This is a genomic window from Ruegeria sp. E5 (assembly GCF_056534105.1).
Genome location: NZ_JBQFPA010000001.1, coordinates 617,879 through 674,575, shown reverse-complemented (window position 1 = coordinate 674,575; position 56,697 = coordinate 617,879). Strand labels below are relative to the sequence as shown.

Genomic DNA, 56,697 nt, shown 5'->3' with positions numbered 1-56,697 from the left:
CATATCGCCCGCGATGACAAACGGATGGAGGCGATGCGGGCAGCGTTGGCATTCTTTGCGCCGGACATGCCCGTATTTGTATTCCCCGGATGGGACTGCTTGCCCTATGATCGGGTGTCGCCCAACGCCGACATTTCTGCTGCCCGCGTGGCAACACTGGCTGCTTTGGTGCATCAGATGCCGCAGCGGTTCGTGCTGCTTACCACGCTCAATGCCGCGACCCAACGGGTACCCGCGCGTGCAGTGTTGCGAGAGGCCGCATTCACCGCTCGCGTAGATCAGCGCATAGACGAAGATGCCCTACGCAACTTTCTGGTGCGGATGGGCTTTACCCAAAGCCCCACGGTGATGGAGCCCGGAGACTACGCTATCCGAGGCGGTATCATCGACATCTTCCCACCCGGTGAGAGCGGGCCCGTGCGGCTGGACTTGTTCGGGGATGTTCTGGATGGTGCACGCCGGTTTGATCCTGTCTCGCAGCGAACGACTGAAAAACTTGATGTGGTCGAGCTTGCTCCGGTGTCCGAGGTCATACTGGACGAAGCCGCCATCACCCGATTCCGTCAGAACTATCGCATCGAATTCGGCGCGGCGGGTACGGATGATCCCTTATACGAAGCTGTCAGCGCAGGTCGCAAGCATCAGGGGATTGAGCATTGGCTGCCGTTTTTCCATGAAAAGCTAGAAACGCTGTTCGATTATCTTCCAGGGGCCTCAATCTCGCTTGACGATCAGGTCACGCCTGCTCGGCTGGCGCGCTGGGATACGATTGCGGATCAGTATGAGACGCGAAAGCTGGCTTTGGAAAACCGCTCGCGCATGGATACGGTTTATAAACCGACGCCTCCCGGTCTGCTCTATATGGACGATGCTGCATGGGAAGATGCAGTGGGCGATCGTCGCGTTTTGCAGTTCAACCCGCTGCCGCAGGCGAGTGGTCCGGGCGTGATCGATGCGGGCGGACGGATCGGGCGCAACTTTGCACCCGAACGTCAGCAGGAAAGCATCAGCCTGTTTGGCGCTCTGGCGGCGCATATCACCGAAAAGATGGACAAGGGGCCGGTCCTCATTGCCTCTTACTCCGAAGGCGCTCGTGAACGACTGACCGGCTTGATCGAAGATGAAGGCCTGGCCGAGGCGATCCCGGTGACCGACGGAACCCGGGTTGGAAAGCGCGGCCTGCATCTTGCGGTTTGGGCGTTGGAACACGGGTTTGAAGCGCCCAATCTGACCGTGATCTCGGAACAGGACGTTCTGGGCGACCGTCTGATCCGCCAACCCAAAAAACGCCGCAAGGCCGAGAACTTCCTGACTGAAACGCAGTCGCTGTCGCCCGGTGATCTGGTGGTGCATGTTGACCACGGGATCGGGCGGTATCAGGGGATGGAGGTCGTTACGGCTGCGGGGGCCGCGCATGAATGCCTGCTGCTGGAATATGCTGAACAGTCCAAACTCTACCTGCCGGTCGAAAACATCGAACTGCTTTCGAAATATGGCCATGACGAAGGTCTGCTTGATCGCTTGGGTGGTGGCGCTTGGCAGGCCAAGAAGGCCAAGCTGAAAGAGCGCATCCGCGAAATGGCGGACAAGCTGATCCGCATCGCCGCCGAACGAGCCCTGCGGAAAGCTCCTGTCATGGACCCACCGCCGCATGCATGGGAAGAGTTCAGCGCGCGTTTCCCATATCAGGAGACCGACGATCAGTTGCGCGCGATTTCCGAGGTGATGGAAGACATGCATTCCGGCGCGCCGATGGATCGTCTGATCTGTGGCGATGTAGGCTTTGGCAAGACCGAGGTCGCCATGCGCGCAGCCTTTGTCGCCGCGATGTCGGGCGTACAGGTTGCCATTGTGGCACCGACCACGTTGCTCGCGCGGCAACACGCGGCGTCCTTCAAGGATCGCTTCCGGGGTTTCCCACTTGAAGTCCGACAACTGTCGCGCTTTGTCTCGGCCAAAGAGGCGCAGCAAACCCGTGACGGGCTGGCGCGAGGCACTGTAGATATCGTGATCGGCACCCATGCGCTGTTGGCCAAAGGGATACGGTTCAATAATCTGGGTCTGCTGATCATCGACGAGGAACAGCATTTCGGCGTGGGCCACAAGGAACGGCTGAAACAGCTGCGCTCGGACGTGCACGTCCTGACCCTGACAGCGACACCGATCCCACGAACTCTGCAACTGTCCCTAACAGGCGTGCGTGATCTGTCGATCATAGGCACGCCCCCCATCGACCGGCTTGCGATCCGCACCTATGTTAGCGAATTCGACGCGGTAACAATCCGTGAGGCGCTGCTGCGCGAGCATTATCGTGGCGGGCAGAGCTTCTATGTGGTGCCGCGCATCTCTGACCTGCCTGAGATCGAGGAATTCCTGAAAGAGCAGTTGCCTGAGTTATCCTACGTGGTCGCACACGGGCAGATGGCTGCGGGTGAGCTTGATGACCGAATGAACGCGTTCTACGACGGTAAATACGACGTTCTGCTGGCCACGACGATCGTAGAAAGCGGGCTGGATATCCCGACTGCCAACACGATGGTCGTGCATCGGGCGGATATGTTTGGCCTAGCGCAGCTCTATCAGATCCGGGGGCGGGTGGGGCGCTCAAAAACCCGCGCCTATGCCTATCTGACCACCAAACCGCGCCAGCGCCTGACGGCGACGGCTGAGAAACGGCTGCGGGTTCTGGGCTCGCTGGATACGCTCGGGGCCGGGTTCACGTTGGCTTCGCAAGACCTCGACATTCGTGGTGCGGGCAACCTGCTGGGTGAGGAACAGTCCGGCCAGATGCGTGATGTGGGCTACGAACTCTACCAATCGATGCTGGAAGAGGCGATTGCCAAGATCAAAGCCGGCGAGATGGAGGGGCTATCGGATGCCGATGACCAATGGGCGCCGCAGATCAATCTGGGTGTCCCGGTTCTGATCCCCGAGGATTATGTGCCCGATCTGGACGTGCGTCTGGGCCTCTACCGCCGCCTGTCGTCACTGTCGACGAAAGTGGAACTGGAGGGCTTTGCCGCCGAACTGATCGATCGCTTCGGCAGCCTGCCGAAAGAGGTGAATACCCTGATGCTTGTCGTGCGCATCAAGGCGATGTGCAAACGCGCCGGGATCGCCAAGCTGGACGGCGGGCCAAAGGGCGCAACGATACAGTTCCACAATGATAAGTTCGCCTCACCCGAGGGGTTGGTCGAGTTCATTCAGAACCAACGCGGGCTGGCCAAGGTCAAGGACAACAAGATCGTTGTGCGGCGCGACTGGAAGAAGGACAGCGACAAGATCAAAGGTGCGTTTGCCATCGCCCGTGATCTGGCCGAAAAGGTCGTGGCTGTGAAGAAAAAGGCGAAAGCCTAGTCCCCCGTCACAAAAGTGCAGATTTGCCAGTCGCCCGTATCGGATTTAACAAACGCAGCGCGGTAGCCAACCATCGATGTCAGAAAATCGCTGAGTAAGTAGCCCGATGTCCCATCGGTTAGTCTGATTTTCTGGTATTCCCCATCAGGTTGATAGTCAGGGACGATCACGATTTCATGACTGATCAGCGCGAGGATGGGCGCGCCACGAGACGGTGCCTGACGCAGTGTGATGCTTTCACCCGAAACATAGAAGGCGGTGAAAGGGTCTACTGTAGCGGGAAGAATGATCCGCCAATAGTGCGGCATCCAGAATTCACCCTGATCGTCAAAATATCCCGGTTGGGAAACCGTTTGCTGCAATTGCGACCAGTAAAAATCACGTAGCTCTGCAGCCTCGTCCTTAAATTCTTCACCAAGCGTTTCCGGAGGCACAGTCAAGTTGGTGCGAAACTCTTCCGGTCCACCTGCTGTGCCGTGACTGAGATAGATGTTGGGACAAGCGGCGGCGACAACTGCATCGGTATCGCGTGCCTCGATTTTCGCCAGCAAGTCAGCTCGGAATGCGACCAGTGATGGATTTTGACCTGCCTCGTCGATAGGTGGAAAGGTCTGGCGCTGTGCCAGCGCTGGACTGGCAAGCAGCAGGCCTGCCACCAAAAGGAATAGCTTCATTCCGCAGCCCTCATGGCGGCTTGGGCACAGAAGCATGACGCGCCGACGGTGCGGTCCGCGCGCGCCAAGGCAAGATCAAGGCGTTGCTTGATTTGGCGGATTTCCACTGTCTCGCCGCGTACTTTCAGGCAATCATGCAAACCCTTCAAACTCCAGACATTGTCAGGGTGGATCGAGGCGCGGCTGAGCGTGCCACCCAAGCCTAGATCTTCACGATAGACTGCCTCGGCCTCGTTCACATGCCCTTGTTCGAACAACAACGCACCAAGCGCATGGCGTGTTGGTTGCATCCAACCCCATGGCTCGTCATAGGGCAGCGTGTCATCCAATTCGACTGAGCGGCGTAGATGTGCATAGGCAATCTCGTAGTTGCCTTTGCGATACTCGATTTCTCCGCGCAGCATTTCTGCTGCGATCTCCAGAAGATCGATGACCCGATTGTTGTGCAGGCGGCGGGTCTCGGGCACGCAGGTTTTTGCGGCAAGGAACAACAGCTCTTCGGCTTCGGCCTGCGCCACCTCATCAGTGGCTGCATGGGCGATGGCGCGAGCATAATGTATTGTTGCCGTCAGAGTGCGATAGAGATCAGGGTCGTCTGGCAACTTCAGTGCCTTGGCCTCTTCCCAGCGGCCAAAGCGGATCAGGATATGCGGGCCCATGGACATGTAGCTTTCAAAATAATCCGCCATGGGCGGGCTTTCGATCCGAAGCATATCTTCGGGGGTGGTATCCCACAGGCCCTGATTGGCACGCAGGGCTGGTTCCATCTGACCGAGAAACAGAGCGCCATAGATGGTGAAGTGATAGTTGTGCTGACGATAGCCGGTATAAATGTTGAACGCGCCTTCACGCTCATAATATTTCAGATCGGCCTCGGTGGCCTTTTCGTTCCAGTAGGCAACGTTGTGATAGTGGCCGCACAGCACGTCGATATGGGTCGGCATATGCACCAGGTGACCGGCATCGGGTACGAGTGTACGCAGGATGTCTCCGGCCTGCAGCGCCTTTTCTGGCGTCGGCGACATCTCCATCAGGTGCACATATAGGTGAAGTAGACCGGGATGAGACATCGACGCCGGGTCATTGACCATAGCGCTCTCCAAAGCGTCTTGCGCTTCAAGGGTCGCGGCACCCTCGGCCGGTTGACCCGTTTTCAGGTCCCACATCTGCCACGGGGTGAGGTTCATCAGCGCCTCAACATGGATCGTGCGCAGGTCCAGATCATCAGGCTGTTCGGCAAATGCGGCGCGCATCGCATCCGCATAGTCATAGTCCCACTGGTGCATGTTTTCGATGGGGTCACGCTGAGGGTATCGGGAGGGTAGGGCGCGGATCAACGCTTGCTCAACCGCTGTGCACCCGTTGAGCAGCGACAGCGCCTTCTGTGTTGCATCATAGGCGATGGCCAGTGATTTGGCCTGGCCCTGATCGTCCCGCAATTCCCACGGCAGGTTATAGTTTGGGCCTGCTGCATAGGCGACGCCCCAATGGGCCATGGCGCAATCCGGGTCAATCTCGGCAGCTTTCTGAAAGCACGTGACCGCTTCGTCGTGGTTGTAGCCATACGTCCAGACCAATCCGCGATCGAACCAAAGCTGCGCTTCGGGTGATGCTGTGGTGACGGCACAGGAATACGTGCCCAGATCATAATAGTCGCTCATGGCGCCCCCCCACGATTTGCGGGAAGGTTAGCGTGTTTCAGCGGCTCTGCACAGATCAGGCGGGCAGTCTGTTTTCGATCCGGCCCATATGTAGCATCAGGCCGAAGCCAAGTATGCACATCGTCAGTACTCCGGTCGTCAGCGGTGTGATCGACCCGTCAAATAACAGCCCAATAGGGGCCGCGATGGCAGCCGCCAGAATTGTGGCGATCGATCCAATGACCGAGGCAGCCATTCCCGCGATATGACCCATAGGTTCCATGGCAATGGCGTTCAGGTTGCCCATGGTTACACCGGCCATAAAGAAGATCGAGGTCTGCCACGCCACAAAAACAGCAAATGACGCGCCCGGTGAAAGTGGTGTCATGTTCAGGATGATGACGGCGCTTGTGATCAGAATCTGCGCGCCCAAGGCCCAGGTCACCATACGGCGCATCCCGACGCGTACGACCACGGCGGCGTTCAAAAGGCTGGCCGAACCCGAGATCAGCGCCACGAAGGCGAACCAGAAGGGAAAGCTGTCTGCCCGATCATGGATGACGTCAAAAACCGGCTGAACCATCGTTAGCATGGTGAACAGCAACCCCATGCAAAGGGTCTGCACCAGGATCGAGAGGCGTACGGTGGGGTGTGCGAACATCTCATGCACTGCCGCAATCATCAGGGGCAGGCGGAAGGGGCGCCGGTTTTCGGGCGCCAGAGATTCAGGCAGGCGCGTGGCCATCCAGATCACGATGATCGTGGCGAATATGATGAAGGACACAAAGATGCCGCGCCAGCCGACCAGTGCAATAACGCCTGCGCCTAGCAGCGGTGCCACGGCGGGGACCAGAGTAAAGATCATCATCGCGATCGAGATGATGCGCGCCATCTCGCGCCCTGAAAACAAGTCGCGAATGATTGCCATGGCCACAACGCGCGGCCCGGCCGCCCCGAGGCCCTGCGCGATGCGCGCAGCCAGCACCAGTTCAAGCGATGAGCTGGACCACGCAACGGCGCAGGCCAGTATATAGAGAGCGGCACCGCCATAAATCACCGGCTTGCGCCCGACCGCATCGGAAATTGGCCCAGTAAAGAATGTGCCGATCCCCATGCCCAGCACAAAAGAGGTCAGGATCAACTGTGCTTTGTTCAGATCGTAGGGGCTGAGCTCTGCGCCGATCTCGGGCAGGGCTGGCAGCATTGAATCGATCGAAAAGGCTATCGTGGCGAACATCATCGCGATCAACGCAATGAATTCGCCCCGGGACATGCGGTCGGCCATGGGGAACTCCTTCCCGAATGCGCTATCACGGCGTTTCGGGTTGGACTAGATCAGAAATGCACAGGGGTATGTGCTATTCTGCAGGGGAAGCCTCAATCTGAGACATGATCTCAGCGATCACTTTTGCCCACAATTCAGGAGGTTGCGCGCCCGGAACGGCGTGCTGGTTTGCAACGATATATGTGGGAACCGAATTTACGCCCATTTCGCGTGAATGGCTGTCGCGGTTACGGATATCTTCTCGGTCGGCGTCTGACTGCAGCAGTTTCAGTACGACCGCTGCGTCCATGCCTACGCTGTCGGCGACATCAGCCAACACCTCATGATCACCAATATCACGCGCCTCGACGAAGTAAGCATTAAAGAGTGCATCGACCACGGCATCCTGCTTGCCCTCAATCCCCGCCCAGTGGATCAGGCGGTGGGCATCCAGCGTGTTGGGCGTGCGTTTCATGCCTTCGAAATCGATATTCAAACCTGCGTTTTCGGCATGTTCAACAACGGGCGCGTATGCACGAACTGCTCCGTCCTTGCCGCCGAACTTCCGTTCAAGGTATTCGCGCCGATCCATGCCCTCGTCGGGCATATCGGGGTTCAGCTGAAAGGGGTGCCACTCGATCACAAAGGGGTGGTCTGGCACTTCGGCGAGCGCTTTGTCCAGATGGGTCTTGCCAATATAGCACCAGGGGCAAATCGGATCGGACATGATGTCGAGCTTTACAGTGTGTGTCATTCGGACGTCGCCTTGAAATAGGCCGGCAGGGCGCGGCGCAGAAGTTTGCCGTTGCCTCCGGTGGGCAAGGCGGGCAGATGGACAAAGGCACGCGGCTGTTTGTAGCGCGCCAACTTGTCAGACACATAGGCGTGCAGGTCCGCCGCGTCCAGTTCTTCGGGGCCAGTGTAGAAGGCAACGATGATCGAACTGTCCTGTTTTACCTCAACCGTAGCCGCCCCGACCTGGGTGATCTCGGGATGGGTGGATAAGGCCGCCTCGACTTCGACCGGGGAAACGCGATATCCGCCCGCATTCATCATGTCGTCATCTCGACCCAGATAGGTGATTTGCCCATCAACGGCCATCGCGCCTTGATCACCGGTCAGGAACCAATCTCCCTGCATCCGAGCAGCGGCCTCGTCGGGGGCATTCAGATAGGTTAGCATCAGGCCCGGATCTTCGCGATGTACGGCTATTGTACCTTCCTGACCTTGTGGCACAGGGCCATCCGGCCCGAGGATGGCAATCCGACGCCCGGGCTGCGGCTGCCCCAACGCTGTGCCGCGTGCTGGGTGGCTTGGGCTGGATGAGATGAAGGTCGAGCATTCGGACATGCCGTAAGCCTCATAAAGCTCGGTGCCGGTGGACTGCACCCATTGTTCATGCAGGTGTCGCGACAGCTTTTCCCCGGCGCAAAGGCCGTGGCGCAGATCGGGAAGGCCGGGCTGCGCGTCACTTTGCATCATCTTCCGAAAGACCCCCGGTGCGGCTGCAAAGATGGTGGCACGATGTTGTTTCAACAGGGCAGGCAGATCGCGTATGTCTGTCCCGGGTTCAGGGATCAGAGCCGTTGCACCAATGGCCCAAGGGTCCATCAAGCCGGTGCCCAGCGTGTAGGTCCAATTGAATGCCCCCGCATGGCACAGCCGGTCCGAGGATTTCAGGCCATACCAGCCGTCGACCATCATCTGCCGAGCCCAGATGGCGCGGTGTGCATGCGCAACCGCACGGGGTTTGCCCGAAGTGCCCGAAGTGTAGACCACGTAGGCCAGCCGCTCGGGATCTCCCATGGCAAAACTTGCAGGCGGCAGTGATCGCATCCGGGCCAGTTCAGGCAGCATGATCTGATCCGGGTGCGGCGCGCAGGCGACCTGGGGATCTCGCAAAATGGCGGCGGGTTTCAGATCGTCGATGATCTTTGCGGTCTCTTGCTCGGTGAGTTGTGATGAGGTGGGCACGGGGACCAGTCCCACGGCGATTGCGCCCAGATAGGCGATCGGAAAATCGACGGTATTGCCCAATCGCATGAGAACAATGTCTTGGGCGCGAAGGCCGCTCTGCAGCAATCCTGAACCGGTGCCCATTATCGCCGAATGCAGATCGCCATAGGTCCAGTCTGTTGCACCATCCGATCTCAGCACCGAAAGCGCGGTCTTCTCAGCTGAACTTTTCGCATGGCGCAGCACATGCGCGGCAAGATTGAATGGGCGCGGGCAGCGCGTAGGCGGCCCCTGATCAAAGATCGACAACATGAGAACTGGCTATCCCCGTGCGAGGCGCGTTGCAAGCAGGGCATGCTCGCCCTATAGAAAGACCCATGGCCACCAATGATCATAAATCTATCGTCAGAATTGCCCGCGACAATGGTGTCAACACCGAGTTGGAGCCGGTCGATTTGGGCGCGCGCGTGCGCGAACTGCGTAAAGCCCGCAACTGGACGCTGGAACAGGCGGCGAGTCAGGCGGGTCTGGCTCGGTCGACACTCAGCAAGATCGAAAATGGTCAGATGTCTCCGACCTATGATGCTTTGAAAAAGCTGGCGACCGGATTGGAGATTTCGGTGCCTCAGCTTTTTACGCCGCCACAACGCGATCAGGTGATCGGTCGAATGGCAGTGACCAAGATGGGCGGGGGTGCGGCCCATGCGACCACCACCTACGAACATGAGTTGCTGGCAGAAACGCTGACCAAAAAGCAGATGCTGCCCTATCGCGCCCGTGTACGTGCACGCTCGATGGAAGAATTTGACGGCTGGGTGCGTCACGATGGTGAGGAATTTCTGTATGTTCTGACCGGAGTGGTGCGGTTGTTTACCGAGTTCTATGAGCCGGTCGAAATGCGCCGCGGCGACAGCGCTTATTACGACGGCAGCATGGGGCATAACGTCATTTCGGTCAGTGATGAGGATGCGACGATCCTGTGGGTGACGTCACTTGCTTAGGGCTTGGGCCGCTTCGCGGTTCAATGCTTCGGTGAACAGGAAATCCTCAAGCTCTTCGCGCGCCTCGTTTACGGTCAGGTGGTGACGCTCGGCCAGGTAAGCTTCGAACTGTTTGCGATCTTCGCCAACGCGCGCCATATCCCTATCCCGCAGGTTCGGAAACCTACGTTTTGCACGCGCATATGACGCGTCCCAGTCTTGCGTCAGATCAGCCCAGTTTAGCATCTGCGAGCCTTCCTTAGTTGGTGTTTCAGGATTGCTCTCCCCCAAGACAGCCTACGGAGCGCCGTGCGTTGCTGCAGACATGACAAAATGTCGCAGCCGGAGTCGGGAGATAAGATGCAAAAAACCCGCTGCGGAGATACCGCAACGGGCCCACGGACCTGCTGTAAAGTGAGTGGCGGCCGGTCCGTTATTCTGCTTGTTCGAATAACCAGTTCAGTATTTTGTGTCCGATAAATACAGCAATTAACTGCATAATTATGAACATCGGAATGTGCGCAGGGTATATCCCCGCAAAGGTATCCGTAAAGCCCCTTGCGATGGTAACGGCCGGATTAGCAAAACTTGTGGAAGACGTATACCAGTAGGCGCCGGTAATATAGAGGCCCACAAGGGCTGGTACCGTGTCCGGCTTGTGCCGAATTCCGCCGAAAATCACAAAGAGCAAACCCAAAGTGGCGACAATCTCCGAAAACCACTGATGTGCCCCGGTACGATGCATCGTTTCCGAAGTTTGCAGAATCGGCAGGTCAAACATGTAATGGCTGGCCCAGACCCCCGCGATACCTCCGGCAATCTGAACAAGCATGTAAGGGGTGACCGCACGCCAGGGATGTTCACCGCGCAGCGCAAAGGCCAATGTCACTGCAGGGTTGAAGTGAGCGCCCGAGACAGGGCCGAGCGTAGTGATGATAGCGTAAAGGATGCAGCCGGTCGCAATTGCATTGGCCAGCAACGCCAGCGCGATGTTCCCGTCGGACAAGGTTTGCGCCATGATGCCTGATCCGACAACGCCGATCAGCAGGAAGGCGGTTCCGAGGAATTCGGCAAAGTATTGGCGGGCGCTCACAGCAGGGCTCCTATACGTTTGAGATGGGCCGAGAGTTCAACGCTGTCCATGGTTTCAATGGGCAGCTCCAGAAGTGCTTCGGCGCGGCGCCCAAGAATGTCATATGCGGTCCTAAAGGCGGTTTCCCAGTCTGACTGAGACGCGGCAGCCGGGTCCTCGACACCCCAATGCGCGCGTACAGGGGCGCCGGGCCAGACGGGGCATGTCTCTTCGGCGGCTGAGCCGCAAACCGTGATCACTATGTCCATTTCCGGAGCATTTTCTGCTGCAAACTTATCCCAGCTTTTAGAGCGGGAATCGCGGACGTCATGGCCTTCGGCACCAAGCAGCGTCAAGGATTGCGGATGCACCTTGCCGGTCGGGTTGGAGCCTGCTGAATAGGCGCGTACACGCCCTTCGCCGGTGTGATTGAAGAGCGACTCCAGCAGAATCGATCGAGCCGAGTTGCCGGTGCATAGAACCAGTATGTTCATGGGGGTATCCTTGGATTGATCGAGGACTACTCGGCCATTCGACCGATGTCATCCACCTTGTGTTGTAGTGAGATGCGGTCGAGCGTTTCGAACGGGAGGCTGGCAAAGGCGGTGATACGGTTGCGCAGCAATCCGTAGGCCTGCTGGAATGCCAGCTGCTTTTGCGCGTCGGTTCCTTCAACTTTGACCGGATCGTGCAGACCCCAATGCGCGCTTATCGGTTGTCCTGGCCAAGCGGGGCAGGCCTCGTTCGCTGCGTGGTCGCAGACGGTAAAGACAAAATCCATCTTTGGGGCATCAGCAGCGGCAAATTCTTCCAGTGATTTTGAGCGGAGTGAGGTCGTGTCGTAGTCTTTTTGCTTCAAGAGTTCCAAAACGATTGAATTTGGTCCGTCCGATGGTGCCGTTCCTGCCGAATAAGCACGAAACAAGCCGTTACCTTCATTGTTCAGGATGGCTTCCGCCATGATCGAACGGGCCGAGTTTCCGGTGCAGAGGAAAAGCGCATTCATAACGCGGCCAGGGGACGCCATAACGGGGTCATCCGAGGGTTGCATGCATAAATCAGGACGATTTTGACAGCAACCGCCCAGCAACTCATCAAACAGCCCGCGCACCGCTGGTAAGTTGGCGGCATATTGCAATGATGTCCCGCTGCGCGACTGCTGGATCAGCCCGGCGGATTTCAATGCATTCAGGTAGGTTGACGCAGTATTGGGTTTCAGCGCTAAAGCCTCAGCTATCTGACCCGCAGCTACGGAATCTGGATAGCGACGCATCAACAGCCGGAACAGATCCAGCCGCTTGGGGTGTGCGAGTGCGTTCAGCCTGTCATGAATCTCTATTTCCATAATTCATGAAATATGGAAATAGAAAGGACTCGTCAATCCTGAAACCACCAGACCTGTGGCATATATTCTGGCCCATCGCCATAAATTGGCAGAGTGTCGGGTTGTTTCAGCTCTTTGACATGGGCGATACGGCCGACATCAAAGCTCCAGATAGGAATGACATAGCGACCCGCTGTCAGAACACGATCCAGCGCGCGCGTTGCCGCAACAAAATCCTCGTGGCTTTCCGAGGCCAGCATCGCGTCGATCAGCCCGTCCACGGCGGGCGAGGTCAGGCCCATAACATTCCGCGTCCCGGGAGCATTTGCGTTTTCGCTGCCCCAATACAGACGTTGTTCGTTGCCTGGCGAGAGCGACAGCGCTCGACGGAACGGGGTCATGTCAAAATCTTGCGCATCGATGCGTGAAGTATATTGCGCGTCATCTACTTTCTCGACTGTCAACTGGATACCCAGGCGTTCGAGGGCGCGCGCGTAGATTTCCGCGATCACGCCGACATCCTGGACCACGTTCAGGCTGCCCTGGCTGATGACCAGATCAATCAAAAACGGCTCACCGCTGGCGTTGCGAAGCTGGCCGTCCTGAATGGTCCATCCGGCCTCTTCCAGCAGTTTAAGCGCTTTGCGGATATTTCGACGGTTGCGTTCGGTTCCATCGCTTTGAGGCAATTCATATCCATCCAGCGTGCCCGGTGCCAACTCGGCGGCGTAAGGTTGAAGCAATTCCTCGACACGACCAGTGGCCGGTCCGGGTTGCATCCCTAATTCCGAACCCGAGAAATATGAGATGATCCTGGGCTGCGCTCCGCCTGTAATGGTGTCGTTGATGAACTCGAAGTTGAAGGCCAGCGTTAGTGCCTCGCGTACGCGCCAGTCATCGAATGGGGCCTTGCGTGTGTTCATGACAAAGCCGGTCATGCCTGATGGTTTTTGATGGGGAATTTCCGTCTTCACAACATCACCGCGCTGAACCGCTGGGAAGTTGTACTGCGTGTTCCATTTATCCGCGTTGAATTCACGAACGGCCGAAAGCTCGCCAGCTTTAAACGCTTCAAACGCGACTGTGCCGTCTCCGTAGAACTCAATCCGCATGTCATCCAGATTCATCGTGCCCTTGCGGTAGGGGATGTCGGCACCCCAATAGTCAGGATTGCGACGCAGGTTCACATAGCGGCCAGCCTCATAGTCATCGATTACGAATGGTCCGGAACCGATGGGTATATCGTGTAGTTGAGCGTCAGCGAACGACTTTCCCTCCCACTGCGCTTTTTGCAGGATCGGGCGCATTCCGGCGATCAGGGCCAGTTCGCGATCCGGTTCGTTAAAGGTGATCCGAACGCTGCGCGGTCCAGTCTGTTCAATGCTATCAATCTTGCCCCACAGCCCGCGATATCGCAGGTGGCCTTCGGTGCCCAGTGTCTCATACGACCAGATCACGTCATCGACTGTGACCGGCGATCCATCCGAGAATTCAGCATTTTTGCGCAGCGTGAATTCTACCCATGTGCGGTCCGAATCTGTCTCAACTGATTCGGCTAACAACCCGTAAAGAGTGAAAGGTTCGTCCCAAGAGCGGCCCATCAGGCTTTCATGAGTCCAAAATCGCAACTGCCACGGCGCGGTGCCTTTTTGCACAAACGGGTTCAGACTGTTATAGCCGCCGGTATTGCCAAATACGACCTTGCCGCCCTTGGGCGCGTCAGGATTTGCGTAGGGTAGCGACACAAAATCCGGTGGTAGGGCCGGGTCACCATACATAGCTATGCCATGGGCCGATTCTGCTGACGCCATTGAGGCGGCGAAAATACAGGTGATTCCCACAATCGCGGGACGAAGGGGGCGGAGATAATCGGGGCTCATTTTGGAAACAATCCTGCTCTGGCCTTATTTTGTTTGGGATTCACCGTAGCCATGATTTTTCTTATTATCAAACTTTTAGCTTGGACGAGGGCGTGGAATTGCTTATAAAGGTTCTACTGCTCGATAGGTTTCTTGCCTGTATGAAACCTGCCTCAATAACTTAACGCCCGCTTCGTGCGGGCGTTTTTTTTGGCAAAACTCGTGCGGGCGCGCGGATCAGATCATTCCCCGTTTTCTTTGCAGGTGCAGCATGGCACTGTGTTTGAGAAACAAAAACTCATAAGGAGAGTGCCATGAGTCTGTCGGGCAAAACAGCCGTCGTCACGGGGTCGAATTCGGGGATTGGGCTGGGCATCGCGCGTGAGCTGGCGAAGGCCGGGGCGGATGTGGTGCTGAATTCGTTCACCGACCGTGATGAAGATCATGCGCTGGCCACCGAGATTGGCAAAGAGACGGGAACCAACGCGCGCTATATCAAGGCAGATATGTCCAAGGGCGATGAATGCCGTGCACTGATCGAACAGGCAGGTGCTTGTGACATTCTGGTGAACAACGCCGGCATTCAGCATGTGGCCCCGATCGATCAGTTTCCGTCGGACAAATGGGATGCGATCATCGCGATCAACATGAATTCGGTCTTTCATACGATGGCGGCAGCGCTTCCGAGGATGCGCGCGGCGGGCTGGGGGCGGATCGTGAATATTGCCTCGGCTCACGGTCTGACGGCCTCGCCCTACAAGGCGGCTTACATCGCGGCAAAGCATGGTGTCGTCGGCATGAGCAAGACCGTGGCGCTGGAGACTGCGCAGGAGCCGATTACCTGCAATGCTATTTGTCCGGGATACGTACTGACTCCATTGGTTGAGGCGCAAATTCCCAACACGATGAAAGAGTACAATATGAGCCGCGAGGATGTGGTGAAGAACATCCTGCTGGAGCGGCAGCCGTCGAAGGAGTTTGCCACGGTCGAGCAGCTGGGCGGAACTACGATCTTCTTGTGCTCGGATGCAGCGGCACAGATCACAGGAACGACGATATCCGTGGATGGGGGATGGACGGCATTGTGAGGGACCATGGGGGCTCTGCCCCCATACCCCCGAGGTATTTCTGGCCAGATGAAGAGGCGGAACCATGAAACGGATCAATCTGGCATTGCAGGGCGGTGGGGCGCATGGCGCGTTTACCTGGGGTGTACTGGATCGATTGCTGGATGAAGAGGATATCGAGGTTGCCGCGATCACTGGGACTTCGGCCGGCGCTTTGAACGGGGCAGCGTTCAAATCAGGGATGGTGCATGCAGGGCGCGAAGGGGCGCGGGCGTGTCTGGATGGGCTTTGGAAACGCATGGGTGCCGTCGGCGATATGCGAATTGCCCATTGGATGCGGGGCATTGAGCCTGCTCATGTTGCACAAGCGTTGGAGTACTCCGTTCCGTTCTCGATGGCCGAAGCATGGTCGCGGCTGGTATCGCCTTACGCCTATGGGCCGTTTTATCGCAATCCGCTCACCCCGGTTGTGGATCGGTTCAACTTTGATGAGATTTGTGCAGACGAAGGGCCCGCGCTGTTTGTCTGCGCCACCTGTGTGCGCAGCGGCAAGATTCGCGTGTTCACAGGCGAGGAGATTTCGACCGATGCGATTCTGGCCTCGGCCTGCTTGCCGAACCTGTTTCAGGCGGTTGAAATCTATGACCCGAAATCCGAGCGGACCGAAGCGTATTGGGATGGCGGCTATACCGGAAACCCGGCGCTTTATCCGTTGTTCGGTGGGGATTTGCCAGATGATGTGGTGATTGTGAACATCAACCCGCTGGAACGCGATGAGGTGCCTAAAACGCCGCAGCAGATTCAGAACCGGATCAATGAGATCAGCTTTAACTCATCGTTGTTTCGCGAGCTGCGTGCGATCAATTTCGTTCAACGGCTTCTGGCCGAAGGCAAGCTGAAGGCTGGTGAGATGAGCCGGGTGCTGGTGCATATGATCGCTGATGACGCCTTGATGAACGACCTTTCAGCGGCCACCAAGATCGTGCCAAACCCGGTTGTGCTGAACCGGCTGAAACAGTCCGGGCGCGATGCGGCGGATCAGTTTCTGAGCGTGCATAAGGACGATCTGGGTCAGCGGAGCACGGTCGATTTGCCCGCAATGTTTGGTTGATTATTCAGGCGGCTGGGTTGGGTCTTTGTCATTCGGGTAAACCAGACCCGCTGAGATCACCAGCTTGGCTGCATCCTCGATGGACATATCCAGCAGGATCACATCCTCTGCGGGGAAAAACAACAGGAACCCGGATGTGGGGTTTGGGGTTGTCGGGACAAACACGCTTAGCAACTCGCCCCCGGTTTCGGCGCGATCGCTCACTTCACCGCGCGCTGTTGTCGAGACGAAGCCGATTGCCCAGATGCCCCGGCGCGGATACTGGATCAGGCAGGCTTTTTCGAAAGACCGCTCGGTCTGGGCGAACACAGTTTCCGAGATTTGCTTGATCCCGGAATAAACCGAACGGACCACGGGCATGCGGTCGACGACACTTTCGGCGAAATGGATCAGCGAACGGCCCAGGATGCCCTTTGCGATCCAGCCGACGATAATCGTGAACAGCAGGAATATGACCACGCCAACGCCGCGCAGGTTGATGCCGACATATTCCGAGGGTTGGAACCGTTGCGGGATCAGTGGCAGGACGGCACTGTCGATCCAGCCAACCACAGACCAGATCAACCAGATGGTCAGCCACACCGGAGCAATGACGACGATACCAGTCAGAAAGGACGCGCGTAGCCGGGAGAACAGGCCGGGGCGTCGGTGGGGTTCTTCGTCAAACGGAGTGTTCATTGCGGTCCTGAGTGGTTTGCGGAATTAGGTAAGCAGTCCGGGCGCTTGGTGCAATAGCTGGGGTCAGTGGGCTGATTCCGTTAGCGCACGCGCGATGACCGCTGCCAGTCGGGCGTTGTTGCGTACCAAAGCGATGTTGGCGGTAAGCGAACGGCCTTCGGTCTGTTCATAGATACGCTGTAGCAGATAAGGTGTGACGCCTTTGCCAGTGATCCGGTGAGTTTCTGCATCGGCCTGTGCGGACGCGATGATCGGGGCCAGCTCCTCGGACGGGATCTGGTCGGCTTGCGGGATCGGGTTAGCGACCAACTGACCACCCGGCAGCCCCAACGCACGCCGTGCTGCGTGGGCTTTTGCTATGTCAGCGGCATCATCCATGCGCAGCGGGGCTGCCAAGGGTGATTTTGCGGACCAGAAGGCTGGGAACTCGTCCTGTCCGTGGGCGATGACGGGGACGCCGAGCGTTTCCAGAACTTCAAGCGTTTTGGCGAGGTCGAGGATGGCTTTGGCCCCGGCCGCGACCACAGTCACCGGGGTCTGCGCGAGCTCGTGCAGGTCAGCGGAGATGTCGAAGGAGGTTTCGGCCCCCTGATGCACCCCACCGATGCCTCCGGTGGCGAAGACCTCAATGCCTGCATAATGTGCGGCGATCATTGTTGCGGCGACGGTGGTGGCCCCGGTGCCGCCTGTAGCGAGGCAGGCGGCCATGTCAGCGCGTGACAGTTTGGCGACGCCTTGCGCCTGACCCAGTGCGCTCAGCTGGTCGGCTTCGAGGCCGACGTGCAAAACTCCGTCAATAACGGCAATCGTTGCTGGAACGGCGCCCGCATCGCGGATGTCTTGTTCAACCTGTGCCGCGACCTCGATGTTCTGGGGGTAGGGCATGCCATGGGTGATGATGGTGCTTTCCAATGCCACGATTGGTTGGCCCGCATCCTTGGCGGCGCGGACCTCTGCGGAATAGTGAATGGTGATCACAGTGGGGTTTCTCCGGAAACATAGGTTGCAGCGGCGCGCAGCGCGCGGCTGAGTGCCGCGTCGCTGTCGGCACCATTCGCCTCGGCGGCGATATGGGCGGCCATGAAAGTGTCACCCGCGCCGGTCACGCGGGTGACCAGAACGGACGGGGGTGTTTGGGTCAAGACAGCATCAGCATCCCCGACGGTGGCCGAGTTGCCGCCATCGGTCACAAGAACCCGCAACGCGCCACGGTCCAGCAGGCCTTTGGCGGCGCTCTCGGAATCGGTGAACTCGCGTTGGCAAAGCAGTCCGGCCTCTTCGAGATTCACATAGAGCGTTGCACGGGCGTGTTTGAGGAAGGGCAGCAGCCGTTCTGCCTTGCCGGGCGACGCCGGGGCGACGCGCAGGTCGGCTTTGGCGAAGGCGGGGCTTTGGGCGATCTCTTCAAGCAAGGTAAGCGTCAGGTTACCGTCCAGCGCGATGGGCCCTTCGAATGGCGTATTTTCATAGCCCAGCGGACCATGCATCAAGGGACGCAGGATTTTGGCTCCGGCAGCTTCAAGCGAATGGGCGTCGGCAATGGCGGCGATCAGCCCGTTGGCTCCTTCAACCGCCATATATCTGTCGGTTGGCAGGTCTTGCGAGCGATAGATGTGATCGGTGACCATCCCCAAACGCGCGCAGGACCGGACCAATTCGTCGCCTTCAGCGTCGCGGCCAATTGCGGTCAGCAAAGTCGGGGTCATTCCGAACCGCACCAGCGTCATGGCGATGTTCATGGCGACGCCACCCGGCAGGCGAGTAATGCGGCCGGGTACATCCGAGCCCTGTCGCATGGCGCTGGCCGAGCGTCCGATCACGTCCCAAAGGACCGAGCCGATGCACAAAATTTCGCTGTTCTTGTTCATGCCTTGTGTCATGCCGCAGCCCCGACGCGGGTGCAAGGGTTAACGCTCGCATCCCTCAGCGCATTGCGGCAATCAGAGAGTTCAGCGCCTCCAACGGGTTATCTTGCGACCAGATTTCCTCTCCGATGCCGAAGAAATCGGTGCAGGGGGTGAGGTCTCGGATCAGATCGGACGTCAGGCCGCCCTCGGCCACGACGGGAACCTCGATCATTTCGGACCACCATTGGAACAGGTCCTTTTCGGCCTGAGTACCATCGCCCAGCGTGGCGGAACCAACCGGGCCAAAGGCCACGTAATCCGCGCCACTTTCACCAGCAGTCATCCCGTCATGGCTGGAAGACCCGCAAAAACTGCCGACAATCGCATCCGCGCCCAGCTCCTTACGGGCTGCCCTGACAGACCGCGCGCCGTCATCCAGATGCACCCCGTCCAGACCCAACCGCTGCGCCAGCAATACATGGTTGGAAATCACGATGGCTACATCGCGCGCATGCGCAACTTCGCGGCAAGCATCGGCGGCGCGCGCGATGGTATCTTCGTCGCTTCCAGCCAAGGCGAGGCGGATACATGCAATTTCAGCCCCGTCCAATACGTGACCCAATTGATCAGGGAATGTACTCAACGCGATGGTCGGAGGCGTGATCAGGTAAATCTGCGGCTGCTCGGGGGTGTCCATGGCGCGTCCTTCGGGTTTGTCATCTTTCGCGCGGTTTAGCGGATTGCGCGGGGGAAGCAAACTTTTATGCCGGCTACGTACCCTTTTGCGAACAGAAGACGCCGGGCCGACTTGCCCTCGACCCATGCGGCCATTAGAGCAAGCGGAGTTTTTCGGAGTTAGCCATGCCCAGCGATACATCACAGCCGTCTTTTGTTCTGGTGCGCCCTCAGATGGGTGAGAACATCGGTGCTGCCGCGCGGGCGATGTGGAACTTTGGGCTGGATCGGATGCGGATCGTGGCACCGCGCGACGGCTGGCCCAACCCCAAGGCGGTGGCGATGTCCAGCGGGGCCGGGCGGCTTTTGGATGAGGCGCAGTTATTTGACGATCTAGCGGGCGCGCTGGAGGACACCACCTTTGTCTTCGCCACCACAGCGCGGCAACGTGGGTTGACCAAGCCTGTCTATAGCCCGGAGCGCGCAATGCTGCTTGCATCGCAGAAAGTGGCGGCGGGCGAAAAGGTCGCTGTTCTATTTGGCCCGGAACGGGCAGGGCTTGAGAATGAGGATATCGCCAAGGCCAATGCGATTATCTCGGTGCCAGTGAATCCGGAATATGCGTCGTTGAACCTCGGGCAGTGCGTTCTGCTGACCGCCTATGAATGGATGCGCCAGACCGGGGATGTCGTGCATGAGGCAACTGATCTGGGCAAGGGCGATTGGGCGACCGGGATCGAGGTTGAAAAGTTGGTCGAGCATTATGAGGACCGTCTGGAACAGGCCGGGTTCTTTTATCCGCCGGAAAAAGCCGAAGGAATGAAGGTGAACCTGCGCAATCTGTGGTCGCGGATGCGGATGACACGGGCCGATGTACAGATGCTTCACGGGATCATGCGGCAGATGGTCCGCTGGAAAGACAAAAGCTGAGGCTGGACCTATCTTCCGCCAAACCATAGCTTGCGACGAAATCAGGACATGAGGACAGCATGAGCGGTAAGCGCAGCATCTTCGAAGAGGTCTCGGACAGCGAAAAACAACAGGCCGTCCAACCCGGTATGATCGACCGGGGGCGTGGAGGTGCGCGGGCCGCGATCCGGGTTTGGCTGATGATCCTGTTCGCGCTGGTCGTGATCATGATTGCCGTGGGCGGGCTCACGCGGCTGACCGACAGTGGTCTATCGATCACCGAATGGCGACCTATTACGGGTGCGATCCCGCCGATGAACGCCGCTGACTGGCAAGCCGAATTCGACAAATACAAGCAGATTGACCAGTGGCGCATTCAGAACCAATGGATGGAGCTGGATGATTTCAAAACCATCTATTGGTGGGAATGGGGCCATCGCCAGTTGGGCCGCGTGATAGGATTGGTTTGGGCCGTTGGATTTATCGGTTTCCTTGTGGCTCGCAAAATTCCGACAGGATGGGCTGGTAAGCTGCTGATCCCCGGCCTGCTTGGCGGTGTTCAGGGTGCTGTAGGCTGGTGGATGGTCGCCTCGGGCGTCACACAGGGTGAAGGCATGACCGCCGTTGCCAGCTATCGTCTGGCGACGCATCTTGGCTTGGCCTTCGTGATCCTCGGCTTTCTTGCCTGGTACATCTTTGAACTTGGCCGTGACGAACGTGACCTGATGCAGGCCCGCCGCGCGAAAGAGGCTAAGCTTTTCTCGATATCGACCGGACTGCTGCACTTCACCTTCCTGCAAATCCTCATCGGTGCGCTGGTGGCCGGGATCGACGCGGGGAGGTCCTACACTGACTGGCCCCTGATTGGCGGTCAGTTGCTGCCGCCCGATGCGACCATGCTGGAACCGATGTGGCGTAACTTCTTTGAAAGTCCCGGTCTGGTGCAGTTTATCCACCGTTGCGTCGGCTATCTGCTCTTTATTTTCGCCATCATAGTCTGGCGGCGCGGTGGCAGCAGCGCGCACCCACAGACCCGCTTTGCCTTCAACGCCATGTTCGCAGCTTTGTCACTGCAAGTGGTCGTGGGCATCATCACAGTCGTCTATGCGGCACCTTGGCAGATCGCCATTTTCCACCAGTTCATGGCCGTGGTCGTCTGGACCCTGATCCTGCGCGCCCGCTTCCTGACAGCTTACCCTATCGCAACATCTGTGCGCGGAGCATGACCCCATGACAGCATACAACGACTTGATGGCCTTTCAGCGCGAAACCTCGGCCCTGGGCCAGATTGCCGGTAGGCTCGGCTGGGACCAGGAAACGGTGATGCCGCGCGGTGCCGCGCCGCAACGGGCCGAGGAAATGGCAGCGATCGAGGCTGTATTGCATGCTCGCCGCTCTGACCCTCGCGTTGCCGAATGGTTGGAGCAGGCCGCACCGCAAGATGAGGTCGGCAAGGCACAACTGCGTGAGATACGCCGCGCCTATGACCGCGCGGTGAAGGTGCCCGCCGATCTGGCGACGGCGATTGCACGCGTGACATCCGCCGCGCAGGGCACATGGGCCCAGGCGCGAGCGGACGAAGATGTCTCAGCCTTCCTGCCGGTGCTGGAAGAAGTTGTCTCGCTGAAACGGCAAGAAGGTGAAGCGCTGGCACAGGGTGGCGACGTTTATGATGCGATGGTTGAGGATTACGAGCCCTACACGACCGGCGCTCAGATCGCCGCGATCTTTGACGAAATGCGCCCACGTCTGGTGGCTCTTCGCGCCGCAGTTCTGGATCGCCCGGAACCTGCCGCGCTGACCGGCAACTTTGACGAACTGACCCAGATGCGCCTGACGCAGAAACTGGCAACGACATTCGGCTATGACCTGAACAATGGCCGCGTCGACAAAGCGGTGCATCCGTTCAGCTCGGGCAGCGGGCTGGACGTTCGGATCACCACCCGCACCAGCGAGACCGATCCGTTCAACTGCTTTTACTCGACCATTCACGAGGTTGGCCACGCCGCCTATGAGCAGGGCATCGACCGCGATTACCTGCTGACCCCGCTGGGACGTGGTGTGTCGATGGGTGTGCATGAAAGCCAAAGCCGGATTTACGAAAACCAGCTGGGCCGCTCGCGCGCCTTTACCGGATGGCTGTTTGACCAGATGAAAGAGGCGTTCGGTGATTTTGGCATCGCCGATGCAGATGCGTTCTATGCCACCGTCAACCGCGTCCACAACGGCTATATCCGGACCGAGGCGGATGAGGTGCAGTACAATCTGCACATCATGCTGCGGTTTGATTTGGAACGCGCACTGATGGCCGGTGACTTGCAGGTCGGCGACCTTGAAGCCGCCTGGAACAACCGCTTCAAAGCAGATTTTGGTTATGCGGTCGACAAGCCCTCGAATGGATGCTTGCAGGACGTACACTGGTCGGTTGGCCTGTTTGGCTATTTCCCGACCTATTCGCTGGGCAATGTCTACGCGGGATGCCTGTATCAAGCACTGCGCGCAGCAATTCCCGGGCTTGAGGGGCAATTGGCAGCTGGCGATACTTCCGGGGCGACCGGTTGGCTTCGAGAGCATGTGCAGCAACTTGGAGGACTGTACGCGCCCCGCGAAATCATTCAGCGCGCCAGTGGGGTGGAACCAGGGCCGGAGCCGCTGTTGGCTTATCTGGAGCAGAAGTTCGGGGCGTTGTACGGGCTTTGAGGCGTGTTCGTGGCGCTCCGGCGTTACATTGGCCCTGACGGTACCATTTCGATACGCAAGGCAACAGCGGCGAAGAAAAGGCCGCTTCCTGCCAATACAAATACGTGCCAGATGGTGTTGTGGTAGGGCAGCCAGTCCAGAAGGTAGAATACCACGCCTGCGGTATAGATGAGGCCTCCGGCGATCATCAAAGTAAGGGTAAGGGGTGAGAGTTCGGCCAACATGGATTGTCCGGCCCAAACCGCGGCCCATCCCATCAGAAGATACAGCGCCAGCCCGAACCAGCGGAAGCGGTTCGGGTCGATCATCTTCAGAACAGAGCCCAGCGTCGCAGAAGACCACAACCCCAGCAAAAGCCCCGGAGGTTGCGAAGCCGAGAGCAGCAGGAACGGCGTATAAGTTCCTGCGATCTTCACGTAGATACCCGAGTGATCAAGGCGGCGCAGAAACTCTGCCCACTCATCATGCTCGATCATGTTGTAGAGCGCCGAGAACGTCAGCATCAAAACCAGAGTTATTCCATAGATCGAGGCGCCCAAAACCGCCGCCGGGTCTGACCGATAGAAGACTGTCATGATGATCAGCATAGGCGCTGCGATCACCGCCGAAGAAACACCCAGCACATGAACAACACCGTCACTTATTCGCTCAGCACGGCTGTAGGCAGGTCGGATATGGGCGAATGACCACATATCGAAATGCTAGGCGTGCCGGGTCTGCTGGGGCAAGCCCACCCTCGTGCCGTTGGCAGGAACGTGACCCTGAGTAACAAAAACGCCCGCAATACGGGCGTTTTGTTACACTTCTGTAGTGCTTTGTTATTCCTCGGCTTCTTCGTCACCCTGGTCGGCGATCCAGGCCACACTGACGACTTCTTCGCCTTTACCGGTGTTGAATACACGCACACCACCCGCGCTGCGGGAGCGGAACGAGATGCCCTCGACCGGCACCCGGATCGATTGGCCCTTCGAGGTAGCCAGCATGATCTGATCGTCGATTTCTACGGGGAAGGAGGCAACCAGTTCGCCGCCGCGCATGGCTTTGTCCATGGCTGCAACGCCCATGCCACCGCGACCGCGGACAGGGTAGTCGTGACTGGAGCTCAGCTTGCCCGCGCCGCCCGACGTGATGGTCAAGATCAGGTTCTCGGCTGCCGACATCTCGGCATAGCGTTCCTGCGTGATACTGCCAGGCGCGGCTTCGTCCTCGTCCGTTTCGCCGTCATCCGCAATGCCCGCGACTGCGCGGCGCATCTTGAGGTAGGCGGCGCGCTCGTCCGGGTCGGCCTCGAAATGGCGAACTACGGACATCGAGACGACACGGTCGCCATTGCTCAGCCTGATGCCGCGCACACCGGTAGATTCGCGTGAGTTGAAGACACGTACATCAGTGGTCCGGAAGCGGATCGCACGGCCCGAATTGGTGACCAGCATCACGTCTTCATCTTCTGAACAGATGCGAGCGTTTACCAGTTCCACATCCTCGGGCAGTTTCATCGCGATCTTGCCATTGCGGCGGACGTTCGTGAAATCTGACAGACGATTGCGACGCACGTCACCCGCGCTGGTGGCGAAGACGATTTGCAGGTTCTCCCACTCTTCATCCGGCACATCCACGGGCATGATCGCCGCGATCGAGACACCGGTCGGGATCGGCAGGATGTTGACGATCGCCTTGCCCTTACCGGTCCGGCTGGATTGCGGCAGACGCCAGGTCTTGAGCTTGTACACCATGCCTTCGGTGGTGAAGAACAGCAGTTGCGTATGCGTGTTCGCCACGAAGAGATTGGTGACAACATCCTCTTCCTTGGTCTGCATACCCGACAGGCCTTTGCCGCCACGCTTTTGCGCCCGGAAATCGGCCAGAGGGGTGCGTTTGATGTAGCCGCCTGAGGTGACAGTCACGACCATATCTTCGCGTTCGATCAGGTCTTCGTCTTCCATATCACCGGACCAGTCAACGATCTCGGTGCGGCGGTCGACGGCGAACTGCTCGCGCACGCTGCGTAGCTCATCGGCGATGATGCCCATGATGCGCTCACGCGAAGACAGAATATCCAAGTATTCCTTGATCTTGTCGGCCAGTTCTTCCAGTTCGTCCGTGACTTCCTTGACACCCAGTTGGGTCAGACGCTGCAGCCGCAGTTCGAGAATGGCGCGGGCCTGTACCTCGGTCAGGTTATAGGTGCCGTCGTCATTCATCTTGGACAGCGGATCGTCGATCAGGCGTAGATAGCCTTCGATCTCGGATGCAGGCCAGCGGCGGGTCATCAGTTTCTCGCGCGCTTCAGCAGCGTCTGCCGACGAGCGGATCGTGGCAACCACTTCGTCAACATTCGAAACGGCCACGGCCAGACCACACAGGATGTGACTGCGCTCACGCGCCTTGCGCAAGTCATAGGCTGTGCGGCGGGCAACAACATCTTCGCGGAAGTCGATGAACGAGGTCAGGAAGCGGCGCAGGGTCAGCTGTTCGGGTCGACCACCGTTCAACGCCAGCATGTTGCAACCAAATGAGGTCTGCATCGGCGAGAAGCGGTAGAGCTGGTTCAGCACCACTTCGGGCGTTGCATCGCGTTTCAGTTCGACCACGACACGCACACCATTGCGGTCGGATTCGTCCTGTACGTGGCTGACGCCTTCGATGCGTTTTTCACGCACGGCTTCGGCGATCTTTTCGATCATCGAGGCTTTGTTCACCTGATAGGGGATCTCGTCCACAACGATGGCGTACCGATCCTTGCGCAGCTCTTCTACGCGGGTCTTGGCGCGGATGATAACGCTGCCACGGCCTTCAAGGTACGCTTTGCGCGCACCTGAGCGGCCCAGCATCACACCGCCAGTCGGGAAGTCGGGGCCGGGCACATACTCGATCAGTTGCTCTGATGTCAGATCCGGGTCGTCGATCAGCGCCAGCGTGGCATCGACCACTTCGCCCAAGTTATGCGGTGGGATGTTGGTTGCCATACCCACGGCAATACCACCGGCACCATTGACCAGCATGTTCGGGAAACGGGCGGGTAGGACGGTCGGCTCTTTGTCTTTGCCGTCATAGTTGTCCTGAAAATCGACGGTTTCTTTTTCGATATCGGCCAATAGGGACGCGGCGGGCTTGTCCATCCGTACTTCGGTGTAACGCATCGCCGCCGGGTTATCGCCGTCCATTGAGCCAAAGTTGCCCTGACCATCAAGCAGCGGCAGCGACATCGAGAAATCCTGCGCCATCCGCACCAGCGCGTCATAGATCGCACTATCACCATGCGGGTGGTACTTACCCATCACGTCGCCAACCGGACGGGCCGACTTGCGATAGGACTTGTCATGAGTGTTCCCGGTCTCATGCATCGCGTAGAGAATACGCCGATGCACCGGTTTCAGCCCATCGCGCAGATCGGGGATCGCACGGCTGACAATGACCGACATCGCATAGTCCAGATAGGACGTGCGCATTTCGGATTCGATGGATACCGTCGGGCCGTCATAAACGGGGCGCTCGGGCGGGGTTTCGTCCATGTTTTCAGGGATTTCTGGCGTATCGCTCACGTAGGCTGCCCGTGTCTTGTTCTTGATCTATATCTTGTGGATACACTTTATCAGACCCGGCATATAAGGTGCAAGCAAGCAACCGTTCCCCGGCCAAATTAGGTCGGTAACACCTGAGTAACATATTGTTATCTAAGTATTAGGACAGTTCCGTGTTACTCTGAGTAGACCTTGTAACAAGATTGGAGGTCTGCATGGCGCAAAGTGAAACTGAACTCATGCTTAAGGGGTACGGGCTGACCACGGCGGAATTTTTCTACCACATGCCCGACTATATTCACGTACTGAACACGTTTATTTGGCAGGATTACGACCTTGCTCCGGACCATCCGAAGCTGTTCGAATTCGTAGAATTCTGGCAGAAAGAGATTGAAGGTCCGCTGCACTCGGTCAGGTTCACGCACCGTAAAATGATCGCGCCTGGGGAATGGCGCAACATGGTGGGTGAGTTTCGGGTGAACTAGCCCTCAGGCCGAACAACTCGCGCCGCCCAATACACAGAATTTGGCGCAGTGCGGGTGGTTCAGATGCACGTCGGCCTCGGCCTCTTCAAGGGTTTCGCCCAATTCAAACTCCGGTGAATAAGGCAGCAGCGTACAGGCCAGCACTACCGGGCGCTCGGCGCCTTTGCGTTTGACGACCATACGCGAGCTGGCGCACATCACCGCATCGGGGGATTTGTCCAGGATGCCCCAGCAAGCGGCTGTAATTTCAGGAACTTCAACTGTTTCGTCCATCTCGGGAAACAAAACTGTTTGGCCCGGATTTTGAGCATCAATGTCAAAGCCGTGCTTGGCAAAGAATGCTGCATACCCCGCGCGGCTTTCAGCGTCGCTATCCCCCCAGACTGAGCGCCCGGCAATTGCCATCCTAAAGCCGTTATCCCGCAACCACTCCATCCCCGTCAGAGTTTTGGCAAAACTGCCTTTGCCGCGTTCTTCGTCATGCAGATCGGGGCGGTAGTGGTCGACGGAGACACGCAGCGTCAGTTTTTCTGCGTAGTCGCGCTGTAATTCCAGCAAACCCTCGCGCATTTTGCGGCGCATCATCGGCCGCATTGCATTGGTCAGGATCAAAACTTCGTACCCACGCTCTAGCGCGACGCGCGTCATCTCGATCATCTCGGGGTTCATGAAGGGCTCACCACCAGTAAAGCCTATCTCGCGGATCGGCCATTGGCGCTGTTCGATCTGATCCAGATAGTCGCGGACTTCGTCGGCGGTGATGTAAACCAGAGCATCGTTGGTTGGGCTGCTGGCGATATAGCAGTTTACGCACTCGATGTTGCACAGCGTTCCGGTGTTGAACCAAAGGGTTTCGGGATGAGTCAGCGCAACGGACGCGCGCGTTTGCCCGTCTGCTGTCACCAAACTGTTCTGAAACTTCCCGATATTCGCAGCCTGTAGGGCGTTGTCTTTCATTCCGGCATCCGGTTCTGTGCTTGTGCCAAACCGACTTAACCGTTCGTGCCGGTTTAGTTAAGAGCATCTACCCCTCGCTGACAGAGTTTTGATGTGGGAAGAAAGTTGCTGATTGGTTGCGCTAACATTGGACATGCCCCAAGCGGCAAGGTAAGGAAAAGCCATGGTTTCTCGTGTCATACCTGTTGACCCATTTGATCTGGTCATATTTGGCGGAACCGGCGATCTGGCACAGCGCAAGATCGTTCCGGCCCTGTTTCGGCGTTACTGCGCCGGGCAGTGGCCCGAGGCCACCCGGATCATCGGCGCAGCGCGGGGCGCTCTGAGCGTTGATGGCTTTCGCGAGATGGTGGCCGAATCGTTGCGCCAGCACGCACCGAAACGGGCAAAAGATCAGGAGGCTGTGAACGGTTTTCTGCAGCGCGTGGAGTATGTCCCGCTTGACGCTTTGTCCGAAGATGGTTGGGCCCAGTTGGCCGAAATGCTGAATGCGGATCGTGTCAGGGCCTTCTATTTCTCGGTAGGCCCCCGATTGTTTGGCCCTTTGGCCGAACAGATCAGGGCGCACAATCTGGCCACCCCGCAAACCCGTATCGTCGTCGAAAAGCCTTTTGGGCACGATCTGGAAAGTGCTCGCGCGTTGAATGCGACACTGGCGGCGCATTTTGACGAAGGGCAAATCTATCGGATCGATCATTATCTGGGTAAGGAAACCGTTCAGAATCTTATGGCCGTTCGGTTCGGCAACATGCTGTTCGAACCGCTTTGGAACAGCCAGTATGTCGATCACATTCAGATCACTGTGGCCGAGACCGTCGGCATTGACGGTCGTGAAGAGTATTACGAGCGCGCTGGCGCCATGCGCGACATGATGCAGAACCATCTGATGCAGCTTTTGTGTCTGATCGCGATGGAACCACCCGCAAAATTTGATCCGGACGCGGTGCGCGATGAGAAACTCAAGGTCATACGCGCGTTGGATTCGGTTGAGCCGCACCATATCGTACGAGGTCAGTTTGCAGGCGGTGCCGATGGCCGGGGGTATCGTGAAGTTGTCGGCAATCAAAGGTCGACGACGGAAAGCTACATCGCTTTGCGCGCGCATATCAGCAATTGGCGTTGGGCGGGCACACCGTTCTATCTGCGCACGGGCAAAGAGCTGGTGGCGCGGTCCTCGGTCATCAATGTGATGTTCAAGGATGCTCCGCATTCGATTTTTGGCGAAGAGGCCGGGCGTCATGCGAATGCCCTGTCGATCCGGTTGCAGCCCAATGAAGGCATCACTTTGAAAGTGACAATTAAAGAGCCGGGGCAGGGAGGCATGCGTCTGGTTGACGTTCCGCTGGACATGAGCTTTGCCGAAGCGCTTGGGCCTGAAAACCAGGACCCACCCGACGCTTATGAGCGGCTGGTGATGGATGTCATTCGCGGCAACCAAACCCTGTTCATGCGCGGCGATGAGGTAGAAGCCGCATGGGCCTGGACCGATCCGATTATCGCGGGCTGGGAGGCGCGCGGTGATGTTCCCAAACCCTATGAAAACGGCAGCACCGGCCCGGGCGACGCTGAGTTGCTGATGAAACGAGACCACCGCCGCTGGCAAGGAATAAATCCATGAATATCAAAGAATACGCCGACCGCGACATGCTAGCGATTGATGTCGCGAATGCATTGGCCGGAGATCTTGAGGCCGCATTGCTACATCATGATATTGTCTCGTTGGCCGTTCCGGGCGGAACCACACCGGGGCCGATCTTTGATGGATTGTGCGCTGCTGATCTGGAATGGGATCGTGTGCACATACTGCCGACCGATGAAAGATGCGTGCCGGGTGATCACGAGCGTTCGAACGAGAGGTTGATCCGGGAACGGTTGCTGACCAGTCGCGCATCCATTGCACAATACATGCCGCTCTATGTTGCGGAACATGAGCCTGAGGCGGTTTTACCCGAGATCGAAAGCCTGATTAACCCGCATCTGCCGCTATCGGTTCTGGTGCTGGGAATGGGTGAGGACATGCATACCGCCTCGCTCTTTCCGGGGATGCAGGGCTTGTCTGCTGCTCTGAACAACAACGCCCCGACACTGGCGGTAGTGCGGACCGACGTGCAGCCCGAAGCGCGTATCACGCTGACGGGTCCGGTTCTGGACGGCGCTTTGTCCAAGCATCTCGTCATATTCGGAGAAACTAAACGGAATGCCCTGGATCGTGCCATGTCACTACCACCCGAGGAAGCTCCGATCGCGGCCGTGCTCAGCGGCATGACCGTACATTGGGCGGAGTAATCACGATGCAGCTGGATCAATTGAACTCACTCGCAGCCACACAGACGGGCCGTCGGATACTCGATCTGTTTGACGCCGATCCAAACCGGGCGCAGGGTTTCTCTGCTTCGACCGGAGATCTGCTGTTTGACTATTCGAAGACACAAATCGACGAAGATATCCGCACGGCACTGATCCAGCTTTGCGATCAAGTCGAATTGGCAGAGCGTCGGGCCGCGATGTTCTCCGGTGAAAAGATCAACGAAACCGAAGGCCGGGCTGTATTGCATACCGCGCTACGCAATCTCGACGGAGGCCCGGTCGAGGTCGATGGTCAGGATGTAATGCCGGACGTACTGGGCACTTTACAGCGAATGCGCGTCTTTGCCGAAGAAGTGCGTGGCGGGGCGATCAAAGGGGCAGGGGGCAGCTTTACGGATGTGGTCAACATTGGCATCGGTGGCTCGGACCTTGGGCCGGTGATGGCGACGCATGCCTTGGCACCTTATCACGACGGGCCAAGGCTGCATTATGTCTCCAACGTGGATGGTGCGCATATTGCGGATACGCTGCGCCCGCTTGATCCGACACGGACTCTGGTGATTGTCGCTTCGAAGACCTTTACGACCATCGAGACGATGACCAATGCACGCACGGCGCGGGCTTGGATGGTCGATGGTGGTGGTGATCCGGCGCGGCAATTCGCAGCGGTCTCCAGCGCTGTTGACAAGACTCAGGCCTTCGGGATTCCCGAGTCGCGGGTGTTTGGCTTCGCGGATTGGGTCGGCGGGCGGTACTCGGTCTGGGGGCCGGTCGGACTGCCGGTAATGATCGCCGTTGGCTCGAACGCGTTTGACGCGTTTCTACGCGGCGGTCAGGCGATGGATCTGCACTTTCAATCCGCCGAATGGGCAGAAAACCTGCCAGTTATGCTGGCGCTTGTGGGGGTCTGGCATCGTCAGGTGCTTGGGCATGCCAGCCGCGCAGTTCTGCCATATGATCAGCGTCTGCTGCGCCTGCCTGCCTATTTCCAACAGCTTGAGATGGAATCGAACGGCAAATCCGTCGCGATGGATGGCAGCGCGCTGACCATGCCTTCAGGACCGGTCGTCTGGGGCGAACCCGGCACCAATGGACAGCACGCCTTTTATCAGTTGATCCATCAGGGCACCGATGTGATTCCCTGCGAATTCATGGTTGCAGCAAACGGGCATGAGCCGGAACTGGCCCATCATCATCGCCTTCTATTGGCTAATTGCTTGGCCCAGTCCGAAGCGCTAATGCGGGGTCGGTCGCTGGATGTTGCACGCGCACGCATGGCCGAAAAGGGCCTGACAGGCGACGAGTTGGAGCGTCAGGCACGCCATCGTGTGTTTTCGGGCGACCGCCCGTCAACCACGCTGATCTATCCGCAGCTTACCCCGTTTGTGCTGGGTCAAATCATTGCGCTTTATGAACACCGTGTGTTTGTCGAAGGCGTGCTGCTTGGAATCAACTCGTTCGATCAGTGGGGTGTTGAGCTGGGCAAGGAACTGGCAACGTCTCTGGGACCGATCGTGGACGGTGAGGTCAGCGCCGATGGCAAAGATGGCTCGACCTCGGCGCTGGTTGGATACGCATTGCGACATCGCGGTTGACGCGGCACCCTGCCGCACTCTCTTATTGTCAGACAATTGAATTCTTGGCAGGGTTGTTGCCAAGACATAACGGCGCGGCCAAGCGCTGACGATGGGAGGAATGTCCATGCTGGGACAGATGATGACGCAGCCTTTGCTGATTTCGTCGCTGATTGAACATGCTGAACGTTATCACGGGCAGACCGAGATCATCTCGGTCGAGACGGACGGAACCGTGACCGAGACCAATTGGTCCGGGATCGCGCAGAACGCCCGACGGATGGCTTCGGCGTTGGAAAAGCTGGGGCTGCAACCGCAGGATCGCGTGGGCACGCTGGCCTGGAATAACCGCCGCCACCTTGAGATCTACTATGCGGTGTCCGGCGCGGGCTTTGTCTGCCACACGATCAACCCGCGTCTGTTTCCCGAACAACTAACCTATATCATCAACCACGCGCAGGACCGGGTCCTGTTTTTCGATGCGACCTTCCTGCCTTTGGTCGCCGCGCTGCAAGAGCATCTGACTGAGGTGCAGTACTATGTGCTGATGGGTGCGCGGGACGAGGCTGCGCTGTCTCAGGTGCCGGGGTTGGTTTTTTATGACGAGATGATTGAAACCGGTGATACAGACTACGCGTGGCCCAGCTTTGATGAAAACACTGCCTCCAGCCTCTGTTATACTTCGGGTACCACTGGGAACCCCAAAGGCGTTCTCTATTCCCACCGCTCTACAGTTCTGCATAGCTTCGCGTCGAACACGCGCGACGTAATCGGCTATTCCGCCATGGATGTGGTGATGCCGGTGGTGCCAATGTTCCACGTCAACGCTTGGGGCTCGCCCTATGCCAGCGCTATGTCTGGTTCGCGAATGGTGATGCCGGGGCCGGGATTGCATGGCGAGGCATTGGTCAATCTGATCGACACATATGGCGTCACGCTGGCGATGGGCGTACCGACCATTTGGCAAGGTCTGCTGGCCCATGCCGCGACATGCGGGACCAAGTTGAAAAGCCTCAATCGTACTGTAATCGGTGGTGCGGCATGCCCGCCCTCAATGATTGAAACGTTCCGCGAAACCTATGGCGTCGATACCGTCCACGCCTGGGGCATGAGCGAAATGAGCCCGCTGGGCACGACGAATTATCCGATGGCCAAACATCTGGACATGCCCATCGAAGCGCAACACAAGCTGCGCGAAAGCCAGGGCCGCCCGCCCTTTGGGGTTGAACTGAAAATTGTTGATGATGATGGCAACGATCTTCCTCATGACGGCGAAACGCAGGGCGATCTGATGGTGCGCGGCCATTGGGTTCTGGACAGTTATTTCCACATGCAGGACGAGGACTTATTGCAAGAAGGCTGGTTCGCGACTGGCGACGTTGCAACACTGGACCCAGATGGGTTCATGACCATCCGCGACCGGTCGAAGGACATCATCAAATCGGGGGGTGAATGGATCAGCTCTGTCGAGTTGGAGAATATCGCGGTCGCACACCCTCAGCTAGCGACGGCTGCCGTTGTGGGCGTGCCGCATCCGAAATGGGACGAACGCCCGCTCTTAGTAGCAGTGAAGGCCGAGGGCGAAGAACCGACCGAGCAGGATTTGTTGGCATTCTTCGACGGCAAAATCGCCAAATGGCAGGTGCCCGACAAGGTCGTGTTCGTCGACGCCTTGCCCCTTAACGCGACCGGAAAGGTCCTGAAGCGCACGTTGCGCTCGGATTTCAGTGATGCGCTGATGGGATAAGTGCCAGTCTGGGAAGAATGGCTCCGGCGGTAGGGATCGAACCTACGACCAATTGATTAACAGTCAACTGCTCTACCGCTGAGCTACGCCGGAACTGAGGGGCGTGTATCAACAGGTAAAGTGGAGGTCCAGATGCAAAAACGTTTTTTTGTGGGTGAAGTGCACGGCCTCTCATCTAATTCGGAGGCGACTCAGTGTGGACCTTCCCTAATAGCGTAGCCAACGGCCTATTTGAGCCCGCTTCGACCAATGCTGCGCGATGCTCCAACGACATCAATGCGCAGAAAGCCGACGTCGGCCGCTTTCGAGGCGGCCTAAAGCAGTGCACAGTTACCCAATTGGATGGCTACCTGCAGCTGCGTCAGAGCGGCCGTTCTAAGGCCTCCAAATTGAGTAGGAGCGGTTCTTACTTGATTAAGACTGCCCCCTATGAGTTTCGACTACATCCCAGAAAGCCCAGCATTAGTGTTCAATAGAAACTGGCGGAAAATCGGGCTGCTTGCCGCCCCAATCCCGCGGGCGTTTTCTCCGACAGCCGCAGCTTCTACAACCGGAGGAATCAAACCGCGTTTATCTTGGTTGACTAGGTAACGACGAACCCGTGAGACCAGCTCCTCACGTATTTCAGATGGGAATGCGCCGTCGATAAAAATTGCCTCAAAGTCGATGACCGCGCAAATAGACAGCGCAGCTTTGGCCAGTTCCTGCGCGGTGGTACCGATCCATGGTTCGACATAGCGAGAAATGCCGCTCCAGTCCTGCGGCTTTTTCCACAAAATTCCCGGATCAACACCCGCTTCTATCAACCTGTCCTCGAGCAGGAACAGCGATGCAGTGTCAATCAGTTGCTGGCTTTCACCCAAAGGACCCGTCGTCCGCATGGCACCCAAGGCACCGGCATTGCCTTGGTTGCCCTCAAATACGGTGCCATTCAATGCAACGCCTCCGCCAATCATTGAGCCTATGAAGAAATAAAAATAGTCTCGATACTCAGCCCCGCGGCCATAGAGGTGCTCCGCGTGACACGCGGCAGTAGCATCATTGACCACAAAGACCGGCAGTTCGCTGAACTTGGCCACCTCGGAAAAGAAGTTCACGTTTCTCCAGGACCTGAATTTCTGAGCCGCAAGCCCAGAAAGGTCGTGCCACTTCCACAGCTCGAACGGTGTTCCGATTCCAATCCCGCATACACGGTCCCGAAGTTTCTGGGGTTCATTGGCCAGAAGCTCTTCCAATCCTACCTCCAGAAACCCGAACACTGCTTCGGGTAGCGGGTAGTCATAAGTCGTCGAGAGCTGTTGGCGTGGCTTACCGGTGAAGTCGATCAAAAGAAGATCGGCGCTGCGGCGACCGATCTTCATTCCCACCGACAGAATGCCTTCGGGATTGAGCTCCATGGGGATCGAAGGTTTCCCAACTTTGCCCTTCAACGGCGTCCCACGTTTGAGAATCTCGTCCTTTTCGAGCTTACGCAGAATGATCGACACGGTCTGGGGTGACAGGCCCGTCAGCCGCGCGACGTCCGCCCCGGCAGCAGGTCCATGCCGTTGTAAAACCGTCAGAATGAGGCGTTCGTTATGATCACGAACACCGCTTTGGCTTACCCCGCCGGTTAGTATTTTCAACGCCTCTCTTTCCATAACCTTAAACATAAACACCTTGTTTTCTTATGAAAAGATACGTAGGCAAATTAATAAATAAACTTTATTTATTTATTGACACAGAGGCTAGAATCACAGTTTCTTGAACGGGACCTTCATTGGAGGATGGAGGCCCGCCTTGTCGCTATTCCGCGCGGGGCCACAACAATTTTCTGGGAGGACAACATGAGAAATCTACTCAAGCTCGCCGCATCCGCGACTGCGCTGACTTTGGCCGCTGCATCCGCGCAAGCGGCTGGTGAAACCGTCTGCCTGATTACCAAGACCGACACCAACCCCTTTTTCGTTAAGATGAAGGAAGGCGCAACCGCCAAGGCAGAAGAGCTGGGCATGACGCTCAAGGCGTTTGCCGGCAAGGTTGATGGCGACCATGAAACTCAGGTTCAGGCCATTGAAACCTGCATTCTCGATGGCGCAAAAGGCATTCTGCTGACAGCATCCGACACCAGCTCAATCGTTCCTGCGGTCAAACAGGCGCGGGATGCGGGGGTTTTGGTCATTGCGCTGGATACTCCGCTTAGCCCGATTGACTCAGCGGACGCGACATTCGCGACGGACAACTACAAGGCCGGTCTGCTGATCGGTCAATGGGCTAAGGCCAAAATGGGCGACGCCGCGGCCGATGCCAAGATCGCGACGCTGGATCTGAACGTCAGTCAGCCGACAGTAGACGTTCTGCGCAATCAGGGTTTCCTCGACGGGTTCGGCGTGGACTTGGCGGACCCAAATGTCATCGGAGACGAAACCGATGCGCGGCTGGTTGGCAGTGACGTGACCGACGGTAATGAAGAAGGCGGGCGCCGCGCGATGGAAAACCTTCTGGCTAAGGATTCATCCATCAACGTTGTTCACACGATCAACGAACCGGCTGCTGCGGGCGCATATGAGGCGCTGAAATCCATCGGGCGTGAAAACGACGTACTGATCGTTTCGGTTGACGGGGGGTGCCCCGGCGTTCAAAACGTCGAAGCCGGTGTAATCGGGGCGACAAGCCAACAATACCCGCTGTTGATGGCCTCGCTTGGGGTTGAGGCCGTGAAAAAATGGGCCGAAGAGGGCGTGAAGCCCGAAAACACACCCGGCAAAGACTTCTATGACACGGGTGTGGCACTCATCACTGACCAGCCGGTTGATGGGGTCGAGTCGCTGTCTGTCGCAGAAGGCCTGGATCTCTGCTGGGGCTAAAGACAGCTCTATTAGGTGAGGCGCGCCGCAGCGCCTCATCAATCCTTTCACCAGCAAACCTAAACTTCCTGTAAACTGATTTCGTGGACGCGATGCCAGCCACGAAAAGGGGGAGAGATGTCTGAAGCAAACCAAAACGCCCAGGAATTCGAAACCGCCGCCAACGCGTCAGAAACCGTAGCGGAATTTGAAGATCACCGGCGTGGTGTTCTGGGGAAGTTGCAGCATCTTCTCCATGTCAACCCTTCCTTTGTGCCGTTGATCGTTCTGGTCGGCGCCATCGTAATTTTCGGCCTGCTGCTGGGGTCCAAATTCTTCTCACCCTTTGCGATGACGCTGATCCTGCAGCAGGTTCAGATCGTGGGCATCGTGGCCGCAGCGCAAAGCCTTGTCATTCTGACCGCCGGCATCGACTTGAGCGTCGGTGCGATCATGGTGTTTTCATCCGTCATCATGGGTCAGTTCACCTTCCGCTACGGTATCCCCGTGCCCATTGCTGTGATGTGCGGGCTGGCAATGGGTACGCTGATCGGGGCTCTCAATGGCTGGCTGGTCAGTCGCGTAAAGCTGCCACCCTTTATTGTCACGCTCGGCATGTGGCAGATCGTTCTGGCGACAAACTTCCTGTATTCCGCAAACGAAACAATTCGCAGCCAGGATATCGAGGCCAACGCCCCGTTCCTGCAATTCTTTGGTACCAAATTCAGCATCGGTGGCGCGACCTTCACGGTTGGCGTGATATTCATGCTCGTTCTGATTTTCGTTCTGGCTTACGCGCTCAAACACACGGCCTGGGGCCGGCATGTCTATGCAGTGGGGGATGACCCTGAGGCGGCTGAACTATCCGGTGTGAACGTGCACAGAACGCTGATGTCCGTTTATATGTTATCCGGTTTGATCTGTGCCTTTGCGGGCTGGGCCTTGATCGGGCGCATCGGGTCGGTTTCACCTACATCCGGTCAGTTGGCCAATATCGAAAGCATCACCGCGGTTGTGATCGGGGGCATCTCTTTGTTTGGCGGGCGGGGATCCATCCTGGGATCGCTGTTTGGCGCGCTGATTGTTGGCGTGTTCACTTTGGGGCTTAGGCTTCTGGGCGCAGACGCACAATGGACCTTCTTACTTATCGGACTTCTCATTATCGCTGCGGTTGCCGTCGACCAGTGGATTAGAAAGGTATCGGGCTAATGTCAGACTCAACTCCAGTCGTCCAAGGCCGCGGGATCGTAAAGCGCTATGGCCACGTCACCGCCATCGACCATTCCGACTTTGAACTGCGCCAGGGGGAAATCCTGGCAGTGATCGGAGATAACGGCGCGGGCAAATCATCCATCGTGAAGGCGATCTGCGGCGCCACAATCCCGGATGAAGGCGAGATTCTGATCGAAGGCAAAAAGGTTAACTTCACCTCTCCGATCGATGCGCGGAATATGGGGATTGAGATTGTTTATCAGCAGCTCGCCATGTCTCCTGCCCTTTCGATTGCGGACAACATGTTCATGGGGCGCGAAATCCGCAAGCAGGGGTTCATGGGCAAATACATGCGTAAGCTTGACCGTCCAGCGATGGAGAAGTTTGCCCGTGAAAAACTGACCGAGCTTGGGCTGATGACTGTACAGTCGATCAATCAGGCGGTTGAGACTCTCTCTGGTGGCCAACGCCAAGGTGTTGCCGTTGCTCGTGCCGCTGCCTTTGCAACCAAGTTTATCATCATGGACGAACCGACGGCTGCTTTGGGCGTCAAGGAAAGCCGCAAGGTGCTTGAACTGATCCAGGACGTGCGTGCGCGTGGCATTCCGATCATCCTGATCAGCCACAACATGCCTCATGTTTTTGAGGTTGCCGACCGCATTCATGTGCATCGGTTGGGCAAAAGGCTCTGCACAATTGATCCCAAGGATTACACGATGTCCGATGCAGTCGCCTTCATGACCGGTGCCAAGGAACCCCCAAAAGAGGACGCAGCGTGATCGAGCAGGACGTACAGCGCGTCTGCGACCTGATCTCCTCCCGGCGGCAAGTTGGAGTCCGGACGATTATCGCAATCGCCGGCCCCCCTGCATCCGGTAAGTCGACCTTAGCGGAAGCCGTTGTGCAATCGCTGAACACACAACAGAGCTCGGCGGTTCCGTCAGCCACACTTGTACCAATGGATGGTTACCATTTGGACAACTGCGTGCTGGAAACGCGTGGATTGCTGGCGAGAAAAGGCGCGCCAGAGACTTTCGACGGGGTCGGGTTTTGCGCTGCAATCAGAGAGCTTCAAGTTACGCGCCACGAGTGCTTTCATCCCAAATTCGATCGCACAATGGACCTAGCTATTGCCAACGCCATTGCGGTTCACCCGGCAACTCCGGTCGTCGTCGTTGAGGGTAACTATCTTCTGATGGACAGCGACCCATGGAGAAACCTGACGGATGTTTATGCCGCGACGGTTTTTATCAGCCCAACTTTGGAAGAGCTTGAAAACAGGCTGCAACACCGCTGGATCAGCCATGGCTTTGACCCGCAAACCGCGCTGCAACGCGCAATAGCGAACGATCTGCCAAACGCTGAACGTGTCATCCGTGATAGCCGGAAAGCCGATCTTATACTGAGCCAGAACTACACTGAATTCGGGATGCGCAACGCATTCTGAATCTGCGCACTGGCTTCAGCCAACCCTTGATGCAGTGCCTCTAGGCAGCCTCAGGTGCAACCCAAGTCACCCCTTACGTAATGAGGAAACCTCATGAAATTCTTCGTGGACACCGCAGAAGTAAACGACATCAAAGACCTGATGGGCTTCGGATTATTGGATGGCGTGACCACCAATCCAAGCTTGATCGTCAAGTCCGGTCGCGATTTCAAAGAGGTCATTGCAGAAATTTGCACTCTGACGGATACGCCAGTATCGGCAGAGGTTGCAGCGTTGGATGCTGCGGGAATGATCGCAGAGGGAGTGCACCTCGCGGCGATCGCAGACAACGTCGTTGTCAAACTGCCGCTGACATTGGATGGCCTCAGGGCCTGTGCTCATTTCAAAAGTGAAGGTATCAGAACAAACGTCACACTGTGCTTTTCACCCAATCAGGCTCTCTTGGCGGCAAAGGCTGGCGCGACCTATGTATCTCCGTTCATTGGCAGATTGGATGACATCAATCTGGACGGAGTCAATCTGATCCGTGATATCCGTAGCATTTACGACAACTATAGTATTGAAACTGAAATCATTGCGGCATCCGTCAGAAGCCCCAATCATATTACAAAGGTGGCATTGGCCGGTTCCGACATCGCCACGATCCCGCCGTCCGTTATTCGCAAACTGATCATGCATCCATTGACCGATATCGGCATCGAGAAGTTTCTCAATGATTGGAATTCGACTGGGCAATCGATCCTTTGATGGATTGCCAACTCGATTGGGGAGGAGCGACCTGTCCCAAATGATTTACCTCTAAGCGGCACTGCTGCATTTTAAGAAATAAGGTCTCAAAGAGAGCCTTTCTGCTTTGTCAAGTACGTCGAGCTTTGTGGAAAACCGTCGTCACTCCTCACTATTGGCGGGATGAACACTAAGGCAACGGCAGACCAATATAAGGTCAACGGTAGGAAAATGGCTAGAGCAATCGGCGAGGTCGCGGCGAAATTCCGGTTTGACCTTGGCAGCCAGACGCCTTCATTTCATAGTGTCATCTTCCCGTAAACGTCCGCTTTCACTCCCGTGCCAATTACCTTTGGCGTCTCCAGGGAATAACAGCTTTCCGTCCTCCGTATTTGTTGCCTCGGTCGCAAAGTGCACAAAGCGGACGTTCCGCCGGAAAACTTTGACAGCAGCTTTGTCGGCAAAGTAGCCCTCCGCTCGGGCGAAAGTAAACGACCGGCTTCCTCGTTTCCAGATGTTCGCGAAAGGTGCCGCAAACATCAGCTTTGAGGTAGCCTATGATCGATTGATCTCGAATCAATTGACCTACCGATTTGCTCTGCCTGAAAATCAAGCAATAACAGGTGGTTGCTGGCTGAATGGTGGTTTTGCTGGGAGCTGTTGTCACTTCATTGCCACCTGATTCTTGGCAACAAACTGGCAACACGGCCCTACATTCCTTCCCCTAAATGCGAGGCTTTCCATTAAGTCTATGATCTAAATGGGGAAAATTGGCTCCGGCGGTAGGGATCGAACCTACGACCAATTGATTAACAGTCAACTGCTCTACCGCTGAGCTACGCCGGAACTGAGGGGCGTATAACAACCCGTATTTTCGGCGTCCAGAGGGGAAGCGCACGGGCCGCCAATTTTTTCCGATTCACGCGATGCGCTTGAAACGAGACGCAACTGACAGATCCCCCAAGGGCGCTACACGGGATCTGCCGGTCAGATCAACCAGATGGGCGAAGACATTACGCTCGGCCGCGGGAAGCAGCGCGGCGGGGGTTTCGATATAGATTCGCTGGGCAAGCTGTTGGGCCGTTTCAGGGCCATTTTCCAGGGCGTCGAGTATCTGTGATTCTCGCTGCAATCGGTGGTCTATCAGCCAATCCAGGCGTTTGTCAGGACCCGTAATGGGGGCACCATGCCCGGGGTGAAAAACCGACCATTTGCGCGCGCGCAGGCGGCGACAGGCTGCCATGAAATCCGTCAGGTCCCCGTCCGGGGGCGAGACCAGAGAGCTGGCCCAGCCCATGACGTGATCAGCCGTAAAGCAGACATCCCCCCAGGCCAACGCGATATGGTTGCCCAGATGGCCGGGTGTGTGGATCACTTCGAGTTGCCAGCCTTCTGCCGCGACGCGTTCACCGTCTTCAAGCTCGATATCAGGGCGGAAATCGGCATCGATTCCCTCACCACCTCCGGCAAGCCCGTTCTGGGCCAGTTCGGTCATGATTTCGCTGCGTCCAGCTTGCGGACCACCAAAAGCCAGAATCGGAGCGCCGGTGCGGGATGCGAGCGGGGCGGCCAAAGGCGAGTGATCCAGATGGGTGTGCGTAACAAATATGTGGCTGATCCGCTGCCCGGGTTCCAGCGCATCAACGATGGCTTGCAAATGCGCATCACTCAATGGCCCAGGGTCGATGACAGCAATGTCCTTATCGCCCAGAAGGTAGGTATTCGTACCACGATAAGTCATTGGCGAGGGATTGGGCGCAAGAATGCGCCTAAGTACCGGGGTGAGCTCAACAACCTGTCCTGGGGGAGGGTTGAAATCGTCGGGGGCTTGCATTCTGACCTCTTCCTCTTGCCCGGGCAGCCCGCTAGGTTTAGCGCATGTCGACCCAATGGCTCAAACCCTATATGCCGCGCAGCCTATATGCGCGTGCCGCACTCATTCTGGTACTGCCGGTCATTGTCGTGCTTTTGGTGGTGGCGATTGCCTTTTTGCAAAAACATCTTGAAGAAGTGACCGCCCAGATGACCCGCACGGCGGCGCGCGAGGTGACACTGGTGCTGGACGTGATGGAGGGTGCGGAAACCCAGCAGCAGGCATTGGCAGCTGCGCGGCAGGACTTGTCGGTCTTGAACATGACCGCCCGTTTTCTGCCGCCGAATGAAGAGCCGAAAAACAGTCCGCGTCGATGGTACGATTTCATTGCCCCGCAGGTGGATGCGGAAATGCGCAGCTTGTTGCCTGAAACCCAGTATGTGGCTCTGCCAAATGGACAGGAAGTGAGTCTTTTTCTGGCAACCAATCTGGGCATGCTTGAGCTAGAGTTTGATCGCCGACGCCTGTCGCCGACTGCACCGCATCAGCTGATTGTGACGATGGTGTTCTTTGCGGCTCTGATGACAACGATCTCGTTTCTCTACATGCGCAATCAGTTGCGCCCGATCACGCGCCTTGCGGACGCGGCGCAGGCCTTTGGTCGCGGGCGGGTCGTGCCTTATTCACCCGGTGGCGCAATCGAGGTACGCGCTGCGGGCAATGCCTTCGTTGACATGCGCGCCCGAATCGAGCGGCAGATTGAGCAGCGCACGCTCATGTTGTCGGGGGTCAGCCACGATCTGCGCACACCTCTGACGCGTCTGAAACTTGGATTAGCTATGTTGCCCGAGGACGAGGCCGCACCGTTGTTGCAAGACGTGGACGAGATGCAATCGCTGCTGGATGCATTCTTGGACTTCTCGCGTGGCGCTGCAGAGAGCGCACCCGAAGAGATTGAACCCGAAAACTGGCTGAGCCAAATCGTTGACGATGCACAGCGCGCGGGCCAGCACGTTGAACTAATCTCGGTCGAGGGGCGTGGAATGGCAATGCTGCGCCCATCGGCCATGCGCAGGGCAGTAGAGAATCTGATTGGAAACGCGAATCGCTATGGTTCACGCGCCGAGGTCAGCCTTTCGATGACGCCAAAGTCACTACGCATTCGGGTTGAAGATGACGGCCCCGGTATCCCGGTCGAACAACGCACCGAGGCCGTCAAACCCTTCACGCGACTTGATCCGGCGCGAAACCAGAATCAGGGCACCGGCGTGGGATTGGGCCTTGCGATTGTTGCCGATATCGCCCGCGTACATGGTGGTATTCTGCGACTGGGCAGCAGCGAAAGGCTGGGCGGATTATGCGCGGATATCGTGATTGGACGGTGAATTGGTAGGCCCGGAGGGTCTGTCAGGAATTAGGTTTTGCCCTTTATTATCAACGTGGGTGTCCCAGGCTGGAATACCGCTTTGCTCAGCTTTCCAATCCATCCTGGCCTGTTTTGATGCCCCCATTCCAACCAGTCTCATCCGTTCAACCCTTTCAGTATTTGCCTGGGCGCGCTCGTGAATGGACATGATCTCGCATAGAGTAACTCCACGAAGGACGAGAAGGTGATGGATCGCCTTATGAATCATCGAGGGCTACTGGTGAGGGTCTCGTCAAAGTGAAAGAGCTGGGTAGTCGAGCAGTTCGTCTGAAGCGGCCGGCGAGGGCCGGTCGATAGCTGAAGTAGCCGGATCATCTATGGGAATATCGACAGCTAGCGGTGCTGTTCCTTCCGATCTGTCGACAATGCGTTTTGATGCCGAGGTTGCAGGTACCTGCGCTCTCAAGTTTCCAAAGCCAGAACATGACGTATACCGGTCAACCATCCCGAATTATGGAGAGATGTCGCATGACAATGATTTACAAAGACGTCTCATTTAACATGCTCGTGCCGTATACGGACGAGGTGACAGGCGATCCACAGGATTTAGACGACGTTGCCAACATTGATGTCGTAGCTTTTGTGGGGCGTGATTACAAAAGTGTTGTCTGGCAACGATCAAGGTTCCTGATCGTGTACTGACCGAAACAAAACCGTGTCGTTTGACGAATGATGGGGAGGCTCACACTCCCAAAATAATGGACAACCGCGAAGTTCTGCCGTCATCCCCATTTGGAAATCACGCAAGAAGTGTGTTGCTGTCGACAGATCGCTATAGTACGTTCGTAAATTGGGAGAACGTTGCTTCAGCAAGCCAAAGAATGCCCGCCGTGTCGACAATACCGCGGAATGCAACCTAGTCTTATCGACATCAAATCGATCCGTCTCTGGTCGCGCCACTTGTCAACACGATCAAACCAAACAGCGCTATTTCTAGAGAAAGCCAGCTCTCTCAAGCTTCTGACTTATTCGCTGTCCGGTTGATGTCGGCAAAAAATGCCCCGTTCGCTCTGCAAGATAATTCTGCAAATCACTATGAAACGTATCCTCGGTACAAAGTCGCCAGAGAATGTCCAAAGCCTCCTCACTGTGGTCGTACGTTCCAGGATACGCAGAACCAAGTTGTTCGTCACGAACCGCATTTCGCCGGGTGACAATGGGGGTTTTGGTTGCCATTGCATCCAGCAGTTTCCCAGACCCCAAATAATCGCTGTCTGCGCACATTTGCCCAAGTGTCCCGCGGCAGGCTGCAAGCGCTCCGGGTACTTCTCCATAGGGAATGTGACCTAAGGACAATGCTGGCATGGGTAATGTTGTGCGGATGCTTCCAGCAAATGCGGCCAACGGATTAGTTGAGGAGCCAAGCCGTTCTCGGACAATGCTGAGGTTGTCGATCAACTCAATTGGAATTGTCTCTTTGGTGACACGCCCAAAGAATCCAAAAGACTTAGAACCAGTCATCTTTGCGTGCCAAATGAATTTCGACTTGGAAGAGATTGGCTGAAGAAAAAGGGGATCGATAGCTTGCTGGATGTTTAGGATCATATCGGGCAGCACGATCTTGTCGGGATACCATTTGGATAGTTTTTTTCGTACTGCAGCACTGGTGGAATGCTCATACAACAAATTCTGCCACGCCTCTGTCGTGACCACCAGAGCATCGGCTACACGAAAGGCTTCTGGGTCGTAAGGATATGCTAGCGTTATCTTAGGGTGGGGAAGGCTTTTGAACAGCTCTGGGTTCGCCCGAACATAATACAGATCATAGTCGCGCGTCGGTGTTCTCAAGCCTCCCGGATCACCTATGATTCCGCGTTCCCAGTCAACGAGGACGTCGTTGTAGTAAACATCTGCAAAGCTGGAAAGACTTCGGTAGAATCGCATTTCGTTTATACGATCCCCAGACAAAGGCTCCATGACAGGGCGATCAAGAAATTGGCAGTAAATTTTGGGACGCTTGGAATTCACGCTGTCAGCCTGTTTTGTTTTGATTGGAATGAGGATGACGCTAGCTGCCTCGCTCGGTTCAATCATACCCAACTATGCGGGTCAAGTCCGGGCATGATAGTTTGTGCTGACAAGTGTGACGGCGTATTGGCTGGCGAAATTTTTTTTGTTGAAGCTCTGTCTTTTTTTGTCCCATTGGAATCACGTGAGGGTACTATCAGTAGTTCGTGGGGAAATTTGGCGTTGATTTATATGGAAAATGGCGGTTTTGGTAGGCCCGGAGGGACTCGAACCCCCAACCAAAGCGTTATGAGCGCTCTGCTCTAACCAATTGAGCTACAGGCCCGCCTGAGGGCTTTGCCTATCACGATGGCAGCCCGCGTCAAGCCTGACCGTTGCAACATGGCCCACAATCGAATAACCCGCGCGCAAAGCACTCATGAGGGATTGGCCATGACAGCGGGCAAGAACGGAATCACCTATGCCGACGCAGGTGTGGATATCGATGCAGGCAACGCTCTGGTCGATCGGATCAAGCCTGCCGCCAAGCGCACCAACCGCTCGGGCGTGATGAGTGGGCTAGGCGGGTTTGGCGCTCTGTTCGACCTGAAAGCGGCTGGCTATAAAGACCCGGTTCTGGTGGGCGCAACCGATGGTGTGGGCACCAAGCTGCGGATCGCAATTGATACCGGCGTTGTCGATGGCGTGGGAATCGATCTGGTGGCGATGTGCGTCAACGATCTGATCTGCCAAGGTGCTGAGCCGCTGTTTTTCCTGGATTATTTTGCCACCGGTAAGCTGGACACCGATACTGCCGCGCGGATTATCGAAGGAATTGCCGAGGGGTGTGTCCAATCTGGCTGCGCCTTGATTGGTGGTGAAACCGCCGAGATGCCGGGTATGTACCCTGACGGCGATTTCGATCTGGCCGGTTTCTCGGTTGGCGCCATGGAACGCGGGACCGCATTGCCCGAGGGCATTGAAAAGGGTGATGTCCTGCTGGGGCTGGCTTCGAACGGGGTGCATTCCAACGGCTATTCGCTGGTGCGCAAACTGGTTGAAATGTCCGGGCTGGGCTGGGAGGCAGAGTCGCCTTTCGGTGGCGGAACCTTGGGTGAGGCTCTACTGACCCCCACGCGGCTGTATGTGAAACCAGCGCTGCAGGCGATCCGGGCTGGCGGCGTTCGCGCGCTTGCCCATATCACCGGCGGCGGCCTCACCGAAAATCTGCCGCGCGTATTGCCCGAAGGGCTCGGGGCCGAGATTGATTTGAATGCTTGGGACTTGCCGCCTGTGTTCAAATGGATGGCCGAGACCGGTGGGATCGCCGAATCCGAGATGTTGAAGACCTTCAACTGCGGCATCGGCATGATTGTTGTCTGCGCTGCAGATCAGGCGGATGATCTTACAACACTGCTTGCAGAGGCAGGCGAATCCGTTGCGCGCATCGGAACGGTCACCGCAGCGCCGGGTGTGGCCTATTCAGGCAAATTGCTGTGAGCCACAAGCGCGTCGCGATCCTGATCTCTGGGGGCGGATCGAACATGCTGTCGCTGGTCGACAGCATGAATGGCGATCATCCCGGTCGGCCATGTCTGGTATTGTCGAACGATGCAAATGCCGGAGGGCTGAAGAAAGCTGCACAGCGCGGAATTCCGACCGCAGCCGTCGACCACAAGCCCTTTGGCAAAGATCGCGCTGCGTTTGAGGCAGAACTGCTTAAACCGCTTATGGCAGCCCAGCCGGATGTTGTCTGTCTGGCCGGTTTCATGCGTGTATTGACGGGTGAATTTGTATCGCGTTTCCAGGGCCGGATGCTGAACATCCACCCATCGCTTTTGCCTAAGTACAAGGGTTTGAACACCCATGCCCGCGCCATTGAAGCAGGCGACGCCGAACATGGCTGCACCGTTCACGAAGTTACTGCAGCGTTGGATGACGGGCCGATTCTGGGTCAGGCGCGCGTGGGTGTACGGGTAGGGGACACGCCTGAGGAGCTCGCCGCCCGCGTGTTGACCTGGGAGCACAAACTCTACCCTGCCGTGCTTCGCCGTTATTGTATGGGCAACAAAGACCCAGTTCTTCTGCCCTAACGCGGCGGGGTGATTTACACGCAAAGGTTATTCGTCTTATGGTCGCATATCGCTCGGGACGAGGACGGCACGGGCAGTCACAATAACCAAAAGCAAGAACAGCACCGCGCATGAAAACCCTGACGACGACGCAAGAGCTGGCCGCATTCTGCTCGGCTGCTGCACAATATCCTTATGTCACTGTAGATACCGAATTTCTGCGCGAACGGACCTATTATTCGAAACTCTGTCTGGTGCAGCTTGCAGTGCCATCGGAAGATGAAGACAGCGCCGTTCTGGTTGATCCATTGGCTGACGGCATGTCGCTGGAGCCTTTGTACCAGCTGTTCAGCGACGAAAGCGTGGTTAAGGTTTTCCACGCCGCGCGGCAGGATCTTGAAATTTTTTGGGTCGACGCGGGAGTCTTTCCGACTCCGTTGTTTGATACTCAGGTCGCTGCGATGGTCTGTGGTTTTGGTGAACAGGTTGGCTATGAGACTCTGGTCCGGAAGATTTGCAAGGAAGGGGTCGATAAAACTTCTCGCTTCACCGACTGGTCACGGCGCCCTCTGACGGAAGCGCAGAAAACATACGCATTGGCAGATGTAACCCATCTTCGGAAAATCTATGAGCATCTGGCTGCAGAACTTAAGAAGTCGCGCCGGGATCACTGGGTCGCAGAAGAGCTTCGCATACTGACCCGACCCGAGACATATGACATTCGCCCGGAAGAGGCGTGGCGGCGGGTCAAAACGCGGACCAACTCTGCCAAGTTTCTGGCCGTGGTTCGAGAGCTGGCGCAGTTCCGCGAGGCCTATGCGCAAGAGAACAATGTGCCACGAAGCCGTGTGTTCAAAGACGATGCGTTGATCGAGATGGCCTCGACCAAGCCCAAGACGCCCTCTGATCTGGGCGGATCGCGCTTGTTGCTGCGCGAAGCGCGCAAAGGGGCGATCGCAGAAGGCATTCTGGAGGCGGTAAAACGGGGCGTAGGTTGCCCGCAAGACCGATTGCCGAAAATTGACAACAGCCGCGACAAGCTGAAGGTCAACCCTGCACTTGCAGATTTGCTGCGCGTTCTTTTGAAATCAAAGACCGAAAGCGCAGGCGTTGCCGCAAAATTGATCGCCTCCAGCGCGGAATTGGATCAGATCGCTGCAGGAGAACGAGAAGTTCCCGCCATGTCTGGTTGGCGGTTCGAGGTTTTTGGCGAGGACGCGCTGAAGCTTTGCGAAGGCAAGATTGCTTTGGCCGCCAAGGGACAGGCCGTGCAGGTTGTCTCGCTTTAACGGCGACGGGATTCCAACGCGTTCTGCTGGCCTTTGACCCGAACTAAACGAATACCTTCCAGTTCTTTCCGGCTTACATTGACGGCCTCTGAAACCATCCGCGACCGTTCGGTGCCCTGCGCAGTGGCGTAGTCCGGGTAATCCACGCGGAAGGTGAATTCCATAACGCCATTTTTGCTGAGTTCTTCAGATCTTACGCGCGCGAGCTGCGCGTTGAACGCACCCTGTCGAATGGCTGTGCCAGCCGCATAGATGATTGCACCCGTCGAGGTTGGGTCGATCCGCAATTCGTTGATCACGGCGATTGGAACGCTGTTATCCTCGGCGTCCGGACGCTCGAACAGGCCTTTTTTGTCGGCATTTTCGGGAACCAAGGCATTAGCGTCATCGGCTGATACTTCGGATGGGCTGGGTGTGCTGCTGCCAAACCAGTTCGATGGATTCGCGCTTGAGTTGCTCCAGTTGCTACAAGCGGACAGAGCCATTGTGGAGATCATCAGAACAGGCAGAGTTTTGTGCATGGACCCAGTACTTTGTGCAACTTTACCTGCATCGGGTTAACGCAAATTCGATCGTTTGAAAAGCCACGCTGGGGACTGGACAGTCGGTAGCGCTGAGCATAGTTCACAATTGTGAATGCGTAACGCAAGGACGGACCCGATATGGCAACGCCAGCCTTCGAAGAGATAGTCGAGGATTTCGAGTTCCTGGAGGACTGGGAAGACCGCTATCGCCATGTGATCGAGCAGGGCAAAGCGATGGAGCCTCTGGATGATGCATTCAAAGTCCCTGCGACCAAGGTGAATGGTTGCGCCAGTCAGGTCTGGCTGCATCCAACCATTGAGGGCGGTCAATTCCGCTTTGACGGTGACAGCGATGCCCTGATTGTTCGGGGCCTGATTGCGGTTCTGCGTAGCCTGTATAACGGCTTGCCGGTGGCCGAGGTGCCCAGTGTTGATGCCGGTGGAGAACTCGCGCGACTGGGGTTGCAGGATCATTTGTCTGCCCAACGTTCGAACGGGTTACGCGCTATGATAGAACGTATTCGCGAAGTGGCATTGGCCAGCGCCTGACTTTTAGGTGGATTTGCGCGCTGCCCAGTCAGCAAGCGTGGTTTCCAAATCGCCATAGCCGGTTTGCCGACGTTCGAATTCCAGCCCCATCCGTTCGGCACACTCCTGCGCGCGGCGAGTGAGGTTGGGATCATCAGTTTGTGCTTGATAGACGAGCTTGGTGTAATTGCCGAAATACATCTCTCGCAATTCAGGATGACGGTCCAGACCCAGCGGTTTCCAGACAAACGCATCAAACTGCCGCGCAAGGAAATCTGTCAGATAAAAAGCGGTGGTTTCATCGTCGCCATGCGCGGCAAAGGCCAAATTGCCCTCGAAGAAAGAATAGCAATGGGGCCCTTGGATCATCTCGACCCCCAGTCGCTTGCACGCTGCCTGTAACAAGCCACCGGTTCCGCAATCGGCATAGACAACGTAGATCCGGTCGTATGAGTCTCGATGCTTGGCAACCGCATCCTCGACCGCCTGTGTGATCATTTCCGGGTGCACATGCAAAATGGCGGGCAGGCAAGTCAGGGCCATGTGATCCCAGCCGTTCCGTTCTTTCAGGTCCAGAATCTCGCGGGCCAGTGCACCACATGCGATCAGAAGAATCGACTCGGCGCTGTGCGCTGCGACATAGCCCTGACGGGTCAGGCTGTCATCGTCTGGGATCTGTGAGTCGGTCATCTGATCTCTCTGGCTGGTCTCTAGCTAAATATGTGCCCGAGGTTCGGACAAAAAAGGCCGCCCCAAAAAGGACGGCCTGTCTCACGATATGATCTCGCGCCTTAGCCGGCCAGTTGGTTGTGCTTGCGCGACATGAAGTCCTTGGCCATTTCCACCGCCACGGCTGCGTCGCGGCAATAACCGTCAGCGCCGATCGCCTTGCCGAACTCTTCGTTCAGCGGAGCGCCGCCAACCAGAACGGTGTACTCATCACGCAGGCCTTGTTCGACCAACGTGTCGATTACGACCTTCATATAAGGCATCGTCGTCGTCAGCAGAGCGGACATGCCCAGAATGTCGGGCTGTTCGTTTTCCAGCGCTTCGAGGTAGTTCTCGACTGGGTTGTTGATGCCGATATCGACAACTTCGAACCCGGCGCCTTCCATCATCATCGCAACAAGGTTCTTGCCGATGTCATGGATGTCACCCTTTACGGTGCCGATCACCATCTTGCCAACGCGCGGAGCACCAGTTTCAGCCAGCAGAGGCTTCAGGATCGCCATACCGCCTTTCATGGCGTTGGCCGCCAGCAGAACCTCAGGCACGAACAGGATGCCGTCGCGGAAGTCATGGCCGACAATTGTCATGCCGCCAACCAGCGCTTTGGTCAGGATGTCATAGGGTTGCCATCCGCGCTCGAGCAGGATGTTCACACCTTCTTCGATCTCTTCCTTCAGGCCGTCATAAAGGTCATCGAACATCTGTTCGACGAGTTCGTCGTCATTCAGTTCGGACAGGACGATGTCTTCTTCATCAGACATGGGTATTTCCCTGAGCTGTGCGGGCCTGCGGCCCGTGGTGGCATTTTCACCGTTTTGGCCATTTCGTCGCAGGTCTACTGTGACGATTGCGACCTAGGTCGTTCTGAGACCGACCTATAGGCCGAATATTCGCACTCAGCGACATCGAATTTTGCAAGATCATCCTGCATTGGTTTCATTAGCCACGGTAAATTCACCTGCAGTCTAATGCGTCGCCTGTTTCGAGCATCTGATGATTTTTGGAAATCGAAACATGAATCTTGCCAGTGAAACTGGTTTTAATTACATCTAGTGATAGGAACAAAAAGCGAACAAATGACTGCTGCCATCAAAAGCCCTGGGCGCGGAGCAACCTCAAACGAAGCAGGTCGATTCGAGAGGTTTACAACCGAGTTGACCGAAGATGGCTGGGATTTGCCAGAGGAACTGCCCCCGTTGCGGACCGAAGTTCGGGAAGAAATGGCGCGCAATCTGATCACCTATAACAAGTCGCCGGACCTACCTTTTGACCGATCCATAAACCCATATCGGGGCTGCGAGCATGGATGCGTGTATTGCTTTGCTCGGCCAACGCATGCGTATCTGGGGCTGTCTCCGGGTTTGGATTTCGAAACCCGCCTTGTTGCGCGACCCAATGCGGCTGAGCTATTGCGTCGCGAACTCTCAGCACGTTCTTACAAGGTGGCCACGATTGCACTGGGAACCAACACCGATCCCTATCAACCGATCGAAAAAAACCGCAAGATAACAAGAAGCTGTCTAAAGGTTCTGAGAGATTTTCAACATCCGGTCGGTATTGTGACCAAGGGGACTCTGATCGAGCGTGATCTTGATATTCTGGCACCGATGGCCCGCAATGGCCTTGTCCGGGTTGGCATCTCGCTGACCACATTGGACCGCGATCTTTCCCGACGGATGGAACCCCGGGCGCCTTCACCGCAGCGCAGGCTCGGAATGATCCGCAACCTGACCGAGGCTGGCGTGCCTGTGCGCGTTATGACGTCTCCGGTGATTCCCGGTTTAACCGATCATGAATTGGAAATCCTGTTGGAGGCCGGAAAGCAGGCTGGCGCCGATGCTGCAAGCTGGATCATGCTGCGGCTTCCCCGTGAAGTATCCGCGCTCTGGCGCGAGTGGCTGATCGAACATCAGCCGGGCAGGGCTGAGAAGGTGATGGCACGGCTGCGCGAAATGCATGGGGGTAGGGAATATGACCCCCGGTGGGGCCACCGCATGCGGGGCGAGGGGACCTATGCCGAGATGATTGCGCAACGGTTCAAGGCCGCAGTCAAACGTCTCGGGCTGTCGACAGACATGCCGCCACTGAACTGTGCGGCGTTTGCACCTCCACCCCAGCCCGGTGATCAACTGGCTTTGTTTTGAAGCCTTGGTTCAGAAACTAATGCCAATACCGGCCGAGAATCCGTTGACGGTATCGCTGCCGTAGTAGCGGACCATAAACCGTGTCGTTGATACCCAAGGCACCCATGTGTCAGACAGATCGACCTCGATCCCACCACCTACGCGGGCCAGCCAGTCGGTGCCCAATACAAGTGACTGATCCCCGATCAGATAGGACAGGGACAGATCGCCCACCCAGCGGACCGGGCGACCGAACATGCGTTTTCCAGTTGGAAAGCGGTAGCGTGACCACAGAACTGCATTTGCGGCAGTTGATTCAACCAACAGGTCCTCGTTGTCTCCGATAGGCCAGTATTCGATATGGGTATAGCGCAGGCTTGCCTCGAATTCCCGGTCGTTGGACAGAGCTTTCTCGTACGAGACCGTCATCGATCCGCCTGCGCCACCAGCCCAGATGCCGCCGCTTTCGAGAAAGTCTCGATCAAGCCCCAGGCGGTTGGCTATGGCTTGCGCACCGACAGATGCGTCGGATTGCGTACGTCCGACCGAGATATGGGCCATCGGGGTCATTTTCCAATACTCGCCGATGTCGAACTGATAGCCGACACCGCCGGTAAGGGCGAGGCTGGTCCATTTCAGCGGAATACGCGTGGTATCTCCGGTGCCGCTGAAGGTCAGAACGGGGTCATAGCGCGCGTAGCCTATATACCCCTCAAGATAGATCGGCACGCCCTCAGCAAGGCGAAACCCGCCGCCCAGCTGGGCGGATTTGAAATCGTAATCGCGATTGTCAGTATTTGATTGCAGTGAGATTGCGCTGGCAGAATCGTCCGGGATGCCTGCCAACCCCAAGATTGCCAACGACCCGGCGGCGTTTTCCTGCTGCTGCTTCTCAAAAGCACGCTCCAGCACGCTTTGAGCGGATGCCGATTGCGCAAGTAGCAACATAATGAACAAGAAGATGAAACGCATGAGAACCAAACAATATTCGCCGGACGCGGCAACATTAGGCGGACTGAGGCAGTGCGGAAAGATGCATCGAAACAGTCATTTACGATTGGTTTCGAACGGTCTCATTTTGGTAACGCTACGGAAAAAAAGACCCCGGATAACCGGGGTCTTAACATCGATATTGTGTGTGGATCAGCGGTTTTCGATGTCCACGTAATCGCGGTTGGTCGCGCCCAGATAAAGCTGACGTGGGCGTCCGATCTTATTCTGTGGATCGGCAATCATTTCTTTCCACTGGCTAACCCAGCCAACGGTACGTGACAACGCGAAGATTGGCGTGAACATCGAGGTCGGGAAGCCCATCGCTTCCATCACGATGCCCGAATAGAAGTCGACATTCGGGAACAGTTTCTTCTCGATGAAATACGGATCTTCCAGAGCCTGTTTTTCCAGCGCCTTCGCGACCTGTAGTTTGGGATTGTTTTCCACGCCCAGTAGGTCAAGTACTTCGTCTGCCGATTGCTTCATCACTTTCGCGCGTGGATCGAAGTTCTTGTAGACGCGGTGGCCAAAGCCCATCAGACGGAACGGGTCATCTTTGTCTTTGGCGCGCTCGATAAACTCGGGGATGCGGTCCACGCTGCCGATCTCTTCCAGCATTTCAAGGCAAGCCTGGTTCGCACCACCATGGGCCGGACCCCAGAGACAGGCGATACCGGCCGCGATACAGGCGAACGGGTTTGCACCCGAAGAAGATGCCAGACGCACCGTCGAAGTCGAGGCGTTCTGTTCGTGATCAGCCTGCAGCATGAAGATACGATCCATGGCGCGTGCCAGAATCGGGTTCACCTCGTAATCTTCGGCAGGAACGGCAAAACACATGCGCAAGAAGTTTGACGCATAGTCCAGGTCGTTGCGCGGATACACGAAGGGCTGACCGATATGGTATTTGTAGGCCCAGGCCGCGATGGTCGGCATTTTTGCGATCAAACGGTGCGAAGCTACTTCACGCTGACGCGGGTCCGCGATGTCGGTCGAATCGTGATAGAACGCGGACATGGCACCAACCACACCCACCATGATGGCCATCGGATGCGCATCCCGGCGGAAGCCGCGATAGAAATACTGCATCTGCTCGTGCAGCATCGTGTGCCGGGTGATTGTGGTCTCGAAGTTCTCCAGATCCTTCGCCGAAGGCAGCTCTCCATACAGCAGCAGATAGCTGAGTTCGAGGAAATGCGACTTCGAGGCGATCTGTTCGATCGGATAACCGCGATGCAGCAACTCACCCTTGTCACCGTCGATGAATGTAATGGTGCTGTCACAGCTTGCGGTGGACGTGAAACCCGGATCATAAGTAAAGACGCCAGCCTGACCATAGAGCTTGCGAATATCGATCACATCGGGCCCAGCGGTCGGAGAAAACACCGGCAGATCATAGCTTTCGCCGTGGACAGTCAGTTTGGCTGATTTTTTGCTCTCGGTCATGTTTGTCCCTTCTTCATTCGTGCGTATGCCGGATCGCTGTCCGACAAAGCAGGCAACGACTGCGTTCCGTCGCGCAGTCCGTTCTTAACGGAGCAGCGTTACCCTTATGTGAAATCAGGCCGGGTTCGCTGCATCAGAAAGCCGCGCCAGGGTTTCATCGCGCCCAAGCACAAGCATCATGTCAAATACCGAAGGTGTAACTGCCCGGCCCGCTAGTGCCGCCCGCAGCGGACCAGCCAATTTGCCGAACTTAACCCCATTCGCCTCTGCGAACGAATTCAGGGTCTCCTCCAGTTCGTTTCGGGACCAGCTAGCATTTTGCAGCTGCGGCGTCAATTCTTTCAGTATACCGTCGGATACAGATGTCAGCGACTTTGCGGCCTTTTCATCTGGCTGGATAGGTCGCGATGTAAGCACAAAATGAGCTTTTTCAATGAGTTCCGGGAACGTACGTGCGCGATCCTTGAGGCAATACATCGCACGGACCAAATCACTGGATTGTGTTTCGGAAAGCGGCGGCAAACCAGCTGACTTCAGATATCCCTGAATTTCATGCTGCAGCGCGGCATCTTCCCCGACGGCAATATGTTGTCCACAAAGGTTTTCAAGCTTCTTCACATCAAACCGCGCCGGGCTTTTGCCGATGCCATCCAGATCGAACCACTCTTTAGCTTGGGCATCGGTAAAGAACTCATCATCCCCATGGCTCCAGCCCAGCCGAGCCAGATAATTGCGCATTCCGGATGCCGGATATCCCATGGCCTGATATTCTTGCGCCCCCAACGCACCGTGACGTTTGCTGAGCTTTTTCCCATCGGGTCCATGGATCAAAGGGATATGCGCCCAGACTGGTACATCCCAACCCATCGCCTCGTAGATCATCATCTGACGGGCGGCGTTGTTGAGGTGATCGTCGCCCCGGATCACATGAGTCACGCCCATATCATGATCGTCAACCACAACGGCCAGCATATAGACCGGAGTCCCATCCGAACGCAGCAGGATCATGTCATCCAACTGATCGTTGCGAATGGTGACATCGCCCTGCACCTGATCGCGGATCACAGTGGCACCGTCTTGCGGAGCCTTGATGCGGATCACGTAAGGTGCGTCCGGATGGGTGGCCGGGTCGGCCTCGCGCCATGCGCTGCGAAACAGGGTCGACTGCCCCTCGGCCCGCGCCTGTTCACGGAATGCAGCGATTTCTTCCTGCGTCGAAAAGCACTTGTATGCCTTGCCGTCGGACAGCAATTGATGCGCGACCTCTGCATGTCGAGGGGCACCCTCGAATTGGCTGACGACCTCACCGTCATGATCAAGCCCTAGCCAGTCCATGCCTTGCAGTATGGCCGCTGTTGCTTCCGGCGTGGAACGTTCCCGATCGGTATCCTCGATCCGCAACAGGAACTTGCCGCCGCGACCCCGCGCATAAAGCCAGTTGAACAGAGCAGTGCGGGCGCCACCGATATGCAGAAATCCGGTGGGAGAGGGGGCAAAACGGGTGACGACCTGATCGGACATGGTGTGGATTAACCTTTTGGTAACCTTAGCGGGCATAGTTTGGCGACTATCTACCCAGCCCGAAGGACGGGGGCAACCATGCGTGTTCTGACACGGGTCGAGACCGCGTTGCTGACCCAGCGGGGGCACTTGTTTCCGTGGTCCCCGATCTGCCTGGCGGTCGGGATTGGTTGGTATTTCAGCCTCAGGTTCGAACCTGAGGTTGAGCTCTATGTCGGCGTTCTGGCGCTTGCCTTGCTGGCGCTTGCCTCCACCCGTTGGATGGGGGCCGCGTGGTCACCGCTGGCCACTGGCTTAGCCCTGATCGCGATGGGGTTCGCTCTGGCCGGGGCGCGGGCACATATGGTTGCGGAGCCGGTCCTGCAATGGCGT

At 57.0% G+C, this 56,697-nt stretch carries 51 protein-coding genes and 3 tRNA genes (2 of these 54 only partly in view); 25 read left to right on the top strand and 29 right to left on the bottom strand.

What is annotated here, in order from left to right; translation table 11 throughout:
• On the top strand, nt 1–3,357 hold the 3' portion of the coding sequence (mfd, locus tag ACR0BI_RS03415; protein WP_480561424.1) for a transcription-repair coupling factor. 99 nt of this gene lie to the left of the window's left edge; 3,357 of the gene's 3,456 nt are visible here — the last part of the coding sequence; its start codon lies off the left edge, out of view; it ends in the stop codon at nt 3,355–3,357.
• Here the strand turns inward: mfd and ACR0BI_RS03410 are convergent.
• The 5 genes from ACR0BI_RS03410 to ACR0BI_RS03390 form a co-directional block, all read right to left on the bottom strand.
• On the bottom strand, nt 3,354–4,031 hold the full coding sequence (locus tag ACR0BI_RS03410; RefSeq protein ID WP_480561425.1) for an SH3 domain-containing protein: 678 nt from the start codon (nt 4,029–4,031) through the stop codon (nt 3,354–3,356). The two genes, mfd and ACR0BI_RS03410, sit on opposite strands and share 4 nt — an antisense overlap.
• Nucleotides 4,028–5,692 (bottom strand): hypothetical protein, encoded by a 1,665-nt coding sequence (locus ACR0BI_RS03405; RefSeq protein WP_480561426.1) that lies wholly within the window; start codon nt 5,690–5,692, stop codon nt 4,028–4,030. Before ACR0BI_RS03405 ends, ACR0BI_RS03410 begins: the two co-directional genes overlap by 4 nt.
• Nucleotides 5,693–5,747: 55 nt before the next feature.
• On the bottom strand, nt 5,748–6,956 hold the full coding sequence (locus ACR0BI_RS03400; protein WP_170406074.1) for a multidrug effflux MFS transporter: 1,209 nt from the start codon (nt 6,954–6,956) through the stop codon (nt 5,748–5,750).
• Nucleotides 6,957–7,029: 73 nt separating this feature from the next.
• Entirely contained in the window at nt 7,030–7,689 is a 660-nt protein-coding gene (locus ACR0BI_RS03395) for a DsbA family oxidoreductase (RefSeq protein ID WP_170510066.1), read from the bottom strand.
• Nucleotides 7,686–9,203, bottom strand: coding sequence for a class I adenylate-forming enzyme family protein (locus ACR0BI_RS03390; protein ID WP_480561427.1), 1,518 nt, complete (start codon nt 9,201–9,203; stop codon nt 7,686–7,688). Before ACR0BI_RS03390 ends, ACR0BI_RS03395 begins: the two co-directional genes overlap by 4 nt.
• 65 nt (nt 9,204–9,268) lie before the next feature.
• Between ACR0BI_RS03390 and ACR0BI_RS03385 the strand changes: the two genes are divergently transcribed.
• Nucleotides 9,269–9,892: an XRE family transcriptional regulator gene (locus ACR0BI_RS03385; RefSeq protein ID WP_170396891.1), complete on the top strand. Its 624-nt coding sequence runs from the start codon at nt 9,269–9,271 to the stop codon at nt 9,890–9,892.
• Here the strand turns inward: ACR0BI_RS03385 and ACR0BI_RS03380 are convergent.
• From ACR0BI_RS03380 to ACR0BI_RS03360, 5 genes are all read right to left on the bottom strand, one after another.
• Nucleotides 9,881–10,117: a hypothetical protein gene (locus tag ACR0BI_RS03380; protein ID WP_170396893.1), complete on the bottom strand. Its 237-nt coding sequence runs from the start codon at nt 10,115–10,117 to the stop codon at nt 9,881–9,883. The two genes, ACR0BI_RS03385 and ACR0BI_RS03380, sit on opposite strands and share 12 nt — an antisense overlap.
• 187 nt (nt 10,118–10,304) lie before the next feature.
• Nucleotides 10,305–10,964 carry an MIP/aquaporin family protein gene (locus ACR0BI_RS03375; protein WP_170421892.1) on the bottom strand — a complete coding sequence of 220 codons (660 nt, stop codon included), beginning with the start codon at nt 10,962–10,964 and terminating at the stop codon, nt 10,305–10,307.
• The gene (locus ACR0BI_RS03370; protein WP_480561428.1) at nt 10,961–11,437 is read right to left on the bottom strand and encodes an arsenate reductase ArsC; all 477 of its coding nucleotides are present in this window, start codon (nt 11,435–11,437) and stop codon (nt 10,961–10,963) included. The genes ACR0BI_RS03375 and ACR0BI_RS03370 overlap by 4 nt, the downstream gene beginning before the upstream one ends.
• A gap of 26 nt (nt 11,438–11,463) precedes the next feature.
• Nucleotides 11,464–12,288, bottom strand: a complete 825-nt coding sequence (locus ACR0BI_RS03365; RefSeq protein WP_170595469.1) for an arsenate reductase/protein-tyrosine-phosphatase family protein — start codon at nt 12,286–12,288, stop codon at nt 11,464–11,466.
• 32 nt (nt 12,289–12,320) lie between these two features.
• Nucleotides 12,321–14,147: an extracellular solute-binding protein gene (locus ACR0BI_RS03360; protein ID WP_480561429.1), complete on the bottom strand. Its 1,827-nt coding sequence runs from the start codon at nt 14,145–14,147 to the stop codon at nt 12,321–12,323.
• A gap of 293 nt (nt 14,148–14,440) precedes the next feature.
• Between ACR0BI_RS03360 and ACR0BI_RS03355 the strand changes: the two genes are divergently transcribed.
• Nucleotides 14,441–15,214, top strand: coding sequence for a 3-hydroxybutyrate dehydrogenase (locus tag ACR0BI_RS03355; protein ID WP_480561430.1), 774 nt, complete (start codon nt 14,441–14,443; stop codon nt 15,212–15,214).
• Between the two features lie 64 nt (nt 15,215–15,278).
• The gene (locus tag ACR0BI_RS03350; RefSeq protein WP_170421876.1) at nt 15,279–16,304 is read left to right on the top strand and encodes a patatin-like phospholipase family protein; all 1,026 of its coding nucleotides are present in this window, start codon (nt 15,279–15,281) and stop codon (nt 16,302–16,304) included.
• Here the strand turns inward: ACR0BI_RS03350 and ACR0BI_RS03345 are convergent, their stop codons facing one another.
• The 4 genes from ACR0BI_RS03345 to ACR0BI_RS03330 all read right to left on the bottom strand — a co-directional run bounded on the left by ACR0BI_RS03345 (nt 16,305) and on the right by ACR0BI_RS03330 (nt 19,526).
• Nucleotides 16,305–16,982, bottom strand: a complete 678-nt coding sequence (locus ACR0BI_RS03345) for a DUF502 domain-containing protein (RefSeq protein ID WP_170396909.1) — start codon at nt 16,980–16,982, stop codon at nt 16,305–16,307.
• Between the two features lie 63 nt (nt 16,983–17,045).
• Nucleotides 17,046–17,960, bottom strand: a complete 915-nt coding sequence (locus ACR0BI_RS03340; protein ID WP_170406047.1) for a pseudouridine-5'-phosphate glycosidase — start codon at nt 17,958–17,960, stop codon at nt 17,046–17,048.
• Entirely contained in the window at nt 17,957–18,850 is an 894-nt protein-coding gene (locus ACR0BI_RS03335) for a PfkB family carbohydrate kinase (RefSeq protein WP_170509655.1), read from the bottom strand. Before ACR0BI_RS03335 ends, ACR0BI_RS03340 begins: the two co-directional genes overlap by 4 nt.
• A gap of 55 nt (nt 18,851–18,905) precedes the next feature.
• On the bottom strand, nt 18,906–19,526 hold the full coding sequence (locus tag ACR0BI_RS03330) for a thiamine phosphate synthase (protein ID WP_170396915.1): 621 nt from the start codon (nt 19,524–19,526) through the stop codon (nt 18,906–18,908).
• A 164-nt stretch (nt 19,527–19,690) separates the two neighbouring features.
• On the opposite strand from ACR0BI_RS03330, the gene ACR0BI_RS03325 reads away from it, so the two are divergent.
• Genes ACR0BI_RS03325 through ACR0BI_RS03315 form a run of 3 tightly spaced genes read left to right on the top strand, consistent with a single transcriptional unit; the run spans nt 19,691 to nt 23,113 of the window.
• Nucleotides 19,691–20,434 carry an RNA methyltransferase gene (locus ACR0BI_RS03325; RefSeq protein ID WP_480561431.1) on the top strand — a complete coding sequence of 248 codons (744 nt, stop codon included), beginning with the start codon at nt 19,691–19,693 and terminating at the stop codon, nt 20,432–20,434.
• 59 nt (nt 20,435–20,493) lie between these two features.
• Nucleotides 20,494–21,639 (top strand): heme A synthase, encoded by a 1,146-nt coding sequence (gene ctaA, locus ACR0BI_RS03320; RefSeq protein ID WP_170421864.1) that lies wholly within the window; start codon nt 20,494–20,496, stop codon nt 21,637–21,639.
• Between the two features lie 4 nt (nt 21,640–21,643).
• Nucleotides 21,644–23,113: a carboxypeptidase M32 gene (locus ACR0BI_RS03315; RefSeq protein WP_480561432.1), complete on the top strand. Its 1,470-nt coding sequence runs from the start codon at nt 21,644–21,646 to the stop codon at nt 23,111–23,113.
• 23 nt (nt 23,114–23,136) lie between these two features.
• Here ACR0BI_RS03315 and trhA read toward each other — a convergent pair whose 3' ends face one another.
• Nucleotides 23,137–23,805 carry a PAQR family membrane homeostasis protein TrhA gene (trhA, locus tag ACR0BI_RS03310; RefSeq protein WP_170567166.1) on the bottom strand — a complete coding sequence of 223 codons (669 nt, stop codon included), beginning with the start codon at nt 23,803–23,805 and terminating at the stop codon, nt 23,137–23,139.
• A gap of 126 nt (nt 23,806–23,931) precedes the next feature.
• On the bottom strand, nt 23,932–26,655 hold the full coding sequence (gyrA, locus tag ACR0BI_RS03305) for a DNA gyrase subunit A (protein ID WP_170662678.1): 2,724 nt from the start codon (nt 26,653–26,655) through the stop codon (nt 23,932–23,934).
• 194 nt (nt 26,656–26,849) lie between these two features.
• On the opposite strand from gyrA, the gene ACR0BI_RS03300 reads away from it, so the two are divergent.
• Nucleotides 26,850–27,119, top strand: a complete 270-nt coding sequence (locus ACR0BI_RS03300; RefSeq protein ID WP_039535770.1) for an usg protein — start codon at nt 26,850–26,852, stop codon at nt 27,117–27,119.
• Between the two features lie 3 nt (nt 27,120–27,122).
• Here the strand turns inward: ACR0BI_RS03300 and ACR0BI_RS03295 are convergent, their stop codons facing one another.
• Nucleotides 27,123–28,076, bottom strand: coding sequence for a radical SAM family protein (locus tag ACR0BI_RS03295; RefSeq protein WP_170396933.1), 954 nt, complete (start codon nt 28,074–28,076; stop codon nt 27,123–27,125).
• A 163-nt stretch (nt 28,077–28,239) separates the two neighbouring features.
• On the opposite strand from ACR0BI_RS03295, the gene zwf reads away from it, so the two are divergent.
• From zwf to ACR0BI_RS03275, 4 genes are all read left to right on the top strand, one after another.
• A complete protein-coding gene (gene zwf, locus ACR0BI_RS03290) occupies nt 28,240–29,694 on the top strand; it encodes a glucose-6-phosphate dehydrogenase (RefSeq protein ID WP_170610868.1) in 1,455 nt (484 codons plus the stop codon).
• A complete protein-coding gene (gene pgl / locus ACR0BI_RS03285) occupies nt 29,691–30,362 on the top strand; it encodes a 6-phosphogluconolactonase (protein WP_480561433.1) in 672 nt (223 codons plus the stop codon). Before zwf ends, pgl begins: the two co-directional genes overlap by 4 nt.
• A 5-nt stretch (nt 30,363–30,367) precedes the next feature.
• Nucleotides 30,368–31,978: a glucose-6-phosphate isomerase gene (gene pgi / locus ACR0BI_RS03280; RefSeq protein ID WP_480561434.1), complete on the top strand. Its 1,611-nt coding sequence runs from the start codon at nt 30,368–30,370 to the stop codon at nt 31,976–31,978.
• A gap of 106 nt (nt 31,979–32,084) precedes the next feature.
• On the top strand, nt 32,085–33,704 hold the full coding sequence (locus ACR0BI_RS03275; protein WP_170396987.1) for a long-chain-fatty-acid--CoA ligase: 1,620 nt from the start codon (nt 32,085–32,087) through the stop codon (nt 33,702–33,704).
• Nucleotides 33,705–33,722: 18 nt separating this feature from the next.
• Here ACR0BI_RS03275 and ACR0BI_RS03270 read toward each other — a convergent pair.
• Nucleotides 33,723–33,797: transfer RNA gene (locus tag ACR0BI_RS03270), tRNA-Asn, on the bottom strand.
• A gap of 347 nt (nt 33,798–34,144) precedes the next feature.
• A complete protein-coding gene (locus ACR0BI_RS03265) occupies nt 34,145–35,344 on the bottom strand; it encodes an ROK family transcriptional regulator (RefSeq protein WP_170393677.1) in 1,200 nt (399 codons plus the stop codon).
• Between the two features lie 186 nt (nt 35,345–35,530).
• Between ACR0BI_RS03265 and ACR0BI_RS03260 the strand changes: the two genes are divergently transcribed.
• The 5 genes from ACR0BI_RS03260 (at nt 35,531) to fsa (ending at nt 39,935) form a co-directional block, all read left to right on the top strand.
• Nucleotides 35,531–36,550 (top strand): sugar ABC transporter substrate-binding protein, encoded by a 1,020-nt coding sequence (locus tag ACR0BI_RS03260; protein ID WP_170392952.1) that lies wholly within the window; start codon nt 35,531–35,533, stop codon nt 36,548–36,550.
• Nucleotides 36,551–36,667: 117 nt separating this feature from the next.
• On the top strand, nt 36,668–37,738 hold the full coding sequence (locus ACR0BI_RS03255) for an ABC transporter permease (RefSeq protein ID WP_170392953.1): 1,071 nt from the start codon (nt 36,668–36,670) through the stop codon (nt 37,736–37,738).
• Nucleotides 37,738–38,520 carry an ATP-binding cassette domain-containing protein gene (locus ACR0BI_RS03250; RefSeq protein WP_170402609.1) on the top strand — a complete coding sequence of 261 codons (783 nt, stop codon included), beginning with the start codon at nt 37,738–37,740 and terminating at the stop codon, nt 38,518–38,520. Before ACR0BI_RS03255 ends, ACR0BI_RS03250 begins: the two co-directional genes overlap by 1 nt.
• Nucleotides 38,517–39,188, top strand: a complete 672-nt coding sequence (locus ACR0BI_RS03245; RefSeq protein WP_480459330.1) for a nucleoside/nucleotide kinase family protein — start codon at nt 38,517–38,519, stop codon at nt 39,186–39,188. Before ACR0BI_RS03250 ends, ACR0BI_RS03245 begins: the two co-directional genes overlap by 4 nt.
• 93 nt (nt 39,189–39,281) lie before the next feature.
• Nucleotides 39,282–39,935 (top strand): fructose-6-phosphate aldolase, encoded by a 654-nt coding sequence (fsa, locus tag ACR0BI_RS03240; protein WP_170465320.1) that lies wholly within the window; start codon nt 39,282–39,284, stop codon nt 39,933–39,935.
• Nucleotides 39,936–40,685: 750 nt separating this feature from the next.
• On the opposite strand, the gene ACR0BI_RS03235 is transcribed toward fsa, so the two are convergent.
• A tRNA-Asn gene (locus ACR0BI_RS03235) sits at nt 40,686–40,760 on the bottom strand.
• A gap of 73 nt (nt 40,761–40,833) precedes the next feature.
• Complete coding sequence (locus ACR0BI_RS03230) at nt 40,834–41,748, bottom strand: MBL fold metallo-hydrolase (RefSeq protein WP_480561435.1); 915 nt, start codon at nt 41,746–41,748, stop codon at nt 40,834–40,836.
• A gap of 44 nt (nt 41,749–41,792) precedes the next feature.
• On the opposite strand from ACR0BI_RS03230, the gene ACR0BI_RS03225 reads away from it, so the two are divergent.
• A complete protein-coding gene (locus ACR0BI_RS03225; protein WP_480561436.1) occupies nt 41,793–43,112 on the top strand; it encodes an ATP-binding protein in 1,320 nt (439 codons plus the stop codon).
• A gap of 509 nt (nt 43,113–43,621) precedes the next feature.
• Nucleotides 43,622–43,795, top strand: a complete 174-nt coding sequence (locus ACR0BI_RS03220) for a hypothetical protein (protein WP_480878070.1) — start codon at nt 43,622–43,624, stop codon at nt 43,793–43,795.
• A gap of 291 nt (nt 43,796–44,086) precedes the next feature.
• Here the strand turns inward: ACR0BI_RS03220 and ACR0BI_RS03215 are convergent, their stop codons facing one another.
• Both ACR0BI_RS03215 and ACR0BI_RS03210 read right to left on the bottom strand, forming a co-directional pair.
• Nucleotides 44,087–45,187: a glycosyltransferase family protein gene (locus tag ACR0BI_RS03215; RefSeq protein WP_480561437.1), complete on the bottom strand. Its 1,101-nt coding sequence runs from the start codon at nt 45,185–45,187 to the stop codon at nt 44,087–44,089.
• Nucleotides 45,188–45,369: 182 nt separating this feature from the next.
• Nucleotides 45,370–45,446, bottom strand: a tRNA-Ile gene (locus tag ACR0BI_RS03210).
• A 107-nt stretch (nt 45,447–45,553) separates the two neighbouring features.
• Between ACR0BI_RS03210 and purM the strand changes: the two genes are divergently transcribed.
• The 3 genes from purM to rnd all read left to right on the top strand — a co-directional run bounded on the left by purM (nt 45,554) and on the right by rnd (nt 48,461).
• Nucleotides 45,554–46,600, top strand: a complete 1,047-nt coding sequence (gene purM / locus ACR0BI_RS03205) for a phosphoribosylformylglycinamidine cyclo-ligase (RefSeq protein ID WP_480561438.1) — start codon at nt 45,554–45,556, stop codon at nt 46,598–46,600.
• A complete protein-coding gene (gene purN, locus ACR0BI_RS03200) occupies nt 46,597–47,193 on the top strand; it encodes a phosphoribosylglycinamide formyltransferase (protein WP_170817811.1) in 597 nt (198 codons plus the stop codon). Before purM ends, purN begins: the two co-directional genes overlap by 4 nt.
• 110 nt (nt 47,194–47,303) lie before the next feature.
• Nucleotides 47,304–48,461, top strand: a complete 1,158-nt coding sequence (gene rnd, locus ACR0BI_RS03195) for a ribonuclease D (protein WP_170392960.1) — start codon at nt 47,304–47,306, stop codon at nt 48,459–48,461.
• Here rnd and ACR0BI_RS03190 read toward each other — a convergent pair.
• On the bottom strand, nt 48,458–48,982 hold the full coding sequence (locus ACR0BI_RS03190) for a hypothetical protein (RefSeq protein ID WP_170405998.1): 525 nt from the start codon (nt 48,980–48,982) through the stop codon (nt 48,458–48,460). The two genes, rnd and ACR0BI_RS03190, sit on opposite strands and share 4 nt — an antisense overlap.
• 141 nt (nt 48,983–49,123) lie before the next feature.
• Between ACR0BI_RS03190 and ACR0BI_RS03185 the strand changes: the two genes are divergently transcribed.
• Complete coding sequence (locus ACR0BI_RS03185; protein ID WP_170392962.1) at nt 49,124–49,534, top strand: SufE family protein; 411 nt, start codon at nt 49,124–49,126, stop codon at nt 49,532–49,534.
• 3 nt (nt 49,535–49,537) lie between these two features.
• Here the strand turns inward: ACR0BI_RS03185 and ACR0BI_RS03180 are convergent, their stop codons facing one another.
• Entirely contained in the window at nt 49,538–50,203 is a 666-nt protein-coding gene (locus ACR0BI_RS03180; RefSeq protein ID WP_480561440.1) for a DUF1638 domain-containing protein, read from the bottom strand.
• 101 nt (nt 50,204–50,304) lie between these two features.
• Nucleotides 50,305–51,003, bottom strand: coding sequence for a corrinoid protein (locus tag ACR0BI_RS03175; protein ID WP_170392964.1), 699 nt, complete (start codon nt 51,001–51,003; stop codon nt 50,305–50,307).
• A gap of 315 nt (nt 51,004–51,318) precedes the next feature.
• On the opposite strand from ACR0BI_RS03175, the gene ACR0BI_RS03170 reads away from it, so the two are divergent.
• Complete coding sequence (locus tag ACR0BI_RS03170) at nt 51,319–52,386, top strand: PA0069 family radical SAM protein (RefSeq protein WP_223117998.1); 1,068 nt, start codon at nt 51,319–51,321, stop codon at nt 52,384–52,386.
• A 9-nt stretch (nt 52,387–52,395) separates the two neighbouring features.
• On the opposite strand, the gene ACR0BI_RS03165 is transcribed toward ACR0BI_RS03170, so the two are convergent.
• From ACR0BI_RS03165 to gltX, 3 genes are all read right to left on the bottom strand, one after another.
• On the bottom strand, nt 52,396–53,337 hold the full coding sequence (locus ACR0BI_RS03165; protein ID WP_170392966.1) for an autotransporter domain-containing protein: 942 nt from the start codon (nt 53,335–53,337) through the stop codon (nt 52,396–52,398).
• Nucleotides 53,338–53,508: 171 nt separating this feature from the next.
• Entirely contained in the window at nt 53,509–54,804 is a 1,296-nt protein-coding gene (gltA, locus tag ACR0BI_RS03160) for a citrate synthase (RefSeq protein WP_170392967.1), read from the bottom strand.
• A gap of 114 nt (nt 54,805–54,918) precedes the next feature.
• Complete coding sequence (gene gltX, locus ACR0BI_RS03155; protein WP_480561441.1) at nt 54,919–56,325, bottom strand: glutamate--tRNA ligase; 1,407 nt, start codon at nt 56,323–56,325, stop codon at nt 54,919–54,921.
• Nucleotides 56,326–56,403: 78 nt separating this feature from the next.
• Here gltX and ACR0BI_RS03150 point away from each other — a divergent pair, with 78 nt between their 5' ends.
• Nucleotides 56,404–56,697, top strand: the 5' end (the start) of a protein-coding gene (locus tag ACR0BI_RS03150; protein WP_480561442.1) for a ComEC/Rec2 family competence protein. 1,734 nt of this gene lie beyond the right edge of the window; only the first 294 of its 2,028 coding nucleotides appear in the window; the start codon lies at nt 56,404–56,406; its stop codon lies beyond the right edge, outside the window.

What these genes read in the sequence shown, in the direction of transcription:
- ACR0BI_RS03230 (WP_480561435.1), bottom strand. Translation starts at nt 41,748, where the DNA reads ATGCAAGCCCCCGACGATTTCAACCCTCCCCCAGGACAGGTTGTTGAG.
- ACR0BI_RS03260 (WP_170392952.1), top strand. Translation starts at nt 35,531, where the DNA reads ATGAGAAATCTACTCAAGCTCGCCGCATCCGCGACTGCGCTGACTTTG.
- pgi (WP_480561434.1), top strand. Translation starts at nt 30,368, where the DNA reads ATGCAGCTGGATCAATTGAACTCACTCGCAGCCACACAGACGGGCCGT.
- ACR0BI_RS03180 (WP_480561440.1), bottom strand. Translation starts at nt 50,203, where the DNA reads ATGACCGACTCACAGATCCCAGACGATGACAGCCTGACCCGTCAGGGC.
- zwf (WP_170610868.1), top strand. Translation starts at nt 28,240, where the DNA reads ATGGTTTCTCGTGTCATACCTGTTGACCCATTTGATCTGGTCATATTT.
- ACR0BI_RS03330 (WP_170396915.1), bottom strand. Translation starts at nt 19,526, where the DNA reads ATGGACACCCCCGAGCAGCCGCAGATTTACCTGATCACGCCTCCGACC.
- ACR0BI_RS03335 (WP_170509655.1), bottom strand. Translation starts at nt 18,850, where the DNA reads ATGAACAAGAACAGCGAAATTTTGTGCATCGGCTCGGTCCTTTGGGAC.
- trhA (WP_170567166.1), bottom strand. Translation starts at nt 23,805, where the DNA reads ATGTGGTCATTCGCCCATATCCGACCTGCCTACAGCCGTGCTGAGCGA.
- ctaA (WP_170421864.1), top strand. Translation starts at nt 20,494, where the DNA reads ATGAGCGGTAAGCGCAGCATCTTCGAAGAGGTCTCGGACAGCGAAAAA.
- ACR0BI_RS03405 (WP_480561426.1), bottom strand. Translation starts at nt 5,692, where the DNA reads ATGAGCGACTATTATGATCTGGGCACGTATTCCTGTGCCGTCACCACA.
- ACR0BI_RS03295 (WP_170396933.1), bottom strand. Translation starts at nt 28,076, where the DNA reads ATGAAAGACAACGCCCTACAGGCTGCGAATATCGGGAAGTTTCAGAAC.
- gltA (WP_170392967.1), bottom strand. Translation starts at nt 54,804, where the DNA reads ATGACCGAGAGCAAAAAATCAGCCAAACTGACTGTCCACGGCGAAAGC.
- fsa (WP_170465320.1), top strand. Translation starts at nt 39,282, where the DNA reads ATGAAATTCTTCGTGGACACCGCAGAAGTAAACGACATCAAAGACCTG.
- ACR0BI_RS03225 (WP_480561436.1), top strand. Translation starts at nt 41,793, where the DNA reads ATGTCGACCCAATGGCTCAAACCCTATATGCCGCGCAGCCTATATGCG.
- ACR0BI_RS03275 (WP_170396987.1), top strand. Translation starts at nt 32,085, where the DNA reads ATGCTGGGACAGATGATGACGCAGCCTTTGCTGATTTCGTCGCTGATT.
- ACR0BI_RS03255 (WP_170392953.1), top strand. Translation starts at nt 36,668, where the DNA reads ATGTCTGAAGCAAACCAAAACGCCCAGGAATTCGAAACCGCCGCCAAC.
- ACR0BI_RS03395 (WP_170510066.1), bottom strand. Translation starts at nt 7,689, where the DNA reads ATGACACACACTGTAAAGCTCGACATCATGTCCGATCCGATTTGCCCC.
- purM (WP_480561438.1), top strand. Translation starts at nt 45,554, where the DNA reads ATGACAGCGGGCAAGAACGGAATCACCTATGCCGACGCAGGTGTGGAT.
- ACR0BI_RS03190 (WP_170405998.1), bottom strand. Translation starts at nt 48,982, where the DNA reads ATGCACAAAACTCTGCCTGTTCTGATGATCTCCACAATGGCTCTGTCC.
- ACR0BI_RS03345 (WP_170396909.1), bottom strand. Translation starts at nt 16,982, where the DNA reads ATGAACACTCCGTTTGACGAAGAACCCCACCGACGCCCCGGCCTGTTC.
- ACR0BI_RS03220 (WP_480878070.1), top strand. Translation starts at nt 43,622, where the DNA reads ATGACAATGATTTACAAAGACGTCTCATTTAACATGCTCGTGCCGTAT.
- pgl (WP_480561433.1), top strand. Translation starts at nt 29,691, where the DNA reads ATGAATATCAAAGAATACGCCGACCGCGACATGCTAGCGATTGATGTC.
- ACR0BI_RS03355 (WP_480561430.1), top strand. Translation starts at nt 14,441, where the DNA reads ATGAGTCTGTCGGGCAAAACAGCCGTCGTCACGGGGTCGAATTCGGGG.
- ACR0BI_RS03325 (WP_480561431.1), top strand. Translation starts at nt 19,691, where the DNA reads ATGCCCAGCGATACATCACAGCCGTCTTTTGTTCTGGTGCGCCCTCAG.
- ACR0BI_RS03175 (WP_170392964.1), bottom strand. Translation starts at nt 51,003, where the DNA reads ATGTCTGATGAAGAAGACATCGTCCTGTCCGAACTGAATGACGACGAA.
- ACR0BI_RS03170 (WP_223117998.1), top strand. Translation starts at nt 51,319, where the DNA reads ATGACTGCTGCCATCAAAAGCCCTGGGCGCGGAGCAACCTCAAACGAA.
- ACR0BI_RS03300 (WP_039535770.1), top strand. Translation starts at nt 26,850, where the DNA reads ATGGCGCAAAGTGAAACTGAACTCATGCTTAAGGGGTACGGGCTGACC.
- ACR0BI_RS03410 (WP_480561425.1), bottom strand. Translation starts at nt 4,031, where the DNA reads ATGAAGCTATTCCTTTTGGTGGCAGGCCTGCTGCTTGCCAGTCCAGCG.
- ACR0BI_RS03350 (WP_170421876.1), top strand. Translation starts at nt 15,279, where the DNA reads ATGAAACGGATCAATCTGGCATTGCAGGGCGGTGGGGCGCATGGCGCG.
- gltX (WP_480561441.1), bottom strand. Translation starts at nt 56,325, where the DNA reads ATGTCCGATCAGGTCGTCACCCGTTTTGCCCCCTCTCCCACCGGATTT.
- ACR0BI_RS03185 (WP_170392962.1), top strand. Translation starts at nt 49,124, where the DNA reads ATGGCAACGCCAGCCTTCGAAGAGATAGTCGAGGATTTCGAGTTCCTG.
- ACR0BI_RS03390 (WP_480561427.1), bottom strand. Translation starts at nt 9,203, where the DNA reads ATGTTGTCGATCTTTGATCAGGGGCCGCCTACGCGCTGCCCGCGCCCA.
- ACR0BI_RS03360 (WP_480561429.1), bottom strand. Translation starts at nt 14,147, where the DNA reads ATGAGCCCCGATTATCTCCGCCCCCTTCGTCCCGCGATTGTGGGAATC.
- ACR0BI_RS03400 (WP_170406074.1), bottom strand. Translation starts at nt 6,956, where the DNA reads ATGGCCGACCGCATGTCCCGGGGCGAATTCATTGCGTTGATCGCGATG.
- ACR0BI_RS03265 (WP_170393677.1), bottom strand. Translation starts at nt 35,344, where the DNA reads ATGGAAAGAGAGGCGTTGAAAATACTAACCGGCGGGGTAAGCCAAAGC.
- ACR0BI_RS03165 (WP_170392966.1), bottom strand. Translation starts at nt 53,337, where the DNA reads ATGCGTTTCATCTTCTTGTTCATTATGTTGCTACTTGCGCAATCGGCA.
- ACR0BI_RS03315 (WP_480561432.1), top strand. Translation starts at nt 21,644, where the DNA reads ATGACAGCATACAACGACTTGATGGCCTTTCAGCGCGAAACCTCGGCC.
- rnd (WP_170392960.1), top strand. Translation starts at nt 47,304, where the DNA reads ATGAAAACCCTGACGACGACGCAAGAGCTGGCCGCATTCTGCTCGGCT.
- ACR0BI_RS03365 (WP_170595469.1), bottom strand. Translation starts at nt 12,288, where the DNA reads ATGGAAATAGAGATTCATGACAGGCTGAACGCACTCGCACACCCCAAG.
- ACR0BI_RS03380 (WP_170396893.1), bottom strand. Translation starts at nt 10,117, where the DNA reads ATGCTAAACTGGGCTGATCTGACGCAAGACTGGGACGCGTCATATGCG.
- ACR0BI_RS03370 (WP_480561428.1), bottom strand. Translation starts at nt 11,437, where the DNA reads ATGAACATACTGGTTCTATGCACCGGCAACTCGGCTCGATCGATTCTG.
- ACR0BI_RS03215 (WP_480561437.1), bottom strand. Translation starts at nt 45,187, where the DNA reads ATGATTGAACCGAGCGAGGCAGCTAGCGTCATCCTCATTCCAATCAAA.
- ACR0BI_RS03250 (WP_170402609.1), top strand. Translation starts at nt 37,738, where the DNA reads ATGTCAGACTCAACTCCAGTCGTCCAAGGCCGCGGGATCGTAAAGCGC.
- ACR0BI_RS03385 (WP_170396891.1), top strand. Translation starts at nt 9,269, where the DNA reads ATGGCCACCAATGATCATAAATCTATCGTCAGAATTGCCCGCGACAAT.